This is a genomic window from Chryseobacterium vietnamense (assembly GCF_031454475.1).
GTDB classification, from domain to species: Bacteria; Bacteroidota; Bacteroidia; order Flavobacteriales; family Weeksellaceae; genus Chryseobacterium; species Chryseobacterium vietnamense.
On record NZ_JAVDQX010000003.1, the window covers coordinates 576,716 to 632,293 of the forward strand.

Here is a 55,578-nt window from a genome sequence, read left to right on the forward strand (position 1 = left end):
GTAGATCAGGAAGTAAAGCTTCCGAAAAAACATAAAATGACCTGGGCCGGAGAATTTGAAAGTAAAGAAAGAGCCGCAAAGCAGCTGGCTATGGTAGTACCGATTTCTTTAGTTCTTATTCTGATGCTGCTGTATTTCAACTTCGGAAACATAAAAGATACGCTGATTTCATCCATTACACTGGCATTTGCGTTTATCGGAGGGTTTTTATCCCTTTGGTTTACAGGAACCATCTTCGGGATCTCAGCAGGAATCGGATTTATCATTCTTTTCGGAGTGGCCACTATAGACGGTATCGTTCTGATCGGGGTGATGAAAGAGAATCTGCAAAACAGAATGTCACTCAAAGAATCCATTGCGCAGGGAGTGAAGAGCCGAATCCGTCCGGTGGTGATGATTGCCCTGATGGGATCTATGGGACTTCTCCCTGCAGCAATGTCAAACGGAATGGGCTCTGAAATTCAGAAACCGTTAGCTATTATGATTGTTGGAGGACTGATCATCTGTATGTTGCTGTCATTTACAGTACTGCCCATAATTTTCCATTATGCTTACCGTAAAAAGCATAAGGAAGCAATATAGTTTCTTTTATTTTGTTCATTATGAGGTCGGGATCCGTGAGGAAGATCCCGACCTTTTTTATGCGTTTTTTGTAGCTTCTAAAACCTCAATATTCTTTGCTACATCACTGCTTTCACATTTTTTAAGTTCCTTTAAAAGAGCAGGAGTAAGGATCTTAGGATTCAGAATTTGAGTGGCCACTTTAGCGGCTGCGTAATCTATAATACCGATCACAGATTCTCTTAAGAAATTGGGAGTGTTGGATGCAATGACTGCCGTTGCCCATGAAGTATCTCTCGCTTTGGAAATAGCAAAATCCAATACAACATTATCTTTTCCGTTGGAGAGTTTGTCAACAAGATCCACAGGATAACAGATTTTGTTTAAAGAATCCTGTACGTTCTGATTAATGGAAGCGATAACATTATTAATATTTTCAAAATCTTTTTTCAAAGGATTGATCTTCCGGTAAGGCATGATTGAAGCTGCAGAAACACCAAGGTCAAGATTGATGTGTGCATTCATCCCAAGGAATATATGCTGCAGTATCAGTAAGTTTTTATTTTTAGTGGCTTCAAAGGCTATAAACCACGAGTTGGTACATTTCTCTCCTTTGCTGTAGCTTTCCCATGCCTGAAGATATCTTTGTGCAAAAGCGAGATCAAGCGAAGTCATTCTTGAATTATCTTCAAATTTTTTCTGTTGAATACCTTTCAGAACCTGTGCCGTCATAATTCTGTAGGTACATGCAAAATATCCTGCCGGACTTTGATTTTCTTTACACCAGATAATGATTTCATCCAGTTTTTTCAGAACTTCTTCAATAGTTTTCATGATGGTTTTTTGTTGATTTAAAGATACTAAAAAAGTGAGCCGGAAAGCTCACTTAATATATTGTTCATTCAGATTATGGGGTGATAATCATCGGATCGGTGATGATAATTGGATCAGGAAAAGGTTCCAGAATCAAGGGTTTGCACATTGCTGCCGGTTGGCAGGTTCCTCCCATGCATATAAAGTTGGTCATTGTGGTGGTGCCATCAGGACATCTGATCATGCCTTCACCGTGACATCCTCCGGGGCATTCTGCCGGATAAAGAGTTCCCCCGAGTACATCTTTCAACTCAGTTCTCGTAAGTTTTGTAAAATTAATTTTTTTCATGAGATTCATTTTAATTAGTTTGGTTGTGTTTAACTTGCTTACAATGAGTAATATAAGTCAAGCAGTTTAATTGCTAAAATAATTAAATTAATTCATCGAAACAAGATGTATTGATTGAAATTTTTATATTATTTATTGATAATAGTTTGAAATGTAATGAATTAAAAAATAAATTGTATATTTATTTCCACGTAAAGAGAAATAATAAAAGAGGAATCCGAAAATCTTAAAGAGTAGGAAATCAAATTAAACTAAATTAATCATGAAAAATTTAAAAAGCTTAAACAGAAAAGAGTTAAAGACTGTTTTAGGTGGCGCGGCGTTAGCTTGTGAGGCACCTGTTGATGGAGGTTGTCCGGCAGGATACATATTCTGCAGCAATCCTTATTGCTGTTATCCCCCAAGAAAACCGTATATCTGTTTTGATTAATAAAAAATCCCTCAATTGAGGGATTTCTTGTGTATTAAGGATTTTCTTTTGAGATCTCATCATGATGCTTTAGATACAAAGGCAGCGCTGCAGAACCATACCATGGGAAAATTTCATAACTGAAAACGCCAGCCTGAACGGCAGGATCTGTTTTTACCCATTGTTCTGCTTCTTCTTTAGACTTGGTGTTGAAAATAAACATGCCACGGTAGTTTTCCTTATTCTTTTCAAGGAAAGGTCCGGCAACAACAATTTTGCCTTCATTGGCCAGTTTACCGATATTGGTCATGTGTCCTTTCATAAGTTCACCCATTTTGGCTTTATCTTCAATCTTTGTAGAACCAGTTGTCAGCATAACAATCGTATAAGGTTTCATTCCATATTTGTCAGCTCCTAAAGAAGTGGCCAGTTCCTGATTGTATTTAGGTTTTTCTGCTTTCTTTTCCTGAGCAAAGGAAAATGCTGAGAGAAGAAGGCATGCAACGAGTAATGTTCCTGATTTCATCTTGTTTTATTTTGATAAATATAATAAAACCTTACAGATATTTGAAAACCGGATTTCAAATGATGAGATGAAACAAAAAACCTCGATGACTTCGAGGTTTATATATAATTGTTCTGATGAGGTTACTAATCTTTAATTCTTAAAAATTCTTTCGCCAGTTCGATCATCTTTGGATCTCCGGTATATTTACCATGCTCATCAGAAAGTTTTACCGTAGGAATCCACTCTTTATTGGGAGCCTGTACGCCGATGAGTTTCATCACGATATTCATTGGTTTCAAGCCTACATCATTCGTAAGATTCGTTCCGATTCCGAATGATATCCCAATTTTCCCTCTGCAGTAATTGGTGATTTCCTCTACTTTTTCAAGATTTAAAGCATCGGAAAAAATAATATACTTAAACATTGGGTTAATCCCGTTTCTTTGATAGTGGGCAATAGTTTTATCTGCAAATTCCAAAGCATCTCCACTGTCATGACGAACCCCATCGAAAAGCTTTGCAAATTTTTTGTCAAACTGCTGGAAGAAAACATCTGTGGTGTAAGTATCGGACAAAGCCACTCCAAGATCACCTCTGTAGACATCTACCCAGTGTTCCAGTGCCATTTCATTGGCCATTTTGAAACCGTATTCGGCGGCATGGAACATAAACCATTCATGAGCATGCGTTCCGATTGGTTTTACACCGTACTTCATTGCAAAATGAACATTTGAACTTCCGATAAAAGTAGAGTCTTTTTTCTGAGTTAAAGCTTCCATTACCAGATTCTGTACCTTATAAGAATGTCTTCTTCTGGTCCCGAATTCGGCAAACGTTACTCCAAGTCTACCTAGTGAATCTGCCTTTTCTATTGTTTTGCTCATCACCACTTCGTTGGAATCTCTTTCCATGTGGTTCATTTCATAATGCAGTTCGCTGATTAATGCAAGCAGCGGGACCTCCCAAAGAATCGTTCTGTACCAAAGTCCTTCCACAGTTACGGAAAGGTCACCTCCTTCCTGATGGATTTTTACTTCAGACGGATCGTAATGATATCCCTCTAAGAAATCAAGATAGGGCAGATCTATATAAGGACATGTTCTTGCCATGAACTTTTTTTCATCTTTCGTAAGTTTAAGTTCGGCCATTTTATTTACGGCTTCCCTTAAAGCAGCGTCAAACCCTTCCGGAAAGTGGTGTTTTCCCCTGTTGATAAATTCATATTTTACAATAGAACTAGGGAATAGCTTTACCACAGCATTCTGCATGGTTATTTTATAGAAATCATTATCGAGGATAGAGTTTAATCTTACGTCGTTCATAATATGTGTAATTTTAACGCAAATATAAAAATAAAAAATAAAATCGCCTAAATGTAAGGCGATTTTTTTGAAATATTTCCATGCTTTTGATGGAGTTATTTTCCAAGATACGAATTGTACATCCAAACTTCTTTCTCCTGCTCGGTAATATAGTCGCTCATTTGCGAATTGGTACCTTCATCTCCTGCTTCATCTGTAATATCCAAAAGTTCTCTCTGCAGATCAATCACTACCTTGAATGAACTTAGAATCTGTTCAACACTTTTAGTACCGTCAGTTACTTCTTTGCTTTCTTTAATGGTGGCTACCTTTAAGTAATCTGAATAATTATGTGCAGGCGTAGCTCCTAATGTGAGGATTCTTTCTGCAATTTCATCAATCTTTAATACGAGGCTGTTGTATAATTCCTCAAACTTTGGATGAAGCGTAAAGAACTGATCACCTTTAATATTCCAGTGAGAACCTCTTGTGTTCTGATAGAATACAGAATAGTTGGCTAACAGTACATTTAATTTTTCTGAAATGTTTTTACAGTCGGCTTCTTTAAGGCCAATAATACTAGCGTTTTTCATATGTATATATTTATTTTTAAAATGAGATGCAATCACCGCTCCAGTTCAGCAGAGTATGAAACTTTTTTACGATGACTGATGTGTTTATCATTTGTATATCCCAAATTTACGAAATATCGTGCCGAACTCTAAGGATTATTAATAGATGATAACTATACGAAAGTTTTTTAAAATAGTTTGGATATATCGGATAAGAGACCGTCGATTTTTAACAAAAGGAATTTTTACCGTTTGTGTTAAATTTCATAAATATTTAATCTTCAATTTTTAAGCAGCAGAATCTATTTCTATTTGTCACTTTTCCGCATGTATATTATGGTTAGGTTATGATACTTAGGAAAAGCGTTTGATTTCAGATGTAAGTATTTGATTTTAATTTTTATATAAGTGTTTGCAGATTAAAAAAATATTACTATTTTTGCACCCTAAAATAAAAAGCAATTAAATGCCTACTATTCAACAATTAGTAAGAAAAGGAAGAGCCACGCTTGCCAAGAAGAGCAAATCGGCTGCCCTTGATTCTTGTCCACAAAGACGTGGTGTATGTACGAGAGTATATACAACTACACCTAAGAAACCTAACTCTGCACTTAGAAAAGTAGCAAGGGTAAGACTTTCTAACGGTAAAGAAGTTAATGCCTATATCCCGGGCGAAGGACATAATCTTCAAGAGCACTCGATAGTATTGGTTAGAGGCGGAAGGGTGAAAGACCTACCGGGAGTACGTTACCACATCGTAAGAGGTGCATTAGACACAGCTGGTGTAAATGGAAGAACTCAGAGAAGATCTAAGTACGGAGCTAAGAGACCTAAACCAGGACAAGCAGCTGCTGCTCCTGCAAAAGGAAAGAAAAAATAATCATTAAATAAGGTACAAAAGCAATGAGAAAGACAAAAGCGAAAAAAAGACCGTTGTTACCAGATCCGAAATTTAATGATCAATTGGTAACGAGATTCGTAAACAACTTAATGCTTGACGGTAAGAAGTCAATCGCATTCAAAATTTTCTATGATGCATTAGAGATCGTAGAAACTAAAAAAGGAGATAACGAAAAAACTGCACTTGAAATCTGGAAAGATGCACTTACAAATGTAATGCCTCACGTAGAAGTACGTTCTAGAAGAGTAGGTGGAGCTAACTTCCAAATCCCTATGCCAATCAGAGCTGACAGAAAAATTTCTATGGCAATGAAATGGTTAATCAAATATTCTAAAGCTAGAAATGATAAGTCTATGGCTTTGAAATTAGCTAACGAAGTTGTAGCTGCTTCAAGAGAAGAAGGTGCAGCTTTCAAAAAGAAATCTGATACTCACAAAATGGCGGAAGCTAACAAGGCTTTCTCACACTTCAAATTCTAATCTGAAATGGGAAGAGATCTTAAATTTACAAGAAATATTGGTATCGCTGCTCACATTGATGCAGGTAAAACTACCACTACAGAAAGGATTTTATTCTATACAGGGGTAAACCACAAAATTGGAGAAGTTCACGATGGTGCTTCTACAATGGACTGGATGGAGCAGGAAGCAGAAAGAGGTATTACTATTACTTCTGCTGCAACTACTTGTTCTTGGAACTTTCCAACAGATCAAGGAAAACCTGTTGCTGATACTAAGCCTTACCACTTCAACATTATCGATACACCGGGACACGTTGACTTCACTGTAGAAGTAAACAGATCTTTAAGAGTATTGGATGGATTGGTATTCTTATTCTCTGCAGTAGATGGAGTAGAGCCTCAGTCTGAAACAAACTGGAGACTTGCTGACAACTACAAAGTTGCGAGAATGGGATTCGTAAACAAAATGGACAGACAAGGTGCTGACTTCCTTAACGTGGTAAACCAGGTTAAAGAAATGTTAGGATCTAACGCAGTTCCAATCGTTTTACCAATCGGTGCTGAAGAAGATTTCAAAGGTGTTGTTGACTTAATTAAAAACAGAGCGATCATCTGGGATGAAGCAGGACAAGGAGCTACTTTCGAAGTAGTGCCAATTCCTGAAGATATGAAAGATGAAGTTCTTGAATATAGAGAGAAACTAGTAGAAGCTGTTTCTGAATATGACGAAACTTTGATGGAGAAATTCTTCGAAGATCCGGATTCAATTACAGAAGAAGAAATCAATGCTGCATTGAGAGCTGCTACTATCGATTTATCTATTATCCCAATGACTTGTGGTTCTTCATTCAAGAATAAAGGAGTACAGTTTATGTTGGATGCAGTATGTAAATACCTTCCTTCTCCATTGGATAAAGATGATATCAAAGGTACTGATCCAAGAACAGACGCTGAAATCACAAGAAAACCATCTGTAGACGAGCCTTTCTCTGCATTAGCATTTAAGATTGCTACTGACCCGTTCGTGGGAAGACTAGCATTCTTCAGAGCTTACTCTGGAAGACTGGATGCAGGTTCTTATATCTTGAACACTCGTTCAGGTGATAAAGAAAGAATCTCCAGAATCTATCAGATGCACGCTAATAAGCAAAATCCGGTAGAATATATTGAAGCTGGAGATATCGGTGCAGCAGTTGGATTCAAGTCTATCAAAACTGGTGATACGATGTGTGATGAGAAAAACCCGATCATTCTTGAATCTATGGTTTTCCCTGATCCGGTAATTGGTATCGCTGTTGAGCCTAAAACTAAAGCTGACCAGGATAAAATGGGTAACGCTTTAGCTAAATTGGCTGAAGAAGATCCTACGTTTACTGTTAGAACTGACGAAGCTTCTGGACAAACGATTATCTCTGGTATGGGTGAGCTTCACTTAGATATCATTGTTGACCGTATGAAGAGAGAGTTCAAAGTTGAAGTAAACCAAGGACAACCTCAGGTAGAGTACAAAGAAAACTTAACAAAAGTTGCTCAACACAGAGAAGTTTACAAAAAACAATCTGGTGGTAAAGGTAAATTTGCTGACATTGTATTTGAACTAGGACCTGCAGACGAAGGTAAAATTGGTTTAGAATTCATCAATGAGATCAAAGGTGGTAACGTTCCTAGAGAATTTGTTCCTGCAATTGAAAAAGGCTTTAAAGCTGCAATGAAGAACGGTCCTTTGGCTGGTTTCGAAGTTGAAGGTATTAAAGTTATTCTTAAAGACGGATCTTTCCACGCGGTGGATTCTGATGCTCTTTCATTTGAAATGGCTGCTAAATTAGGATTTAAAGAAGCGGGACGTGCTGCTAAGCCAGTAATCATGGAGCCTATTATGAAACTGGAAGTTGTAACTCCGGAAGAATACATGGGTAACATCATTGGTGACCTTAACAAAAGAAGAGGTACTATCAGTGGGCAGGAAGAGAAAAACGGAGCTGTTGTAATCAAAGGTTCTGTTCCACTTTCTGAAATGTTTGGATATGTAACTACTCTAAGAACACTTTCATCAGGAAGAGCTACTTCTTCTATGGAATTAGAGAAGTACCAAGCTACTCCACAAAACGTTGCTGAAGAAATCATAGCTAAAGCAAAAGGTTAATTTTTAAATTAAAGAAATGTCACAAAGAATCAGAATAAAACTAAAATCTTACGATTACAACTTGGTAGACAAGTCTGCTGAGAAAATCGTAAAAACGGTAAAGGCTACTGGTGCTGTTGTAAACGGTCCAATTCCATTGCCAACGAATAAGAGAATCTTCACAGTGTTGAGATCTCCGCACGTAAACAAGAAAGCAAGAGAGCAATTCCAACTTTCAGCTCACAAGAGACTAATGGATATCTACTCTTCTTCTTCTAAGACTGTTGATGCTCTAATGAAATTAGAACTTCCTTCAGGTGTAGACGTTGAAATTAAAGTGTGATAAATGCATACTTTGCAATGATTATACAAACCGTTCCTTTTTAAGGGACGGTTTTTTATAACTATGGTTTTTAAAATTAAATCAATAGAAAAAGCCGGTTTGTACTTTATCAAATCGGCTTTTTTTTGTATTGTACTTTCTGTAATGATAAAAAGTCTTCATGGGTTTTGTCTTAATAATACACATGATCCATTCGGGGATCTTAAAGAGTCTGTGGACTAGGTTAATAATCTGATATTAGTAGCGCTTTTCGTGGTGACATATGTCACATCTGTTTATTTATTTAGAATTAATAAAAATAATAATTTTGCCAAAAATTATCAGATGAATAAAGTAGTATCCTTTTCTCTGCTTGTATTGGGTGGGGTTTTTGTAAATGCACAGAAAGCTAACGATTCTATCAAGAAGTCGAAAGAAATTGATGAAGTAGAATTATTCGGTGAAAGAAAAAAGCAGCCGCAGGGTTTGGAAGCAATCACAAGATTGCCTTTAAAAACCAGAGACCAGATTCAGAGTATTTCCGTGATCTCTCATAAAGTAATTGAAGACCTTGGAGGGCTGACGGTTACTGATGTAGCAAAGAATGTTCCGGGAGTAACTCAGTTCGGCAGCTATGGAGGGACCAGAGAAAGTATGTCTATAAGAGGATACAGAGGAGTACCCGTTTTAAAAAATGGAGTTCAGATGGATTCTGATTTCCGTACTGCAGGAATGCTTACCGATATGCAGGGAATAGAAAGTATTCAGATAATTAAAGGCTCTGCTGCCGTTACACAAGGAATAGGAGATGGTTTAGGCTCTGCAGGTGGTGTGATAAATGTGGTAACTAAAGTACCTAAATTTATCAACCAGACTAGTGTAGGTTTCAGATATGGAAGCTGGGATTTCTATAGACCAACAGTCGATTTTCAGAGAGTGTTAGATTCTCAGGGGAAAGTTGCTGTGAGATTAAATGCTGCCTACCAAAACAATAATAGCTTCAGAAGATTTATTAATACAGAACGTATTTACGTAAATCCATCTATTGCCATTCGTCCGGATGATAAAACGGAAATTGTAGTGGAAATGGATTATATGCATAACAATACAACGCCGGACAGAGGAACTGTAAACCTTGCCAAAGGAGATACAGAAGCAATATACAAAATGCCGGGAAGAAAATTCCTTGGATTTTCTACAGATAATGCAAAGACTGAAACATTCAACTTTTCAACTACTGTTACAAGAAAGCTGACTGAAAAACTGAAGGTAAGAGCTGCCTATATGAGCTCATCTTATCAGACTGAAATTGTGGGAGCAGCCCTGGCACCTGTAAAGAGAGATAATCCGACAGAATTCCGTAACAGAACATTGACAAGATCTGAGCGAGAAGATTTAAACAAAGTATTTCAATTTGATTTCATCGGTGCTGATGTAATGACAGGATTCATGAAACATACTTTCCAGGTAGGTTTTGACTGGAAAGAATCTAACGTTACAACAACTTCATATAAAGCTAAAGATGTTGACCAGATCAATGTTCTGAATGAAATCAACAATATCCTGCCTGCTGGAGTTAATATAGACTTATCAACAGCCAATGCAATCAATACGGTAGCACCTACTATGGGATTAATGGCACAGGATGTTATTACGTTCAATAAATATGTAAAAGCTCATTTAGGAGTTCGTTATAGCCGACTAATTGGTTCAGATAAAGAAAAAGACTACGCATGGAACCCTTCATTGGGAATTATGATTTCTCCGATTGAGAATATGAACATCTTTGGTTCTTACACAAGTACTACAGCGTTGAGAAGTTCCAATAATGTATTGTTCACCGGTGGAACAGTAGGAGCTTCTACTACCAAACAATGGGAGGCCGGAATTAAGTCCGACTGGCTGAATGAAAGATTAAGATTTAATATAACCGTTTTTGATATCAATACGGATAATTTATCATACGAACTTCTTGATGGTGGAAATCCTACAGGGAAATACGCACTTGCAGGTAACCTAAAAAGGCAAGGTGTAGAAGTGGAGTTGATAGGTAAAATTCTTCCCAACCTACAGGTGATGACCGGATGGGCGTATGTAGATGCACAGTATAAAGATAGTCCTTCATTCGTGAATGGTTCAGCGCCTATTAATACTCCTAAACATTCTGCTAATGCGTGGTTGAATTATAAGTTCGATAAGGGGATTCTTACAGGTCTTGACGTAGGAGCCGGAATTTATTTTGTAGGAGAAAGACCTGTAGATGATTACAAACAAAAATATACCAATACGGAAAACGGCCATGTGAACGGAACCCAGCCAGGCGAAAAACCCTTCTTTATGCCACAGTATACTACGGTAGATGCACAAATAGGATATTCTTTCAAAAATGGATTAGGATTAAGAGGGTTCTTCAATAATATTTTTGATTCTGTAGGATATAACTCCTATTTCAGAGGAGGATATATCGATCAGATTCAGCCTAGAAACTTTGCTGTACAGGTAAACTATAAATTCTAAATCAAAAAATATATGAAAATTACCAGAACAGTATTTTTACTATTGATTGCCGCAGCAGGTTTAGCTTCATGTTCCGAAGAACATTTGTCTGAAGAAGAACTGAAAACAGCAAGGGAAAATATTGAAAAACATTATAAAAATCCTACAAGTATGTATTCCTGGGGTAACATTTCACCCTGGAAGGAACATTGGAATAATACATCTTATCCAAAAGTTTTTTCACCTCCTCAAATCGGAAAAAGTATCATAGGAGAAGAAAAGCAAAACCTGGAATACCGCTTCTCAGGAAAAGACAGATAACATAGTAACAATCATTCATATCAATTTTAATTAGAAAACATTAAGACAGAACTTCTGTTTTAATGTTTTTTTTTGCCAGTGGCATTCCTGATTGCTGTTAATTTTATACATTTAATCAATCATATAAAATGACGGTCATGGGAAAAAAGAACCATAGCTTTTTTGAAAAATTTTCAAACTGGGCTGTAAAATTTACAGGAAGTCCCTATGCTTTTATGGGAGCTTTTATTATTGTAGTAATATGGGCGGTAACCGGACCTTTTTTTAATTATTCTGAAACCTGGCAACTGGTGATCAATACCGGAACTACAATCATTACTTTTCTGATGGTATTCCTGATTCAGAAAGCCCAGAACAAAGACTCCAAAGCAATACAGATTAAACTGAATGAGCTTATTGCAGCTCACGAAAAAGCAAGCAATCGTATTGTGGATATTGAAGATCTTACGGAAGAAGAACTTGACCAGCTTCATGTTTATTATGAAAAACTGGGCCATCTCGCCAAAAAGGATGCAGATATTCATACTTCCCATTCTATTGATGCTGCAGAAAGAAACCATGATTACAAATTTGAATTCTTTAAAAGAAAACATGAAGAATGGATGCAGAAAAAAGAACAAAAAAAGGATTGATTAATAATTTTTCATAATATTTTAAATATTATGTTTTTTTTTATAATAGACGATGGAAGTTTTAGGTATTTTGGGTGGTTTTTTGATTTTTAATCTTGTTTTTAGTATTTTTTTTGATAAATATCTACATTTATTGAAAAAAAAATATGAAAATAAAATTATTTTGCTTGCCGGTATTTCTATTATCAATATCAGCAAATGCCCAGTGGAGCAGAGGGATGCCCCAACAGAAAATTATAAAAAAGAGTGATCATTCTGTTTACTACCGGCTTGATATTGATCAGATAAGAACACAGCTGCTAAGAGCTCCTAAAATGGGTGAAGGCTCTCCCATTACCATCAATATACCTACTCTCGACGGAAAAATTGAGAAATTTACAGTCAGCAGTTTTCCGGTAATGGATGAAACTCTGGCTAATAAGTACCAGCTGGGTTCCTATGTTGGGATCGGAGTGGATGATCCAACCAAATATATTAGGTTCAGTATTGCTCCTAATGATTTTCAGTCTATGATCATAGGTGCCGACGGTCAATATGAATTTATAGAACCGGCAACATCTGATAAGTCCTATTATTCCGTACATGGAAAAACTAATAAAAACGGACAAGCATTTACATGTTCTACAAAGGAAGATAAAGAATCTGTTGCTAATCTTCAAAAAATGAAAAACGCAGGTATTGCAGCAAAATCTGGTAATAAAACTTTTCATAACTTAAAGTTAGCTATGTCAGTGACAGGTGAATACACTTCCTATTTTGGAGGTGTTTCTGGTGCGCTTACTCAGATTAATGCCACTTTATCAAGGGTAAATGGGGTATTTGAAAAGGAATTTAATGTTCATGTCAGTGCAATCAATGCTCCAGGCCTGATCTTTACCAATCCTGCTAATGATCCCTACAGTACATCTGACTATAAATGTAAGTGGAATTATGAGCTGATGAATGCATTGCATGGAGGAGCTTACGGTGTTACAGATACCGATTTTGATATAGGACACTTGTTCGGAGCTTCAGGTGGCGGTGGAAATGCAGGCTGCATCGGTTGTATTGGAAGTAATGATACATCTACAATTATTGATTCTTCTTGTAATAACTCGCCAACTCCGGATAACTACAAAGGAAGCGGTTATACTTCTCCTGCAGACGGTATACCACAGGGAGATAACTTCGACATAGATTATGTAGCTCATGAAATGGGACATCAATTGGGAGATAATCATACCTATAGTTTTAATGAAGGAACAGGCGTTTGTGTGGAACCAGGATCGGGATCTACCATTATGGGCTATGCCGGAATTACAGGCACTAATACAGATGTTCAGCAACATTCTGATGCCTATTTCCATAGTGTAAGCATTGACCAGGTGCAGACTAATCTTGACGCAGTAACTGTTGACGTGGAAACACCTATCACCAATAATCCACCGGTTGTAACCGCAATGAATACTATTTATACTATTCCGAAATCTACAGCATTTGTACTGACAGCATCAGCAACAGATCCGGACGGAGATGCTCTGACCTACTGCTGGGAACAGGTGAATTCAAGTAATTTGACCAATGGAGTAACCAAAACGAATATCGGAAATACAAGTTCAGGAGCAAACTTCAGATCCTGGATACCTACCGCAAGTCCTACCAGATATTTCCCTAAGCTGGAAACCGTATTGGGAGGAGCTGTAAAAAATACAGCTGATTTTGAAGCAGCAAGTACAGTAGCTAGAACTACAAACTTCCGTGTGACGGTAAGAGATAACAAACCAGGAGGACAGGCCCAGACTGCATATGCTACCCAGACTGTGGTGGTGGGATCTGCGGCCGCATTCACTGTCAATACAACATCATTAACACCTAATGCCAATTCTGCAATAGCATGGACCGTTTCCGGAACAGCAGCTTCTCCATATAATGTAGCTAATGTAAAAATTGATTATACAGAAGATGCCGGGGCAACGTGGAACGATCTGGCTGCATCAGTTCCAAATAACGGATCTGCTAATGTTTTCATCCCCGCTTCTTTAGCAGGAAAAACAATTCACCTGAGAGTTTCTGCCATTGGAAACGTTTTCTATGCTGTGAAGAAGGCTGTTGTATCAAGTTTGCTGGCAGTTTCTGAAGCTGGAAATACGAAATCTGTTAAGATTTATCCAAACCCTGCAGAAGATGTCCTGAATGTAATGAATGTTTCTTCCAATGCATCTTATGAAATTTTCAATGCTCCGGGACAGATCATTGCAAAAGGAACAATAGGAGAGGGTAAGATTAATGTAAGAACTCTCGTGAAAGGAATCTACTTTATTACCATTACCAATAAAGAAGAAAAGAGTACCACAAAGTTTGTAAAAAAATAATCCGGTTAACAATCAAAAAAAACCTCTGAGTCATCAGAGGTTTTTTTTATGGTTTGTATTATCTCATGAAATAATTGAAGTAACTACAGCTTCCCATCAGGTTTTTCGTTGTTTCAGTATCGGAATACTGAGCTTTCAACTGAGCAAAATAGGTTCTGTACTTCTGGTTTTTAATATTATCCATTTCCTTTTGGCGGGCATCTTCTTTTTCAGACCACTTCGGATCAGAATAATCAAAATCTTTAGGCGCTTTGGCTTCGTACTGGTAATATTTACCCTGCTCAGCACTTGCCATCTGGAATAGGATTCTTGCTTTTTCTTCTTTATTATTGGAAAGCTTAAGTGCCTTTTGATAATAATTGATGGACAGGTCAAAATTATCAGGTTCAATATAAGATGTATCAAGGAAGTTTTTATAATAATATTTGTAAGGATTCTTTCTGTCTGTATTCCAGAAATCATATTTACCTCCGTTGCTGTTGTCGATATCCATAACAAATAATTCGCGGTAATATCCTAAAATGGAAGTATTGTACAATAAATTTCCGATAAGCTGATTGGCTTTTGCTGCTTTTTCACCCGTACCGTTTCCGATCTTTTTTAGCTGAATCAAAGCATCTGCCAGCTCAAGTTTATCCATGCTTGTTTTAATGAAAGGGAAATCAGCATAGTTTTCTGCTTTCATACTTTCGGTATCAGGACTTCCAAAACTTTCCCATACGTTATGCCCGAATACAAGATTTGAAATATTTTTAAAACCGTTGTATTCTGCAGGAGCATATTGTTTTGGAGTGATGGTTTGGCCACTTTTTTCTGTCCACTCATAATTTTGTCTTGGAATACCTGCAAAGCTTTTTGCCTTTTCATAATAAGATTTTGCCTTTTCAAAATCGGCAAGTCTCATCGCTCTGTCTCCATAAATGGTATTGAAGAAAGCATCAATATTACCTACACTATCCATATTTTTGGCGATGATCTGCTGCTCAAACTGGGTTTTATTTGGCTTTCTGTAAAACTCTTCCACGCTTTTTACCAGACTTGAGTTCGGGTTATATTGGAGATCAGAAAGTTTATTGTTCATCAGGAACGATTTTCCGTCCTCACCCTGAAGGAAGTAACGGTTTGCAATAACATCTTTAAGGAAATCTGCAGTAGAAGGTACTTCACCATAATAATCGAAATTATCAGTAGCAGCTGTATCTTTTTCTACTTTTTTCTCTACGAAGTATTCTGCATAGTCTTTCATCAGATGATCTTCATACTCTGCATCAATTTTCGGCTGGGAAACAATATCATTCAGAACTTTCATTCTTTTGATTTCTTCCAGATATTCCGGATTGGTGGTTGTGATGTCATTCAGAATTTCAGAGCTTTGTTTATAGTATTTCTTTAAAAACTTAAGATAGGCATCTGCAATCTGCCAGTACTCATCTTTAGACTTTTCTTTTGTTTTATCTGTGAATTTTTCCAGGTCATTAAGGAAATCCTGTGTCTTCTCATCGTAATAATACCCTGTTCTGTTGTAGAATGGAATTCTGTCCGGATTGCTGAACAGCTCATCATCACTTTGGTCAGCTTTAGCACTATCACCTGTTTTATCAGATTTGGAACCTCCGAAGAGATTTTTAAAGAACCTTACAATTTTCTGCCAGAAAGAAAGCTTTTCTTCTTTCACTTCAGTTTTGGTCTGATTTGCAGATGTATCTTTTGATGTGTTATCCGATGAATTTTCTTTCGTAGTTGCTTTTTGAGCATCTGAAGTATAGTAATAAGTAGGCAGGTAGCTTCTTTCAAGTTCATTGATACTTCTGGCAGCCATTACCTTCAGAATTTCAGAATCAGGATCAATTTCATACATCTTTTCCATCATCGGAATAGGATTGTTGAAGTCCTCATATCCTAAAAGGAAATAAGCCATATTCTTTTCATCATTGGTATTGGCTCTTTTCAGAATATTGCTGAAAGAAGCGGTGTCCGAAAGTTTCATCGAAACAAATGCAGATTCCTTGCGGTCTTTGCTGTTCATGAATACCTGAAAGAAGTTCCAGTTGGCATCACTGTTCATTTCCAGTCCTCTCTGTGCTCCTGCCAGCTGATCCAGAGACATAAAGTAGACCGTTCCTTTCAATTTGATGGGCGCTACATATGTTTTGAAAGCCTGTACCGCAGAATCGTAATTTCTTGTATAATGATTCAGACGTACCAGCTGATATCCGTAACGCTGTTTGATTTCAGGATTTCTCGCCGCATTGTACAGAGAGGTTAAAGCAGCGATCGTTTTATTGTAATCAAGAGCTGTAGCATTTTTTCTGCTGGCATCCCTGTCGTAATAGAATGAGTTTTCACTTTCTATATAATTGATGCTCATAAAAGGCTCGAGATATTTGGCTTCAATCAAATAATCAATGCCTTCTTTATATTTCTGGTAAAAGCCTGTGCCCAGTTTTTGTAAAAGAGGGTTGGAAGGATTTCCGTTCTTTAAAGCATTCAGATCGTTCATGCTTACCTTATACACCAGATTCTGGGTTTCGGCATAACTGAGTTGATTGTTAAAGAACTTTTTCCATGTTTCCACATTGTCATCAGGAATCAGTGCTGAGTTATATCCTCCATAAAATCTGCTGGAGTAATTATGCAGAAAAGGAAGGTAAGTCTTATCCTTGATGATGGTTTGCGTAAAAAGGTTGAAGTAATCATAATCAGGATCTGACCACGCGCAGGCGTCAGATTGCGTATAGAAAAGTGATACAACCGCAAGTGAAAGAATGTACTTTTTCATAGGGTGTGCAGTGTTTTTTTAGTTTTAATAGTGTGTGATATAGTGTTCTGGCAGGTATGTCTGTCTCAGGAGATTAAAATTTCCTGTCTGACACAAATTTACTATCTAATTGATAATAAATGATATTAAAATGCGGGATTTTTTTCTGTAAAAACCCGATAACATTATTAAGTTGTTCTTCAGTTATTTCCTCTGTCTTTATTTTGAACCCTTTATTCAAATAACTTCCGAAGTAGAAACCGTCTTTCATTACTTCAATTTCATAGTCAGATATTTTTCTAAAATCAGGGTTTTCGAGATCTCTTTTGGATAATGCATTAATCAGTTTATGTTTACCCAAATGATTGGTAACGATTCCCCAGGAATAAATCGGAAGGGCAACTTCAATATTTTTGATAGGATAGTCTTCTATTTTCGAAAGGTAGCTTTTCAGAATATTCACATCCAGAATAGAATTTTTATCAAAATTTTCAAGAGGTGACGAAGTAGAGTAGCACATGAGATATACTTTTCCAACAGGAGGAATTCCGGTCTGTTTTTTATCTTTCACCTGATGAAGACGGAGAGTACAGGTGATGTCTTTTCCGGAAATTCTTTTGAGTTCTTTCAGAAATTTAAAATAATCATTTCGTGTTCCGGCGGTCCAGTCACAGTCGATCTGAATTTCATTACTGGTTTTCAGGTGATATTCTTTTGCTTTCTTTTGAGTTAAAAGATGAATGCTTTCAGCCAGAAATTTAATCTCATCAGCAGAAATACCTAACAATGTCTGGTTGGTGATGAAAACAGTAGGAACAATCTGTTTGTCTGTCTGAAAACTCTGGTCTTTGGTAATCACAGCTACCGGCTGAAATTTTCCGTTTACTTTATCTACATCAAAGAATCTGGTGTATAAATTGGGGACTGTTGCTTTATCCAGTGCTTTCTTTTCTTCAAGGTCCAGCTTCAATTTGGTTTTCCAGTAATAGAAAGTATAAGGATGGTTCTCTTTCCCGTTGCATGATAGAATAAGAAAAAGCAGAAATAGAAATAAAATTTTTAAATGTTTCATTGGTGTAAATCACCCTTCAAAATTAATGATATTTTGGCAAAATATAAACCGTAAAATCCCGGTGATTGAAGAATAAAAGCCGATGATGAAGGTGAGTTCTTACAAATGTATAAAGTTTTTGCTGACGAGAAATTACATTAATAACTGTTTTGTAATCATGGGGTGGTTTTCCACAACAAGAAAACCACCCCAAATGGAGTGGTTTTCCACAACAAGAAAACCACCCCAAATGGAGTGGCTTTCTCTATATATCATTTTACTACTTGAAAAATTCGCTTTCGCACGTACAGGTTTCTTTGCTGATGCTTTCACTGGATGAGCAACAGCCATCAAGATTCTTAACGTTTCCTTTTTCATCAGTAAGGTAGATTTTATCTTTATCAAACTTCACGAAAAATGTTTCCTCATATTTTTTAAAAACCACTTTCATTACCTTATTCGGAGCATATTTTCCTGCATTGATCTCTTCTGTGGTTTCTTCTCCGCTCGCCTGATTCACCTGAACATATCCAAAATGTACATCCCCATTATTTTTTACATCCAGATAATAATGTGGAGTCCCAGTGCCGCTATATCCTTTCAGAATGTCAAAAGCTCTGTATCCGATAAAAGGAACCTCTGTCTGCTGTGCCCATGTAAGAATGCTGATACACAGAATCATTACACTGAAAAATTTTTTCATAGATATTTTTTTCAAATGTAAAAATTTTTAAGCAAAAACATTCACCGTAAAAACACGGTTGTTTACAATTATAAGATGCTTGGTATAAGATATCCCTTTCACTGAATGAGGTGTGGATTTTGTTTGGATGGTGGCTTTATAACAATAAAACCACTCCTAAAAGAAGTGGCTTTTTATGATTGAGTTAAAATCAGATTAAAAAACGGTTGCTGCAAGCTGAATTCTTGCGAACTTATTGGAAGGATTCCACATGGCCATCATGGATACAGGAAGGCTGTAATGATCGGTAATCTTAACTACTTTTCCGGCTTTGAGACCTACATTTACGATGTCAAAGCTGTTTTTGCCATTGCCATATAAAAAGGTTTTATCATTAAGAGCAAATCCGGCTCCTACAAATGCATCCAGATTTACCTTCTGTCCTTTAATAACTGGATAACTTGCCTGTACATAAGTAGAATATCTGTTCTTTTTGTAGCTTCCATCAGCCTCAAGGATGACTTCTCCTGCATTGGCTCCTCCATACAGCATGATATCAGCCTCGATATTGATCGGGAATGACGGCCCGAAGGTATAGTTGGTTCTTAAATCAATAATATGGGCCGTTCTTCTCTGTGAATAGCTGAAGATGTCATCTGCAGCTACTGCGGTATTGATGTTCCGGGAGTTGTAAAGATCCCATAATCCAATATAAAAACGACCGTCAGAATATTGAATATAATAATTGATCTCTTTGTAATGAGTGTTGTCTTTATCATCCGCTAATGCTGATGCTCCCCAGATTCCAACTTTCCATTTCTTTTCCGCATCCAGGGCATAAGAAAGATTTCCCATTACGACAGGTTTATCAGTAATAATAAGCCCTCTCCATAAGTGATTGTTCTGAATGTTGGCAGTAAAATCAAGTCTTCCTTCTTTAGATTCCTTGGTTTCACCGCTCTCCTGTGAAAATAACCTTCCTGTGCCTAAAGCAAGAACGAAGATTCCCTTTAAGATTTTTCTCATCATTGGTCTTATTTTAAAAATCCATATAATACTGCTGCGATAATAGCTCCAGTAACCGGGCCTACTACAGGAATCCACGCATAACTCCAGTCACTGCTTCCTTTTACAGGTAAAATAGCATGCATAATTCTTGGGGCAAGATCTCTTGCCGGGTTAATAGCATACCCTGTAGTTCCTCCCAGAGACAAACCGATGGCCCAAACTACAAACGTAACGGGAATGGCTCCGATAGAACCTAATCCTACTTTAGCTGTTGGGTCTGCCTGTAAAGAAATACTGGGATCTGCAAAATAAAAGACACAGAATACCAGAACAAATGTTCCGATAATTTCGCTGATAAGGTTAGACGATGTTTTTCTGATAGCGGGAGTGGTACTGAAACAAGCCAGTTTTGCTCCTTCATCCTCCGTAATGGCAAAGTGATCTTTATGAAACAGCCATACCAGAAAAGCACCCAGCATTCCGCCGATCATCTGAGCCGCAATATAAGAAGGTACCAGGTCCCAGGAGAATTTTCCTGCGGCGGCCAGTCCAATGGTTACAGCCGGATTCAGATGGGCCCCACTTATTGGCCCTGCAACGGTTACTCCCACAAATACGGCGAGCGCCCATGCGGTAGTAATAACAATCCATCCGGAATTATTTCCTTTCGTATCTTTTAAGACAACATTGGCTACAACACCGTTGCCTAACAATATAAGAAGCATCGTTCCGATAACTTCTGCAATAAATGGGGTCATATAAGTTTTTTTAATGAGTGAGTTAATCTTCTATCCAGCTCTGAGCACTTTTTACAGCTTTTTTCCAGAAGTGGGTCATTTTATCCACTTTTTCTCTGTCCAGTTGAGGGTGGAAATCTTTGTCTACAATCCATTGTTCCTGGATTTCGTCTATATTTTTCCAGTATCCTACTGCAAGTCCTGCAAGGTAGGCTGCTCCAAGAGCTGTAGTTTCCAGTGTTTTGGGTCTTGTAATTTTAAATCCGAAAAGGTCAGACTGTATTTGCATCAAAAGATCGCTGGCAGAGGCGCCGCCGTCTACTCTTAATTCAAGACTGGCTGTTCCGGAATCGGCTTCCATAGCTTTTACGATATCATACACCTGAAATGCAATTCCTTCCAGTGTGGCTCTTGCAATATGTGCATCAGTGGTACCTCGGGTAATTCCTACAATGGTTCCACGGGCATACTGATCCCAGTAAGGAGCGCCAAGACCAGTCAGTGCAGGTACAAAATAAACTCCACCATTATCTGGTACAGAAGCAGCCAGTTTGTTTACTTCCTCAGAAGAACGGATAAGCTTAAGACCGTCTCTTAGCCATTGAATAGCTGCACCTCCTACAAATACACTGCCTTCCAGTGCATAATTTACTTCTCCATTGATCTTCCACGCTACCGTAGTGAGAAGGTTATTTTTAGAAGAAACGGCTTCCGTTCCTGTATTCATTAATAAGAAACATCCTGTTCCGTAAGTATTTTTTACCATTCCCGGAGTGGTGCACATCTGTCCGAATAAGGCAGCCTGCTGGTCACCCGCAATACCTGCAATTGGAATTTTGGTAGAGAATAGAGTAGTCGCTGTTTCCCCGTATATTTCACTGCTTTGCTTTACTTCAGGAAGAATAGCTTTAGGAATATTGAATAATTCTAATAAATCATCATCCCATTCTAAAGTATGGATATTCAGAAGCATTGTTCTGCTGGCGTTGGAAACGTCGGTGATAAACATTTTTCCACGGGTCAGTTTCCATACAAGCCAGGTATCAACGGTCCCGAAACATAGTTTTCCTTCTTCAGCCTTTTGTCTTGCTCCTTCTACATTATCAAGGATCCATTTTAACTTGGTTGCTGAAAAGTAAGCATCCAGAACCAATCCTGTTTTTTCTTTGATCGTTTCAGCGTGTCCCTGTTCCTTCAGTTCGTCGCAGTATTTTGAAGTTCTTCGGTCCTGCCATACAATTGCATTGTAGATGGGTTCACCGGTTTCCTTATCCCAGACGATTGTCGTTTCACGCTGGTTGGTAATTCCGATAGCGGCAACTTCCAGTCCGGAAATTCCTGCCTTTGCAATAACTTCAGCTGCTACGGAAATCTGTGAAGACCAGATTTCGTTTGGATCGTGTTCTACCCAACCCGGAGTAGGAAATATTTGTCTGAAATCTTTTTGAGATACATATTCTATTTCTCCACTGTGATTGAAGAGAATCGCTCTGGAGGAAGTTGTTCCCTGGTCTAGAGCGAGAATTAGTTTTTCATTCATGTATATAATGCTAATTTAGGTTGATAACTTTAGGTGAATACGGAGTCAGTAAATATCCTCTTGCCAGTTCAATAAATTCATTTTCCTGCTGCTGAGCCCATTCTTCAGAATATCCTTTTTCTTCAGCAATGATTCTTGCCACGTTATGAGCGCTGTCTATCGCTGCTCTGGCATCAAGGAATAGCAAACGTACTCTTCTTGCCAGGATATCTTCAATGGTTTCTGCCATTTCTGCTCTTACGGCCCATACTACTTCCGCTACAGTGAAAGGGTGATCCGGATGGATTCTTTGAGCATAGCGCGGATTGCTTTGTTGCAATGCTTTGATGGCTGGAATATCAGATCCGTATACATACAGATGATTGGTTCTGTCTACCTGTTCCGGTTTTACATTTCCATGGATGGAAAGGTGTTCCGTTTTAGATGGGCTGTTTCCCAATCTGTGAACTTTCATAGCTTCATCTATGGTATCTTCTGCCATTTTACGGTAAGTAGTCCATTTCCCTCCAATGATAGAAACCAATCCTGTCTCTGAAGTAATGACTTTGTGGCTTCGGGATACTTCTTTCGTGCTTTTGCTTCCGTCTTTAGGGGCAGCAAGCGGACGAAGACCTGCGAAAACTGATTTTACATCTTCGCGCGTAGGTTTTTTAGCTAAATACTGTCTCGCTGTATTCAATACAAAACTGATTTCCTCTTCCAGTGCACGGGGTTCAAAGCTTTCGTCTTTTAAAAGAGTATCTGTAGTTCCTACCAGAGCTCTGTCATGCCATGGAACAACAAATAAAACCCTGCCGTCTGATGTTTTCGGAATCATGATAGCGTCATCACTTTTAAGAAAGGATTTATCCAGTACAAGGTGAATTCCCTGACTTGGTACTACAAGTTTACCATGTTTAGGGTTGTTCATGTTAAGAATATCATTTGTAAACACACCTGTAGCATTGATCACTACTTTACCGTGTATCTGATATTGCTGTTTGGAAAACTGGTCTTCTGCAACCACACCTATTACTTTATCGGAAGCATCTTTCAAAAGGTTGATTACTTTTACATAGTTGACTGCGCTTCCGCCTTTTTCAATGATTGTTTGAGTAAGGTTAACTGCAAGTCTCGCATCGTCAAACTGTCCATCCTGGTAAACAACACCACTCATTAAATGATTTTGTTCAATGGTAGGGAGTTTTTCGATAGTTTTTGATTTGCTGATGTATTTTGTTTTACCCAAGCTCAATTTTCCGGCAAGAAAATCATAAACAGATAGTCCTATTTTATAGTATATTCCTCCCCACCATGTATAGTTTGGAATAATAAAAGACTGATTTTTTACGATATGAGCCGCATTTTTTGCCAAGAGTCCTCTTTCCTTTAAAGCTTCTTTTACCAATCCGACATCTCCCTGAGCGAGATATCTAACTCCGCCGTGTACCAATTTGGTACTTCTGCTGGATGTTGCTTTTGCGAAGTCATGAGATTCAAGCAATAAAGTTTTGAATCCCCTGCTTACCGCATCTAATGCTGAACCTAAACCACTGGCTCCTCCTCCTATGACAATAAAGTCCCATTCTTTTACATTGGTTAACTTACTGAGTTCTTCGTTTCGTTTCATAAATGTTTCGTTTATGTTTCGTTTCCAAATATATAAATTAAAAATGAAAGCAAAAAGAAAATAAATGAAATTTTAAGATGTCAAAAAAAAACGGTATTTTTGATGAAACGAATAAAATGGAAAAGCTATTACCAAGGCAGGATGAAATACTTAAAGAGCTGGATGAGAAAGGACATGTGCTTGTTCAGGATCTGTGTGAAAAGCTCAATGTTTCTTCGGTTACGATCCGAAAGGATCTGAACTATCTCGAAAGCCTGGGGCTTCTTTTCAGAAATCATGGAGGAGCAAGCAAGCAGGTAAGATATGCTTATGAGAAAAATGTTGGAGAAAAAGAAAATATCAATGTAGAGGCCAAGCAGGATATTGCGAAAGCAGCATTGTCATTGATTCAGGAAAATGATTGCATTATACTGGCATCCGGTACAACCATGCATTATCTGGCCAGGATGCTGGTGAACTTTGGACCGCTTACGGTATTGACATCTTCTTTACGGGTGGCTATTGAGCTTTGTAATAATCCTAACATTAATATTATACAGTTGGGAGGTGAAGTGCGAAAAAGCTCTACTTCCATAGTGGGTTCTATTTCTGAAGGAATTCTAAAGCAGTTTTCATGTAATAAACTTTTTCTGGGAGTAGATGGAATTGATCCTGAATTCGGAATCAGTACTTCCAATGCTGCAGAAGCTCATTTGAATCAGATTATGATGGAATGTGCGGATCAGACAGTGATTCTTGCAGATTCTTCAAAATTAAATAAGAAAGGTTTTGGGAAGATTGCAGCTTTGGATCAGGTGGATTACCTTATTACGGATAAGGGGATCTGTGCTGAAGACAAGGCCGGGCTGGAAGAAGTGGGAGTGAAGGTGATGACTCCGTAGGGGCTTCATCTTAATTTCTTTTTAAAAATCAAAATAAATCTTTGGGAAATTTGTTCTGAATTTTTTCAAAATCATCTAATTGATTAAAAATCAAAATATTTTACTTGAAATATTTGTCAGTTACAAAATTATTCATAAATTTGCACACTCATTTTAGGGGCGTAGTATGCCTATATCAAAAGTAGAAATTACTTCAGACTTCCGAAAAATGGTGATAAATAAAGGATAAATTTTATTATAATATAAACAATGTCAGGTATTATTGGTAAAAAAATCGGTATGACATCTTTGTTTAACGAAGAAGGGAAAAATATTCCTTGTACAGTTATTCAAGCTGGTCCATGCTCGGTTTTACAGGTCAGAACCTTAGAAAACGACGGTTATACAGCTGTGCAGTTAGGTTTCGATGACAAGAGTGAGAAGAACGTTGGTAAAGCGTTAGCTGGCCATTTTAAAAAGGCTGGTTCTGCTCCTAAAGCTAAATTGGTAGAATTCCACAACGGATTCGCTGAAGTGAAAGTAGGAGAAGAAGTAAAAGTTGATTTATTCGCTGAAGGTGAATATGTTGACGTAACAGGAACTTCAAAAGGTAAAGGCTTCCAGGGTGTTGTTAAAAGACACGGATTTGGAGGTGTAATGCAGGCAACTCATGGTCAGCACAACAGACTTAGAGCTCCAGGTTCTATCGGTGCTGGTTCAGACCCTTCAAGAGTATTCAAAGGGATGAGAATGGCTGGAAGAATGGGAGGTAAGCAGGTAACTGTTCAAAACCTTCAAGTGTTAAAAGTTGATCAAGAACAAAATCTTTTAGTAGTAAAAGGTGCTGTTCCGGGAGCTAAAAATTCTTATGTAATTATCAGAAAATGGAACTAGTAGTATTAAATACATCAGGAAAGGAGACCGGAAGAAAAGTAACTCTAGACGAAACAGTATTCGGAATTGAGCCAAATCAGCACGCGGTTTACTTAGAAGTTAAACAGTATCTTGCTGCACAAAGACAAGGTACTCATAAAGCAAAAGAAAGAAGCGAAATTACTGCTTCTACTAAAAAGCTTAAGAAGCAAAAAGGATCAGGATCTGCTAGATACGGTGATATCAAATCTCCAGTATTCAGAGGTGGAGGTAGAGTATTCGGACCAAAACCAAGAGACTACAGATTCAAATTGAACAAAGCTCTTAAGAGATTGGCTAAGAAATCTGTTTTATCTCAAAAAATGAGAGACAACAGCATTAAAGTTTTAGAAGATGTGAGCTTTGACGCTCCTAAGACTAAAGATTTCATCAATGTATTAAATGCATTGGAACTTAACGGTAAAAAATCTTTATTCGTTCTTCCTGAAGCTAATAAGAATGTGTATTTATCTTCAAGAAACTTACCTAAAACTAAAGTAATGAACTTCAACGAGATCAGTTCTTACGATTTAGTAAACGCTGGTGAGATCATTTTCTTCGAAGGTGCAGTTGAAAAATTCCAGGAAAATTTAAAGAAATAAATCATGTCAGTTATTATTAAACCAGTTATTTCAGAAAAGGCTAATTACCTTACAGATTTAAGAGGTTCTTATTCTTTCTTAGTTAACCCTAAGGCGAATAAAATCGAGATCAAAAAAGCTGTTGAAGCAGCTTACGGTGTAAAAGTAGCAGACGTTAACACAATGATTTATGCTCCGAAGGTTTCTTCAAAATACACTAAAAAAGGTCTTCAAGTAGGAAAGACAAATAAATTGAAAAAAGCGGTAATCAAACTTGCTGAAGGTGAGGTTATCGATATTTTTGCTGTAAATTAATTATTAATTATAAATAATAGTAATGTCTGTTAGAAAATTAAAACCTATCACCCCGGGACAGAGATTCAGAATTGTAAACAATTTTGAGGAAATTACTACCAACAAACCAGAGAAATCTCTAACAGTTGGTATTAAAAAGTCAGGTGGACGTAACCAAACAGGTAAAATGACCATGCGTTACACCGGAGGTGGACACAAAAAGAAATACAGAATTATTGACTTCAAAAGAAACAAAGCAAACGTTGAAGCAACTGTAAAATCTGTAGAATACGATCCAAACAGAACTGCATTTATCGCTTTATTAGAGTACGCAGACGGAGAGAAGAGATATATCATCGCTCCAAACGGTATCAAAGTTGATCAGAAAGTAGTATCAGGAGAAAGCGTTGAACCAAACGTAGGTAACGCAATGAAATTGAAAAATATTCCATTGGGTACTGTAATCTCTTGTGTTGAAATGAAACCTGGACAAGGTGCAATTTTAGCAAGAAGTGCTGGTTCTTCAGCTCAATTAACTTCAAGAGATGGTAAATATGCAATCATCAAGTTACCTTCAGGAGAATCAAGAATGATCCTTACTGAATGTATGGCAATGATTGGTTCTGTTTCCAACTCAGATCACCAATTAACTGTATCAGGTAAGGCTGGTAGAAGCAGATGGTTAGGTAGAAGACCAAGAACAAGAGCGGTTGTAATGAACCCAGTAGATCACCCGATGGGTGGTGGTGAAGGACGTTCTTCAGGAGGTCACCCAAGATCTAGAAACGGTAAACCGGCTAAAGGTTACAAAACTAGAAAGAAAAACAAAGTGTCTAACCGTTACATCGTATCTAAAAGAAAATAATTATGGCAAGATCACTTAAGAAAGGACCGTTCATTCATCATACTTTAGATAAGAAGGTTCAGGCAAATATAGAGTCTGGTAAGAAGACAGTTATCAAAACTTGGTCTAGAGCATCTATGATCTCTCCGGACTTCGTAGGACAAACTATTGCAGTACACAACGGGAAATCTTTTATCCCGGTTTATGTTACAGAAAACATGGTTGGTCACAAGTTAGGCGAATTTTCTCCAACAAGATCTTTCAGAGGTCATGGTGGTAACAAAAACAAAGGAAGCAGATAATCATGGGATCAAGAAAACAAGATAGTTCAATCGCAAGAAAAGAAGCTAACAAAGACGTTGTAAAAGCTTCATTAAATAATTGCCCGTCTTCTCCAAGAAAAATGAGATTAGTTGCTGATATCATTAGAGGAGAGCAGGTAGACAAAGCACTTTATATCCTAAAATATTCTAAGAAAGATGCTTCTAACAAGTTAGAAAAATTGCTTCTTTCTGCTATGGCTAACTGGCAAGTGAAAAACGAAGGTGCTGACATCGAGGAAGCAAACCTTATCGTTAAAGAAATATTTGTGGATAGTGCAAGACAATTGAAGAGACTAAGACCAGCTCCACAAGGTAGAGGGTATAGAATCAGAAAAAGATCTAACCACGTTACATTAATCTTAGGTAACAAAGAAAATTAATCAAGGTATGGGACAGAAGACAAATCCAATTGGTAACAGATTAGGTATCATCAGAGGATGGGATTCTAACTGGTTTGGTGGAAACGATTATGGAGACAGAATCGCTGAAGACTACAAAATCAGAAGATACCTTGAAGCTAGATTATCTAAAGGTGGTATTTCAAAAATTTATATTGAAAGAACTTTAAAATTAGTTACAGTAACTATTACTACTGCTAGACCGGGACTTATCATCGGTAAAGGAGGTCAGGAAGTTGATAAATTGAAAGAAGAGTTGAAGAAACTTACAGGTAAGGATATTCAAATCAACATTTTCGAAATCAAAAGACCTGAATTAGACGCTGTACTAGTTGCTGATAGTATTTCTAAGCAAATTGAAAACAGAATTTCTTACAGAAGAGCTGTTAAAATGGCAATGGCAAGTACTATGAGAATGGGTGCTGAAGGTATCAAAGTTCAGATTTCTGGTAGATTAAACGGAGCTGAGATGGCAAGATCAGAATCTTTCAAAGAAGGAAGAATTCCATTGTCAACTTTCAGAGCTGATATCGATTACCACTGGGCAGAAGCTCACACTACTTACGGTAGACTAGGGGTTAAAGTTTGGATCATGAAAGGTGAAGTTTACGGTAAAAGAGAACTTTCTCCACTAGTGGGACAACAGAAAAAAGGAGGTCAGTCAGACAGAGGAAACAGAGGTGGAGACAGAGACAACAGAAGACCTAGAAAAAACAACAACAATAACAATAATAATTAAAATTTTAGATTAGAAATTTTGAATTTTAAATTACCGTTACTTTTTTAAAATTAAAAAAAATCTAAAATCTAAAATCTAAAATCTAAAATTTAGAAATTATGTTACAACCAAAAAGAACCAAATTCCGTAGAGTTCATAAGATGAAGATGAAGGGGAATGCCCAGAGAGGTAGTCAACTTGCTTACGGAACTTTTGGGATCAAAGCAACGGAAGGAGCTTGGATCACTGCAAGACAGATTGAAGCAGCTCGTATCGCTGCTACAAGATATATGAAGAGAGAAGGTCAACTATGGATCAAAATCTTCCCAGATAAGCCAATTACTAAAAAACCAGCGGAAGTACGTATGGGTAAAGGTAAAGGTGCTGTTGAATATTGGGTAGCTGTAGTAAAACCAGGTAAAATTATGTTCGAAGTTGGAGGAGTTCCTTACGAAATTGCGAAAGAAGCTCTTAGACTTGCTGCACAAAAATTACCAGTAGTTACTAAATTCATCGTTGCTAACGATTTTGTTAAACCTCTATAATCTTTGAATACAATGAAAAATGCTGATATTAAAAATTTAAGCGCGGGTGATATTCAAGCTCAATTAACTGAAGCAAAAGCTCAATATTCTAAATTGAAATTGGCTCATGCAATCAGCCCAATTGAAAACCCGATTCAAATCAGAGATTTGAGAAAAACAATCGCAAGACTAAACACTGAGTTAACTAACAAACAATAATTTCATTTTACAATGGATAGAAATTTAAGAAAAGAAAGAATCGGAGTGGTTTCCAGCAATAAAATGGAAAAAACTATTGTTGTTAGTGAAACTACAAGAGTAAAGCACCCGATGTACGGTAAATTCGTTTTGAAAACGAAAAAATATACTGCACACGACGAGAACAACGAATGCACAGAAGGTGATACTGTTTTGATCCAAGAAACTAGACCTTTGAGCAAGAGCAAGAGATGGAGATTAGTAAGAATCATTGAAAAAGCTAAGTAATAATGTTACAAACAGAATCAAGATTAAAAGTTGCTGATAACACAGGTGCTAAAGAAGTACTAGTGATCAGAGTTCTGGGAGGAACCAGAAGAAGATATGCTTCAGTTGGTGATAAAATCGTTGTTACGATCAAGGATTCTACACCATCAGGAAACGCTAAAAAAGGTCAGGTATCTAAAGCTGTAGTAGTAAGAACTAAAAAAGCAGTAAGAAGAAAAGATGGTTCATACATCAAATTCGACGACAATGCTTGTGTATTACTAAACGCAGCGGGAGAAATGAGAGGAACGCGTGTTTTCGGACCAGTTGCTCGTGAGTTGAGAGACAAAGAATATATGAAAATCATTTCATTAGCTCCTGAAGTACTTTAATTTTTAAAATTTTTAAAAGAAATGTCAAAGTTAAAAATAAAAAGAGGAGATAACGTAATCATTACTACTGGTAAGAAAGATATCAAAGGTAAGACTGGTGAAGTTATTGAAGTGATCAAGAAAGAAGGTAGAGACCCAAGAGTAATCGTTGCAGGACTTAACATCGTTAAAAAACACGTTAAGCCTTCAGCTTCTAATCCTCAAGGAGGAATTACTGAAAAGGAAGCTTCTATTCATATCTCAAACGTAGCTTTAGTTGGTAAAGACGGAAAAGCTATCAAAATCGGTTACAAAATCGAAGGAGATAAGAAAGTAAGAATTAACAAAAAAACGGGTGAAACTTTATAATTTGAATTAACATGGAATTTATAGCAAGACCCAAAAAAGCATATAAAGAAACAATTGTTCCTGCAATGATGGAAGAATTCGGGTACAAGTCAATCATGCAAGTACCTAGATTAGAGAAAATCGTTGTATCACAAGGTTTAGGAGATGCTACTGCAGATAAGAAAATTATTGATTATGCTGTAGAAGAATTGACAAACATCACAGGTCAGAAAGCAGTTGGTACAATCTCTAAGAAAGACGAAGCTGCATTCAAACTAAGAAAAGGTATGCCTGTAGGTGCAAAGGTAACTTTGAGAGCTCACAGAATGTATGAGTTCTTAGACAGACTTACTTCTTCTGCCTTACCACGTATCAGAGATTTCTCTGGTATCAAGGCAGATGGTTTCGATGGTAGAGGTAACTACAACTTAGGTATTACTGAGCAAATTATCTTCCCTGAAATCGTAATTGACAAAGTGAAAAAAATCCAAGGGATGGACATCACTTTCGTAACTACTGCGAAAACAGATAAAGAAGCTAAAGCATTATTAACTCACTTCGGTTTACCATTTAAAAAGAACTAAGAAATGGCTAAAGAATCAATGAAAGCGCGTGAGCGCAAAAGAGAAGCACTAGTTGCTAAATACGCTGCTAAAAGACAAGCTCTTAAAGAAGCTGGTGATTACGAAGGACTTCAAAAATTGCCTAAAAATGCTTCTCCTGTAAGATTACACAACAGATGTAAACTAACAGGTAGACCAAGAGGATACATGAGAACGTTCGGTATTTCCAGAGTAACTTTCAGAGAAATGGCAAACAACGGTCTTATCCCAGGTGTAAGAAAAGCTAGTTGGTAATAATTACTAATTAAAAATCGGGACAATTAAGTTGTCAGGATACTAAAGAATAAAAATATCAGACCGAAGATTTCTGACGTCTGATATTTTAATCTTCAAGTCTTTTCAAAACTGATTGTTCTTTAACCAATAATTTATAAAAGAAAAATGGTAACAGATCCAATTTCAGATTTCCTAACAAGAGTAAGGAACGCACAAAGCGCAGGCCACAAAGTGGTGGAAATTCCTGCATCGAAAATCAAAAAGGAGATTACTAAGATCTTATTTGATCAAGGGTATATCTTAAACTACAAGTTTGAAGATAACGCTGTTCAAGGAGTGATCAAAATCGCTTTAAAGTACGATAAGCAAACCAACAAACCGGCTATCAAGTCTATCCAAAGAGCTTCTAGACCAGGTTTGAGACAGTACAAAGGTTCTACTGAACTTCCAAGAGTACTAAACGGTTTGGGTATTTCTATCATCTCTACTTCTAAAGGAGTAATGACTGACAAGAAAGCTAGAGAAGAGAAAGTAGGCGGTGAAGTAATCTGCTATGTTTATTAATTTTTAATCAGAGGAAAATGTCAAGAATTGGTAAAGCAATTATAACAATTCCAGCTGGAGTTACAATCACTGAAAACAACGGTGTAGTAACTGTAAAAGGAGCAAAAGGAGAACTTTCTCAAGAGCTTACAGCAGGAATTACTATAGAACAAAAAGATGGTGAACTTAACGTAAACAGACCATCTGATTCTAAGCAACACAAAGCGCTTCACGGTTTATACAGAGCGTTAATCAACAACATGATTGTTGGTGTAAATGCAGGTTTCGAAAAGAAACTTGAACTAGTAGGGGTAGGATATAGAGCTTCACACGCAGGTCAAAAACTTGAGTTAGCTTTAGGATTCTCTCACGGTATCGTATTGGAACTTCCAAACGAAGTAAAAGTAGATACATTGACTGAAAAAGGTAAAAACCCAATTATTACTTTAACGTCTCACGACAACCAACTTCTAGGAATGGTAGCTGCAAAGATCCGTTCTTTCAGAAAGCCTGAGCCTTACAAAGGAAAAGGTGTAAGATTCGTAGGAGAAATTGTTAGACGTAAAGCTGGTAAATCTGCTTAATAAATTATAAGTATTATGGCATTAAGTAAATTAGAAAAAAGAATAAGAATCAAAAGAAGAGTAAGAGGGAAAATCTCTGGATCTTCTGAATTGCCAAGATTATCTGTATACAAAAGTAATAAGGAAATTTACGCTCAGTTAATCGATGATAAAAATGGTAAAACTTTAGCATCAGCTTCTTCTAGAGAAAAAGGTGTAGACGCTAAAGGTACTAAGACTGAAGTTTCTGCTGCTGTTGGTAAAGCTATCGCTGCTAAAGCTATCGCTGCAGGAATCGAAAGTATTGTATTTGACAGAAACGGATTCGTATACCATGGTAGAGTAAAAGCTCTAGCTGATGGTGCAAGAGAAGGTGGACTTAAATTCTAATCATTAAATTTCGGAAAATATGTTAGGACTAGATAATATAGAAAGAGTAAAACCGGGAGGATTAGAATTAAAAGATCGTCTCGTAGCTGTTAACAGAGTAACAAAAGTAACAAAAGGAGGTAGAGCTTTCGGATTTTCTGCTATTGTTGTAGTAGGTAACGAAGAAGGTGTTATCGGTTTCGGTTTAGGAAAATCTAAAGAGGTTGCTTCTGCAATTGCTAAAGCAGTTGAAGACGCTAAGAAAAACCTTGTGAAAGTTCCTGTAATGAACCATACTATTCCTCACCAAACTACTGCTAGATACGGTGGTGCAGATATCTTCTTAAGACCTGCTTCTCACGGTACAGGACTTATCGCCGGTGGTGCGGTAAGAGCGGTATTGGAATCAGCTGGTATTCACGATATCCTTTCAAAATCTAAAGGATCTTCTAACCCTCACAACGTAGTGAAAGCTACTTTCAAAGCGTTATTAGACATCAGAAGACCTGAAGAGATCGCTAGAATGAGAGGGATTTCTCTAAGTAAAGTGTTTAACGGTTAATAATTAAAGCAATGGCAACAATTAAAGTAAAGCAAGTAAGAAGCGCTATTGGTAGAACAAAAACCCAAAAGAGAACGCTTGAAGCATTAGGATTAAAAAAACTTCACCAAGTTGTAGAGCACGAAGCTACTCCTTCTATCTTAGGAATGATCGCTGCAGTAAGCCACTTACTTGAAGTTCAAAAATAATTTTATAAAAGAGAAATTAAAATGAATTTAAATAACATACAACCTGCTGCAGGATCTACTTTCAACTCAAAGAGAATTGGTAGAGGTCAGGGTAGCGGAAAAGGAGGTACTTCAACAAAAGGACACAAAGGTCAGAAAGCTAGAGCTGGTTATTCTCAAAAAATCGGTTTCGAAGGTGGACAGATGCCTTTACAAAGAAGATTACCTAAATTCGGATTCAAAAACGTAAACAGAAAAGAGTTTAGAGGAGTTAACCTTGATACTATTCAAACGTTAATCGAGAACAAATCCATCACTGGAGAAATCACGAAAGAAGTTTTAGTAGCAAACGGGATAGTTTCTAAAAACGAATTAGTGAAAATTATGGGTAGAGGAGAATTGAAATCTGCGGTTTCAATCTCTGCTGACAAATTCACTAAATCTGCTGAAGAGCTTATTGCTAAAGCAGGTGGAAAAGCAATTACCTTATAATACTTACTAATGAAAGAATTTATACAAACACTTAAAAATATTTGGAGTCTTAAAGAACTTAGAGATAAAATTCTCTTTACTTTAGGTATTATCCTTGTGTATAGATTCGCATCTTATATCTCGCTTCCTGCAATTAACCTTGCAGAGGTGGGAGATCTCTTAGAGCATTATAAAAATCAAGGCGGTAACAAGCAAGGAGCAGGTCTCCTTGGCTTGCTTTCGTCGTTTACGGGGGGAGCTTTCAGCCACGCTTCCGTAATGGCGTTAGGAATCATGCCTTATATTTCTGCTTCTATTATTGTTCAGTTGATGGGGATGGCTATTCCTTATCTTCAGAAGCTTCAGAAAGATGGAGAGTCAGGTAGAAATACATTGAACCAAATTACAAGATGGTTAACGATTGGAGTTTGTCTGGTACAGGCACCTTCTTACTTAACTTCTATTACTCAATTATTCTTACCGTATGCTCAGTTCCAGTCTGCATACTATGTAGAGCCTAATTCAATCATGTTCTGGTTACCAAGTATTGTTATTTTGGTTGCCGGTTCAGTATTTGCAATGTGGCTAGGTGAAAAGATTACCGATAAAGGAATCGGAAACGGTATCTCTATCCTTATTATGGTGGGGATCCTTTCAAGATTACCTGAGGCATTCGTACAGGAGATGGCCGTGCAGAACGGAAAAGGAGGAATGGGATCTATCATGATCCTTATTGAAGTATTATTCTGGATGTTGGTAGTTCTTTTAGCAGTAATCTTATCAGTAGCTGTTAGAAAAATTCCAATTCAGTATGTAAGCAGAGCTCAAGCAAGAGGAGGTGTAAACAGAAATCTTATGCAGGGAGCAAGACAATGGATTCCATTGAAAGTAAATGCTGCTGGTGTAATGCCGATTATCTTTGCTCAGGCATTGATGTTCGTACCAGGATTATTAACAAAATTCGATGAGTCTAATACTTTTCTTGCAGGTTTCAAGAATGTTTTTAGCTGGCAGTACAACGTATTGTTTGCGCTATTAATTATTATCTTCTCATTTTTCTATACTGCGATTACAATTCCGGTAAACCAGATGGCTGATGACTTGAAGAGAAATGGAGGTTTAGTACCGAAAGTAAGACCCGGTAAAGAGACCGCTGATTATTTAGATGATATTTTATCAAAAATTACCTTGCCAGGTGCAATTTTTTTATCTATCTTTGCAGTCCTTCCAGCAATTGTGCATGGAAGCTTTGTTCAGACAGATGCGTTTGCCCTATTTTTCGGGGGAACGTCACTATTAATTATGGTGGGTGTAATTTTAGATACAGTTCAACAGATTAATACATATCTGCTGAACCATCACTATGATGGCTTAATGCAGTCTAAATTATCAAGAACGACTGGATATTAATTTATGGCAAAACAAAAACATATTGAACAAGATGGCGTGATCGTGGAAGCACTTTCTAACGCCATGTTCCGTGTAGAGCTGGAAAATGGGCATATCCTTATTGCTCATATCTCCGGCAAAATGAGAATGCATTATATTAAACTTTTACCTGGTGATAAGGTAAAACTAGAAATGTCTCCCTATGATTTAACTAAAGGGAGGATCACATTTAGATATTAAAACAATTAGCCAAATGGAATACACATTCCATTTGGCATTTGTAAAAAATAAATACTATCAAAATGAAAGTAAGAGCATCAATTAAAAAAAGAAGCGCTGATTGCAAAATCGTACGCAGAAAAGGTGTACTATTCGTAATCAACAAGAAGAACCCAAAATTTAAACAAAGACAAGGTTAACATTAAATTATGGCGAGAATTGCAGGTATTGATTTACCAAAAAACAAAAGAGGTGTTATCGGTTTAACTTACATCTATGGAGTAGGAAGAAGTACTTCTTCTGAAATCCTTAAAGCTGCCGGTATCAGCGAAGACAAGAAAGTCAACGAATGGAATGACGATGAATTGGCTGCAATCAGAACATATATCTCTGAAAACGTAAAAGTAGAAGGAGAATTAAGATCTGAAGTGCAATTGAACATCAAGAGATTGATGGACATAGGATGCCAACGAGGAATACGTCACAGACTTGGATTACCTTTAAGAGGCCAGAGAACGAAAAACAACTCTAGAACACGTAAAGGGAAGAGAAAAACTGTTGCTAACAAGAAAAAAGCTAGTAAATAATCGTTAGGAATTATGGCAAAACAAACTAAAGTAGTTAAAAAAAGAAAAGTAAAAGTTGAAGCTATTGGTGAAGCTCATATTCAGGCTTCTTTCAATAACATCATCATTTCTTTAACAAATAAAAACGGAGAGGTTATCTCTTGGGCTTCTGCCGGTAAAATGGGTTTCAGAGGTTCTAAAAAGAATACTCCATTTGCTGCTCAGATGGCAGCTGAAAATTGCTCTGCTGTAGCTCACGAAGCTGGTTTAAGAAGAGTAAAGGTGTTTGTGAAAGGTCCAGGTGCAGGTAGAGAATCTGCTATCAGATCTATCCACAATTCAGGAATTGAAGTTAGCGAAATCATTGATGTGACTCCTATGCCACACAATGGATGTAGACCACCAAAAAGAAGAAGAGTTTAATTTTTAGAATTTACCCATTATGGCAAGATATATTGGACCTAAAACTAAGATTGCTAGAAAGTTTGGTGCTGCAATCTACGGAGATGATAAGAACTTCGAAAAAAGAAAAAACCAACCGCCAGGACAACACGGTCCTAACAAAAGAAGAGGTGCTAAAAAATCAGAATATGCAGTTCAGTTAGCTGAAAAACAAAAAGCTAAATATACTTACGGTATTTTAGAAAGACAGTTTGCTAACTTATTTGACAAAGCACACAGAAGTAAAGGTGTAACAGGGGAAGTTCTATTACAACTTTGTGAATCAAGATTGGATAACGTAGTATACAGATTCGGGTTTGCAAAAACTAGATCTGGAGCTAGACAATTAGTTTCTCACAGACACATCACTGTGAACGGAGAAATTCTTAATATCCCTTCTTACTTGGTAAAAGCTGGTGATGTAATCGCTGTAAGAGAAAAGTCTAAGTCTCTTGAAGTTGTTACCAATGCATTGGCTTCTAAGTCAAACTATGAGTGGTTACAATTCAACGATGAGAAGAAAGAAGGAACTTTCGTTTCTGCTCCTGAAAGAATCCAGATTCCGGAGGACATTAAGGAAAACCTTATCGTCGAACTTTACTCTAAATAATTTTTTAATCAAATTTTTGCTCAACCCAATAATATGGCAATTTTACAATTCATAAAACCCGATAAAGTAATTTTACTTAACTCTGATGAATTTAAAGGTCAATTTGAATTCAGACCTTTAGAACCAGGTTTCGGGCTTACAATCGGTAATGCTTTGAGAAGAGTGTTGCTTTCTTCTCTGGAAGGATACGCTATTTCATCTATCAAAATAGAAGGTGTAGAGCACGAATTTTCAACTATTCCAGGAGTAATCGAAGACGTTACCGAAATTATTCTTAACCTTAAGCAGGTAAGATTAAAAGCTGCAGCAGAAGGCCAGGCTAACGAGCAGGTTGTTGCTAAAGTTTCAGGTCAAACGGTTATTACTGCTGGTGATTTAGGAAAGTCTATCAATGGATTTGAGGTTCTGAACCCAGATTTAGTGATTTGCAACCTAAACAGTGATGTAACTTTCGAAATTACTTTCAATATTGAAAAAGGAAGAGGGTATGTTCCTTCTGAACAAAATAAATCAAACAATGCTCCTGTAGGAACTATTGCTATTGACTCTATTTTTACGCCGATCAAGAAAGTACAATACAGCATTGAAAATTATCGTGTAGAGCAAAAAACAGACTACGAAAAACTTGTATTAGATATAGAAACTGACGGGTCTATCAGCCCTCAGAATGCTTTAACTGAAGCTTCTAAGATATTAATTTATCACTTCATGTTATTCTCTGATGAGAGAATCACGCTTGAAACTGAAGCTGTAAAAGCATCTATCCAGTACGATGAAGAAACTCTTCACACAAGACAACTTCTTAAGTCTAAATTAGCAGATATGGATCTTTCTGTAAGAGCCCTTAACTGTCTGAAAGCAGCTGAAGTAGAAACTCTTGGAGAATTGGTTTCTTACAGTAAGTCTGATTTGATGAAATTCAGAAATTTTGGTAAAAAATCTTTGACAGAACTAGAAGAATTAGTGCATTCAAAAGGTCTTAACTTCGGTTTCGACGTTGCAAAATATAAGTTAGACGCTGATAAATAATTAATAATGAGACACGGTAAAAAATTCAATCACTTAGGAAGAACAGCTTCTCACAGAAGTGCTTTACTTTCTAATATGGCTTGTTCTCTAATTGAGCATAAAAGAATCAACACTACTGTAGCTAAAGCTAAAGCTTTAAGAGTATATGTTGAGCCTCTATTAACAAAAGCAAAAGAAGATACTACACATAACAGAAGAGTAGTATTCTCTTACCTTCAAAATAAATTTGCGGTTGCTGAATTATTCAGAACTGTAGCTCCTAAAATCGCTGAAAGAAACGGTGGTTATACAAGAATCATTAAGACAGGTTTCAGACCAGGTGATGCTGCTGATATGGCTCTTATCGAATTAGTAGATTTCAACGAGCTTTACAACCCTAATGCTGAAGAGAAAAAAGCTACAAGAAGAAGCAGAAGATCAACTGCTGCACCTAAAAAAGCTGAAGCTGTAGTAGCTGAAGCACCTGCAGTAGAAGAGAAAGTAGAAGAAGCTAAAGCTGACACTACTGAAGAAAAAACTGAAGAATAATATTCATTCAGAAATATAAATAAAAACCATCCGTTTTCGGATGGTTTTTTTATTTTCCATAATATAGCCGGATTAGCTAAAATATAGACTTAATATGTACTATAGAAATGAAATGTCCCTCAATATTGAAGGACATTTTTATTTAGATCTTTGTTCTTTTCAGTTCAATAATATTATTACCCTGTTCAAGGTGAAGACTGTCTCCTTTTACCCTTGCGGTCATATCATCTTTCTTATAAATGGTTTCATCCCCTTTGGTTTCCGATTTAGGTAATGTAAATGTTTTCTTATTGCTGGTAATAGCTACTGTACTTTCTTTCGGGTCGTTTTTGAATATTACCTTTACCAATGTTCCATCGGTAGCTTTATAAACAAAATCTGTTTTCTCAGTTTTCTGACCATTGATATCTACTGTCGAAGAACTTTGCGTTACAGAATCTATTTTTCCATTATGGTCTGTAATTACAGTTTCTGAACTGTCTGTTTTGATAACGCTTTTGTTTCCGCTTTCACTTTTTTTACAGCTGACTACAGCTAATGCCAATACAGCACTTAATGCTAAGAGACTTTTTTTCATGATTATATTATTTGATATTCAATATGATTTTTATACTTTAATTTTACAAAAATCATGCCTTACAATATGAGAAATTTTAACCGATATTTATGCATTATTCTTTTATTTTTCTCCTTGAATACTGTGTTTTCACAGAAGGGAAATTTTGAAATAAAAGATGGACATTTCTTCCTGAACGGAAAACCATTTACCATATACTCCGGTGAAATGCATTATCCGAGAGTTCCCTCAGAATACTGGAAGCATCGCCTGGAGATGATGAAAGCTATGGGGTTGAATACTGTTACCACCTATGTATTTTGGAATTATCATGAAGAAACACCGGATAAGTGGAATTTTACAGGTGAGAAAAATTTACAGAAGTTCATCAGGACAGCACAGGAAGTCGGCTTATACGTCATTATCCGGCCCGGGCCTTATGTTTGTGCAGAATGGGAATTTGGTGGATATCCGTGGTGGCTGCAGAAAAATAAAGATCTGGAAATAAGAAGAGACAACAAAGCCTTTTTAGAAGAGTGCCAGAAATATATCAGTCAGCTGGCAAAACAGATCGTACCTCTTCAGATTAACAATGGAGGTCCCGTAATTATGGTACAGGCAGAAAATGAATTTGGATCTTATGTCGCCCAAAGAAAAGATATTCCCCTGGAAGAACATAGAAAATACAGCCATAAGATTAAAGATATGCTATTGAAAAGTGGTATTTCTGTACCATTATTTACTTCAGACGGGAGCTCGCTTTTTAAAGGGGGTTCCATTGAAGGAGCTTTACCCACTGCGAATGGAGAAAGTGATATTGCTGTTTTAAAGAAAAGTATCAATGAATATAATGGAGGGAAAGGTCCATATATGGTTGCAGAATATTATCCCGGCTGGCTTGATCACTGGGCAGAACCATTTGTGAGGGTTTCTGCAGAAGAAGTGCTGAAGCAAACAAAACTGTACATAGAAAATGGCATTTCTTTTAATTACTATATGATTCATGGAGGAACCAACTTTGGGTTTACCAGCGGTGCCAATTACGATAAGGATCATGACATCCAGCCGGATCTTACAAGTTATGATTATGACGCTCCTATCAGTGAAGCAGGATGGACAACTCCTAAATACAATGCATTAAGAGAAGTTTTTCAAGCTATCAATAAAAGTAAACTTCCGGATGTTCCAAAACCCGTAAAGGTCATCACCATTCCACAAATAAAATTTTCAAAAGTAAATTCTCTGTTTGATCTTACCGACCATCAGAAACCTATTATTAGTGACCAACCCCTTACATTTGAAGATCTGAACATCGGAAACGGATATATTCTTTACAGAAGAAAGTTTGACAAAGATTATAAAGGAATATTGGAAATAAAAGGTCTGCGTGATTATGCGAATGTTTATATCAATGGCCAATGGAAAGGTGAATTGAACAGAGTACATAAAAAGTATGATCTTGATATTGAAATAAAATCCGGAGACCGGTTGGAAATTCTGGTTGAAAATATGGGCAGAATCAATTATGGAGCAGAGATTGTTCATAATTTAAAAGGAATTATCAGCCCCGTAAAAATTAATGGTACTGAAATTTCCGGAAATTGGGAAATGCTTCCCCTGCCTTTTGAAAGCTTCCCAAAACATAATTTTAAAAAGAGAGATATTGCTTTTCACTCACCCGTAATTCAGGAAGCAGAATTTATGCTTGATGAAACAGGAGATACTTTTCTGGATATGAGAAATTTTGGAAAAGGTATTGTTTTTATCAATGGGAGAAATGTAGGAAGATACTGGAGTACTGCAGGTCCCCAACAAACCCTTTATATTCCCGGAGTGTGGCTGAAAAAAGGAAAAAACCGCATTCAAATCTTTGAACAGATCAAATTCCATAATACTATAAGCAGTATTGATCATCCTATTCTTGATCAGATTGTAAAATAACTGTTAGTGTAAAGTGTTTTATTATTTCTTATTGGCTTTATCTTTAAATTTATTGTGAAATATTTAGGCATATATTGTTTTTGGAATGAAAAATTGATTAAATTTAATAAAGTCTAAAAGACTGAACGATAACTTCAAACTCAAACAATAATATTACACAAACGTGTAATTGATTTCAATCTGTTTTCTGTTGAAATTTGCTTCAAACAAACAAAGTCATGAGCATTTCCATAGCCATAGTAGAAGACGAGAAAAACTACAACAATGCGTTGAAGAAGGTCATCAATTATCAGAAGGATATGAAAGTGATCGCTCAGTTCTTTGATGGCAATGATGCTATAACGAATTTACCTGATATTTCTCCTGACGTTGTGATGATGGATATCCAGTTACAGGATATGCTCGGAATCGAAATCATAGAAAAATTACGAAAAGAAATGCCCGATACACAGTTTATCATGTGTACCAGCTTTGATGATGATGAAAAGATTTTTAATTCTTTAAAGGCGGGCGCTATGGGATATCTGGTAAAAGGCGAAAGTATGGATAAGATTCTTTCCTCAATACGGGACGTATATCAGGGAGGTGCTCCTATGAGTTTTTCTATTGCAAGAAGGGTATTGAATCATTTCGAGAAGAAACTTCCTGAGATAAAAGGTTTTGATGAACTTACGGAACGCGAAAAAGAAATCCTTGAACTTCTTTCCCAGGGTCTTCTTTACAAAGAGATTGCAGATAAAAAATTCATCAGTATTGATACCGTTAAAAAACACGTAGGAAATATCTATAGAAAACTCCACGTCAACAATAAAGTGGAGGCAGTCAATAAATTTAATCAATCAAAAAACTAAGAAATTATGGAAAATTCAAATGCAACAAGTCAGGTAATCCCTGATGATAATTTAACTTACAGAGAAGGTCCTATCGGTAATAAACTTGAACAGCTGGTTGAAGATGTGTCGGAAATTAGGCCAATCAGCCACATTCTGGCAAAAAGTTTTATTGACAGTGCTAAAAAGGGAGTTTTGCTATTTATGCAAAATCAAAATGTGAATTTTAATCTCGGAGGTATTTATGCTGTAAAACATTCATTACTGAAAAATATTTGTGACCTCATGAATGATATTAAAGCGACCTATTTAACATTCACTTTCGTACAGATAGATCCACAGGATTCCAGGTTGCGACTTACACCTTATTCTGAAAACAAGATGATCTACATGGTGGCCTCTTTGCAAACAGAGGGGAAAAATACCATTGATGAGCATAATTATCTTATCATTAATGCCAATCAGGATTTTTCACTTAAGGATCTGAAAATTTCCGATGAGAATGTAAAAGCACTTTATGATTTTTATCTTCAGAATGCACATCAGGTATTGACCAATTATTTAGGGCGAAATAATACACGTTATATCAGTTATCATATCGTTGATCTGATAGATACCTTATCAAAAGATCGTAGTGATACATTTATCATCAATCTTTGCGAGATCAGTGATGTCAAGAAAGTGATTTTTGAAAATAATCTTGGAGATAAGTTTCGGGAAGACCAATATAAAAAACACTTTGAAACCCACGAAAAACAAATGATACTGGTTTTTAGCACAGACAAGGGATATTACGATATGGGTTCATTATATCCTTAAGATGTTGATCCAGATAATTTATATTGCAGTACTCTTGGCGGCTACTGTAAAGTCTATAGTTTTAGCTGGAAAGAAAGGTCTTTCCAGCCAAAACTATTTTGCGGTATTTTTGTTTCTGTCGCTTTGCCTGGAGCTGTATGGCCATTATAAAATATTCAATAAAGAATTTGACTTTGCTTATCTGTTTAATTATTACAGCATTTTTTTGATTATTTTTTTTGGCATCTACTATGCTAAAATTTTCCCCCGGAAACTCAGTGTATTTTCCCGGTATGTTCTGATGGCCATACTTGCGTATATTATTCTCTTTGTAAAGTTTTATAGTGATAACTATGAAAATACATTAGGAATATTAGTATGCTTTTATTTCATCATTAATGTGTTGGTTTGGTTGTACATCAGACTGAAAAATTTTGACGAAATAAAAATTCTGGACGATCCGCATTTCTGGGTTTCCTGTGGATTGCTTTTCTGGAGTATCTTTTTTATTTTCAGATCTATTCCCATGTTTTTCCTTCAGGATAATGATCCCGGGCTTCTGCACATCTTGAAAGTGATGCAGTATTGTGTTAATATCATTATGTATGGATTGTTCTATATTGCTTTAAGGAAATTTGAAAATAAAAAAACAATATGAAACAGCTGCCGGATACCATACGATTGGCTTATATTATGGCTGTTATTTTGTTAATAACTTTCGTCATCTTTATTGTTTTAATAGTTGTTCTGTATAATAAAAGACAGCTCTTTTTTATTCAGCAGCAACAGCTCAAAGAAGCAGAACACCAAAACCAGCTTCTCCAGAAAGAGCTGGAAAAACAAAAAATACTGGAGCAGGAGCGGGAACGTATCTCCCATGATATGCACGATGATCTCGGAGCCGGAATTTCTGCATTGAAACTTCAGGCGGAATTTCTAAAACAGAAAGCAGAAGACGATGATCTGCAAAACGATATCGATGAGCTTCTGAAGACCTCTGAAGAAATGAATATCTCCATGAGGGAAATGCTCTGGAGTCTGAACTCAGGAAATGATACATTGGGAAGCTTTGTCGATTATGCTATCCTTTATACGGGGAACTTTTTAAAGAAAACAAAAATCAGGGTGTATTCAGAATGCGAAGATATCATTGCAGAAGCACCCATCTCTACGGAAATGAGGCGCAATCTTTTTCTCTGCTTAAAAGAAGCTGTCAACAATGTGTACAAACACAGTCATGCAGATACTTTGAAACTTTCATTTTCGCAGAAAGAAAATAAGTTTTCTATGAAAATTTCCGATAACGGAAACGGAATTCCTGATGGGCAGAAAGAAGGTAACGGCCTTAGAAATATGAAACGAAGAATGAATGAATTATCAGGAGAATGTATAATCATATCCGAAAACGCCGGAATCTGTTTGGTGTTCAACATAACACTATAAATACCCCTTTTGTGTAATTGACGGGTTCGTTTTTTAGAGATAAATTTGGTATATAAAATTAAAAGCCATGAAAACTCTTATTAACGACAGTATCGGAGATTTGGAAGCTGCTTTAAAAAATAACAGTGATCTTCAGGAGAAGTTCAAAACAAATCCTATAGAGGCTATTAAAAATGTAGAAATAAGGAATCCAAAGGATACAGATTATTGGATTTACAGGATTATTGTCCTGATGCTCGGGCTGGCAGTCATTGCAATTATTGCAGGGCTTATTCTCATTGCTTACTGGAATGACGGCTCTTCTAAAGATAATCAGCTGGTCACGATCTTTGCTACCATTTCATCAGGAGCAATAGGGGCGTTGGCAGGTCTTTTATCGCCTACTCCCAGAAAATAAAAATAACTTCACATATCGTATAACAAAACCCACTTTTTAAGGTGGGTTTTGTTATAGCCTTCTATTTTTAAACCCCTGATCTGTTACCGCAAAAATTAGGAATTATCATAATATAAATTAACTAAAATTTAACTTGGAATAATTTCAAAAAAATACTGTGAAATACCCTTAAAAGTTAAATTTTGATTAAATTTGTCTAAACTAAAAAAAATAAAAAATGAGTGCAATTTCTTACATAGAAGCAAGACAGATTTTAGATTCCAGAGGAAATCCTACCATTGAAGTAGATGTATTTACAGAAAGCGGAGCAATGGGCCGTGCAGCTGTACCTTCAGGAGCATCTACAGGAGAACACGAGGCGGTAGAATTACGTGACGGTGGTTCAGAATATCTGGGGAAAGGAGTTCTGAAAGCTGTTGAAAATGTAAAAGAAGTAATTGCAGAGAATTTAGTAGGACAGCCGGTTTTTGAACAAAACTATATTGATCAGATCATGATTGATCTTGACGGAACACCAAACAAAGGAAATCTTGGTGCTAACGCTATCCTTGGTGTTTCTCTGGCCGTAGCAAGAGCAGCAGCAGCAGAATTGGGAATGCCTCTTTATAAATATGTAGGGGGAGTGAACGCAAACACACTTCCTGTTCCAATGATGAATGTAATCAACGGTGGATCTCACTCAGATGCTCCTATCGCATTCCAGGAATTCATGATTATGCCGGTAAAAGCAGATTCTTTCTCTCATGCATTGAGAAAAGGAACTGAAATTTTCCACAATCTAAAGTCTATTCTTCATTCAAGAGGATTATCTACTGCGGTAGGTGACGAAGGTGGTTTTGCACCTACTTTCAAAGGAACTGAAGATGCTTTGGATACTTTACTTCAGGCTATTGAAAAAGCAGGTTATAAGCCAGGTGATGACATTATGTTAGCACTAGACTGTGCAGCTTCTGAATTCTACAAAGACGGAATCTATGATTACAGAAAATTCCAGACTCCGGATGCAGCTCAGTTTTCAAGCAGCGAGCAGGTTTCTTACTTAGCGGAGCTGGCAGCAAAATATCCAATCATTTCTATCGAAGATGGTATGCAGGAAAACGACTGGGAAGGTTGGAAAATGTTAACGGATAAAATCGGTGACAGAGTACAGCTGGTAGGAGACGACTTATTTGTAACCAACGTGGAAAGACTATCCAGAGGAGTAAAAGAAAATATTGCCAACTCTATCCTTGTAAAAGTAAACCAGATCGGTTCTCTTTCTGAAACAATGGCTGCAGTACAAATGGCTCAGAACAACAAATTCACTTCAGTAATGTCTCACAGATCAGGAGAAACTGAAGATTCTACAATTGCTGATTTAGCTGTAGCAATGAACTGCGGACAGATCAAAACAGGTTCGGCTTCAAGATCAGACAGAATGGCAAAATACAACCAGCTGTTGAGAATTGAAGAAGCTTTAGGCGAAACTGCAATTTTCCCAGGGTTGGAAGCTTTTAAAATCAAAAGATAATTAATCGAATTTATAAATAACGGCAAGCGAAATTTTTAGTTTGCCGTATTTTATGGAAAGTGGTATATTTAAAAAAAATAAATAAATAATGTCAGACAACAAAGTAATATTGAATTACGACGGTAATTCATATGAATATCCAATCGTGGATAGCACTATCGGAGACAGAGGGATTGATATTTCAAAATTAAGAGACCAGACAGGTTTAATCACTCTGGATTTAGGTTACAAAAATACAGGAGCTACTATTAGCGACATCACTTACTTAGACGGAGATAAAGGAGAATTATTCTACAGAGGTTATCCAATTGAGCAGATTGCTGAAAAATCTAACTTCACGGAAGTAATGTATCTTTTATTACATGGAGAATTACCTACTCAGGATCAGTTTACTTCATTCGACAACAATATTAAAAAATATAACTTCATCGCAGACGAAATGAAAAAGATCATTGATGTTTTTCCTCGTTCTGCTCACCCTATGGGAGTTTTATCTTCTTTAACTTCTGCTTTGACTGCTTTCAATCCAAAAGCTGTTAACGTAAACTCTAAAGAAGAGATGGATCACGCTGCTGAGCTTATGATCGCTAAGTTCTCTCACCTTTGTGCATGGACTTACAGAAAAACTCAAGGTTTACCTTTAAACCACGGTGATAACAACCTGAACTACGTAGAGAACTTCTACAAAATGGCATTCAGATTACCAAACGCTGATTTCGAAATTGATCCGGTAGTAGTAAATGCTTTAGATAAATTATTAATCCTTCACGCAGACCACGAACAAAACTGTTCTACTTCTACAGTAAGAATGGTAGGTTCTGCTCACACTGGTCTTTTCGCTTCTATCTCTGCCGGGGTATCTGCACTTTGGGGACCACTTCACGGTGGTGCTAACCAGGCGGTAATCGAAATGCTTGAATTGATCGAAAAAGACGGAGGTGATGTATCTAAATATGTTGCTAAAGCTAAAGATAAAGCTGATAATTTCCGTCTAATGGGATTCGGACACAGAGTGTACAAAAACTTCGACCCAAGAGCAAAAATCATCAAGAAAGCTGCTGACGATATCCTTACAGCATTAGGTATCCAGGATAAAGCTCTTGACATTGCAATGCAGTTGGAAAGAGTAGCGCTGGAAGATGAGTACTTCGTAGAAAGAAAGCTATATCCAAACGTAGACTTCTACTCAGGTATTATCTACAGAGCATTAGGAATTCCTACAGAAATGTTCACAGTAATGTTTGCATTAGGAAGACTTCCGGGATGGATTTCTCAGTGGAAAGAAATGAGATTGAAAGGAGACCCGATCGGAAGACCAAGACAGGTTTACCAAGGTGCTCAGGAAAGAAACTACATCGACATCGCAAGCAGATAATATTTGCTTATACCATAAAAGAATCCCAAAGCAAGCTTTGGGATTCTTTGTTTTACAACTTATTCAGTAATGGTTAAGGCTGCAATAAGGTTGTCTTCAATCCTGAAATAAAACTTAAGAAGTACCGGACTGCCGTCAAAAGATCCTGAAATATTGATCTTCAGAAGAATAGTATCATCCTTCGTCAGGAAGTCTTTCACCTCAAATAACGTTTTAAATTCATTATTAGAGTTCTGATTCCATTCTCTGATTTCATCTTTTCCTATATATATTTTTCCTTCATCAAATACGGATGCCTGTTCAGAAAAACAACTGGCAAAAGTTGTACTGTCAAAAAGTTCCTGTGCCTTTAAAAAATCCTGTAAAATGGTAGGTAAATTCATATTATTATTTTTAAATGATTAAACAGTAGGGATAGTACCACCATCTATTACATATTCGGTTCCTGTTAAATATTGTGCCCGTGGAGAAACTAAAAAACCAACAAATTCTGCAATATCTTCTGGCTGGGCAGGTTTGCCGATAGGAATTCCACCCAGTGCATTCATAACACTTTGAGTTGCTTCTTCAATGGATGTTTTAGAGCTGTCCGCAATACGTTCCATCATACGCGTAGAAGCTGAAGTCATGATCCAGCCCGGAGAAACAGTAAGTACACGAACTCCCTTCGGAGAAACTTCTTTTGATAGACCTTTGCTGTAATTGATCAGTCCGGCCTTGGCAGCAGCATAAGGTAATGTGGAATCAAATAAAGGCAGCCTTCCCTGAATGGATGCAATATGTATGATCACTCCTTCCTTTCGTTCCAGCATTTGCGGCAGAAATCCTCTGTCTAAACGAACGGGTGCCAGCAAATTGGTCTGAATTGTATTTTCCCAGTCTTCATCACTCAGAACAGAGAAGCCGCCACCAGGCGTTTCTGAGCCGCCCAATGTATTAATTAAAATATCAAGCTTCCCAAAAGTAGATAATACTTCTTTTACCAGTTTTTCCGTGTCTTTTGCCTTACTCAGATCTCCTGAAATAAAATGAAGCTGATTATCCATCTCTTCAGACCGGTTTCTTGCAGTAATAATTACAGTGGCACCAGCGGTGAGTAATCTTTCAGCAATAGCTTTTCCGGTTCCTTTTGTCCCTCCGGTTACCAAAGCAATCTTACCTGATAATTCATTGCTGAAATTAAATGATTCTGTCATGATTTCTTTTTGTACAAATTTCAGGAGTATAACAGGCTCTTACAAGTACGGTCTTACGAATCCCATAGGGATAAATTAATCCCCTATTGTGATCTCATTTCATTGTGTTACATTTGTTTTATGTATGAAAGAAAAATCCCACCCAATCTGAACTGCGGGCTTGATCTGATTGCTGAGGTGCTCTATGGCAAATGGAAAATGCGTTTGCTATGGTTTATTAATGAAGGATTTCAAAGACCCAGTGAATTGCAGCGGAAAATTCCGGATGCTTCCCGCAGAGTGTTGAATGTTCAGCTCAAAGAACTGGAAGAGCATGAACTTGTCACAAAGAAGATTTATCCCGTTGTGCCTCCAAAAGTAGAATACAGGCTTACAGAATTTGGACAGACATTGATTCCGGTGATTGGCACATTAGGGAAATGGGGAGATGACCATGAAGAACGTTTACGGATATTGATATTGAGAAGGCTTGAAAACTTGTCACAAAGCGAGAGAAACAATACCTGATATTAGCTTTTTTGATTTAATCTCAGGTGAAGAATCTATAAAATAATAGAAGAAAGCCTGCTTAAAAAAGCAGGCTTTCGTTTTTTTATTAAGGACATTGGCATCTGTCACATGTCCAGATATAACAATTTCCTGCATCATCCCACTCGCAGCATCTTCTGCCAGTTGAAATAGGAGCACCTCCCATTACAGATTTTTGTTGGTCTCTTCCTAATTTTTGTGCGTTTTTCAGCACCGGATTGTTCTTGTTCATGACTTTGATTTTTGGTGTTAATAGTTATGTTTTAGGGTCTATAATTTCGCGAAAATTATATCACTAATATAGGAAATTAAATAATATAAATATCTGTTTTTTTATTCTTATGTAGATGGAAAATAGTAAGTTGTAGATGTTTTTGGAGCTATTCACTACAGTTGGCCGGACAGACAAGGAAATTTTGTTGAAGGGTGTTCGTTTTGGCGATCAAATTTAATACATAAAATAATCCAAAAGTTTTATAGGTAGAGACCTTTACTTATATTTGTAGTATTGCATAAATCTTTATGAGACTAAACATTAAAAACGAAACGGGTAGGCTGAAGTCAGTAGTTCTAGGCCAGCCTAATTCACTGGGAGCAGTTCCCACACTAGAGGAAAGTTATGACGCAAAGTCATATTACTCAATCGAACACAACATTTATCCTAAAGAAGAGGATATTATTAATGAAATGAACGCTTTTGAAGCAGTTTTAAAAAAGTATGACGTTGAAGTACTGCGTCCAAGTATCATCAAAGATTACAACCAGGTTTTCTCAAGAGATGTAGCCTTTGTGATTGACGATAAGATGATCATTTCCAATGTGATCGCGGACAGAGCAGACGAGCAGGAAGCATACAAAAGCGTTTTTGAGAAAGTAGCATGGAGAAAGATCATCAACCTTCCGGAGACAGCACATATTGAAGGAGGAGATGTAATCGTATGGAATGATTTTCTTTTTATCGGAACCTGCTTCAGTGAAGATTACAGAAACTATAAGACGGCAAGAACAAATGAATATGCCATTGAAATCTTAAAAGAATATTTTCCAAAGAAAAGAATTATTGACCTGGAACTGAAGAAAAATGATAAAGTTCCGTTTGAAGGCATTCTGCATTTGGACTGTACATTTAATCCCGTAGGAGAAGACAAATGTATTATTTATAAAAATGGATTCGTAGATGAAAGTGATTACCGCTTGATCATCGATATTTTCGGAGAAGAAAACTGCTTCCATATCAATGACGAAGAAATGTTTGAAATGTTCCCGAATATCTTCTCAATTGCTCCTGATGTAGTAGTTTCAGATAAAGCATTTACAAGAATGAATGACCATTTGAGAAACGTGTGGGGAATGACCGTTGAAGAAATCCCTTACAGAGAAATCTCTAAAATGGGTGGTTTGCTGAGATGTTCTACAATGCCGCTTGTGAGAGAGTAATGGAGTGGGAGGGTTTGAGAGTGGGAGAGTTTTAAGGCCTGAGAGTTATAGTGTTGGTAGGCTTGAATATTTTTTTAATTTTAAATAAATATTAGGTATGTCAACAATTAAATTTCATCAGGACTTAAAAGTTTATCAAAAATCATTTGAAACAGCACAACTGATTTATGAATTCTCAAAATCCTATCCAAAAGAAGAACTTTATTCACTTACAGATCAGATAAGAAGATCATCAAGATCTGTAACTGCAAATATTAGTGAAGCTTGGGGAAAAAGAAGATATGAAAAATCCTTCATCGCTAAGCTTACAGATTCAGAGGGAGAAGCAAGAGAAACCCAAACATGGCTTCAATTCGCTTTTGCTTGTAAGTACATAAATGAAGAGCAATATGATCATTTGCACAAAGAATATAATCAAATAATAGGAATGTTAGTTAACATGATGAGTCAGTCAGAAAAATGGTGTTCATTTTCTTCTGTGAATAAAGAAGAGAATAATTTGTAAAACGCTGTTCAGACACTCAAACTCTAATACACTAATACCCTCAAACATATAAAAAATGCAAACAACAGATACAGTATTAATGATAGAACCGATCGCATTCGGTTATAACGCTGAGACAGCGAAAAATAATTATTTTCAGGTAGAACAGACAGGTTCTGATATCCAGTCAAAAGCTTTGGCAGAGTTTAATACCTTTGTCGGAAAGCTGAGAGAAAAGGGAATTAATGTAATTACTATAAAAGATACTTTGGATCCACATACACCGGATTCTATTTTCCCAAACAACTGGGTAAGTTTTCACAAGGACGGAAAAGTGGTTTTATATCCGATGTTCGCTTCCAACAGAAGAGTGGAAAGAAGAGAGGATATTATTGAAAGCATCCAGAATCAGGGATTCGAAGTGGCGGAGATTGATGACTGGTCTTTCTCGGAAACTCAGGGGCATTTCCTGGAAGGAACAGGAAGTATGATTTTCGATCACGATAACAAAATTGCTTATGGATCTGTTTCTTTGAGACTGGATGAAAAACTGTTCAGAGAATTCTGTACAAAATTCGGATTTACTCCCGTTGTTTTCCATTCTTTCCAGACCGTAGGAACAGAAAGACTTCCCATCTATCATACTAACGTAATGATGTGTGTGGCAGATCAATTTGTTGTAATCTGTCTTGATTGTATTGATGATGAGCTGGAAAGAGAAAAAGTAGTGGAAACCATTAAAGGATTAGGAAAAGAAATCATCGAAATTTCAGAAGAGCAGATGCAGCAGTTTGCAGGAAATATGCTTCAGGTTCAGAATAAAGACGGTGAGAAGTTCCTGGTGATGAGCCAGACAGCCTATCAGTCTTTATCTTCAGAACAGGTTGCAGCTATAGAAAAATACTGCGAAATTATCTATTCAGACCTGAATACCATTGAAGTAAATGGAGGAGGAAGCGCAAGATGTATGCTTGCTGAGGTTTTTCTTCCAAAAAAATAATATATTTACGAAAAAATTAATTGAACCCATTATCAAGTAAAGGTTTACATATTCTTCTGACTTTGGAAACAGAGTCAGAAGATTTGTTATTAGACAGCAAAGGTTTTCTGACGTTTACAGAAGATATTCTGAAAACTAAAGAAGTAGAAATTGTAGGAGTTACCAATCATATTTTTGAGAATGATAGTTTTACTTCTGCAGTGATCCTTAAAGAGTCTCACCTTTGTATCCACACGTGGCCGGAATTTAAACAGCTTACTTTTGATGTTTTTCTTTGTAATTATTCACAGGACAATACCACAAAAGTAGAGCAGATTGCAGATGAAGTGGTTCAGTATTTTAAAGCTAATACCATTCAGAAACACAAAATTTACAGATAAAAAATGCACTATGTCTGCCCAGCATGCGAATCAGAAAATACATTAGATCTCACCTTTCCTATAGAAGAATATGTTTGTAAAACCTGCTCTTATCTCATTGATGTAGAGGGAAATAAAAAGACTAAACATTTGAAAGTACCGACAGAAAACGTTGTATTGGACGTCGGACAGAAAGGGAAAATTGAAGATGTAGAATATACGGTCGTTTCAATTACTGTCAAAAAATACGGAAACAGTATTTTCTGGCGGGAATATTCTTTAAAAGACAGCAAAGGAAATGATGCTTTCCTGAGTGAAAGCGATGGACATTGGGTTTTTCTGATCTCAATGCATCCTGATGATTTTAAAAGTAAAAATTCGAAATTACCTACCTATGCCGGGCGAACTTATCGCTGGTACGAAAATACTCCATGCACTATTGATGCTGCTGCCGGTTTTTTTGATGAACACCTTGATTTCAGCGTTGCGACCTACAAAGAATATGTCAACGGAACCCGTATGATCTCTCAGGAAAAGACCGCTAAGAAAATCCAGTACTTCTACGGCGTTCACATTTCAAAACATGATGTCAAAAGAGCTTTTAAAATAGCTCACATGCCGTATTATACAGGAGTTGGGATTGTTCAGCCTTATTATTTTGATATGAAACAGGCTTTGAACATCTTTTGTGTAGCCGCATTAATGATATGTCTGCTTCAGCTCTACGTATATACATCAAGAACTAACGAAACCGTTTTTGCGGAGACCATTAATTTTGTTGATGTAAAAGACAAAGAAATGGTCAGCAAAAGTTTTACCCTTTCAGGAGGCTCAGCACCATTAAAGGTCAATGCTTTTTCAGGAGTTGATAATTCCTGGGCAAATATCCAGTTGAGTCTTGTGAATGAAAAGACCAATGAAATTATCTATACCTCCAAAGATATCGAGCAATATCATGGTTACGAAGATGGAGAAAGCTGGTCAGAAGGAAGTCAGTCCGAAGATTTTAATCTCTGTGGGGTAGGCTCCGGAAAATATCACTTCATTATTTCCGCCGAAAAAGAAGGTGGCTTACCTTCATTTTCAGGTCTTACGTCGCCTGATTCAAAGGTCATGATATCACGGGATAAATCAGGAATCATTGAGATTACTGATATATTCAAGGTGCAGACTAAAACCTTTACAGACGGACAGACGCTGGAAAAAGATACCTCGGAAGTAATCAGACTTGCCAAAGCATCGTTCGGAACTCAAAAGCTGGACTCCCTGATTAATACTGAAGCACTTAAACTCACTACAGATCCCATTTCAAGCAATACCTATGTACAGCTCAAAGCAACCTGGCTCCCTGTCTCATTCTGGAACTTCGGATTTATTTTATTCATAATGGTTGTTCTCTTTGTCGCGATGTGGATAGGAAGACATTTCTTTAATGTGAATAAATGGAAGAACAGTTCAAATACCCCTTATGCCACATCATGATAATTAATATTTTAAATTACATAAGACAAAACTGGATACTCTGCATGATCGGTGGATTCTGCCTGACCTGGTTTGTATACCTTACGTACCAGGGAAATCAGGTATGCGACTGTGCCAAAACGGAAACATACCGCGACGGAACCACAAGAAGCCATTCCAGAGTAGGATTCTACAGATACTATCACAAATAAAAATATAAAAACTATGGACAACATCAATTTCTTACCCATAATAAACTCGGTTCTTTATTCATTTTTAGGAATCGCCATTTTACTTGTATGTTATTTCATTATTGAAAAACTGACTCCTGAAAAAACATGGCACGAGATCGCCCAAAACAAGAATATAGCAATTGCTATTGTTTTCGGGGCATTTATCATCGGAATTTCAATGATCATAAGCGCGGCAATTCATGGATAAGAAGAGGATTCCTCTTGAGCTGCTTTTATTGTTTTCAGTATTCGTCATTGCTACATGTGGATTGATTTATGAGCTGGTGGCAGGAGCCCTGGCGAGCTATCTTTTAGGAGACTCTGTAAAGCAGTTTTCCTTCATTATCGGGGTGTATCTCTTCTCGATGGGAGTAGGTTCCTACCTGGCAAAATTCATCAAAGGAAATCTTATTGATAAATTCATTGAGATTGAAATCCTTGTTGGAATTGTGGGTGGAATCAGCTCTGTAGTGCTGTTTATTTTATTCAATACACTCGCACACTTTGAAAGCGTTTTATATCTTTTTGTCTTTTTCACGGGCTGTCTTGTTGGCGTGGAAATTCCGCTTTTGATGAATATTCTGAAAGACAGAGTACAATTTAAAGATTTAGTTTCAAACGTTTTTGCGTTCGATTATATTGGAGCTTTATTAGCTTCGATCCTTTTTCCACTGGTTTTGATTCCAAAGTTGGGTATTGTAAAAACACCTTTGTTTTTCGGACTGATCAATATTTCTATTGCAATATTCCTCTGTTATTATCTTACAAAAGAATTGTCAAAACCCTTATCATTAAAGGTAAAATCTATTACTGCATTTACATTTCTGTTAGGTCTTTTCTTTTTCTCAGATACGATTCTGTCTTATTCTGAAGAAAAACTGTATGGAGAAAATGTAGTGTACACCAAAAGTTCTCCCTATCAAAGAATTGTTTTAACGAGAAATACGCACGAGTTTCGTTTATATTTAAATAACAACTTACAGTTTTCATCCACGGATGAATACCGTTATCATGAAGCTTTGGTACATCCTGCCATGTCGATGGCAAAAAACATTGATAATGTTCTGATTCTCGGAGGTGGTGATGGTTTTGCAGCCAGGGAAGTATTAAAATACAAAGATGTTAAAAAACTAACACTTGTAGATCTTGATGGGGAAATGACCCAGTTTTTCAAGACGAATGAAACCATGCGCAGGCTCAATCAAAGCTCTTTCTCCAATCCGAAAGTGGAAGTGATCAATAAAGACGCCTATATTTGGGTAAAAGAGAATAAAAAGAAGTTTGATTTCATTATCATCGACTTTCCGGATCCATCTAATTACAGCTTGGGAAAACTCTATTCCTTACAATTTTATAAAGAATTGGAAAGATTGACTACGCTTGATACAAAGATTGTGGTTCAGACCACTTCTCCGTATTTCGCGCCTAAATCTTTCTGGTGTATAGAAAAAACGATCAATCAGATTTTTCCTTTCACAGCAGCGTATCACACTTATGTTCCGTCTTTTGGAGAATGGGGATTTTCTATGGCTTCATTTGAGCCCATCAACAACAGGATCTATAGAAAGCTTCCTGGCTTGAAATACTATGATT

General features: G+C 36.9%; 72 protein-coding genes (2 of these 72 only partly in view). 56 read left to right on the plus strand and 16 right to left on the minus strand.

Going from position 1 to position 55,578, the window contains the following annotated elements; translation table 11 throughout:
* Positions 1-582: the 3' end of an efflux RND transporter permease subunit gene (locus tag J2786_RS16610; protein WP_047427546.1), read on the plus strand. It extends 2,517 nt beyond the left edge of the window; 582 of the gene's 3,099 nt are visible here — the last part of the coding sequence; its start codon lies beyond the left edge, outside the window; its stop codon occupies positions 580-582.
* A 57-nt stretch (positions 583-639) separates the two neighbouring features.
* Here J2786_RS16610 and J2786_RS16615 read toward each other — a convergent pair whose 3' ends face one another.
* Entirely contained in the window at positions 640-1,395 is a 756-nt protein-coding gene (locus J2786_RS16615; RefSeq protein WP_047427549.1) for a DUF5995 family protein, read from the minus strand.
* Between the two features lie 73 nt (positions 1,396-1,468).
* Positions 1,469-1,723: a hypothetical protein gene (locus J2786_RS16620; protein ID WP_185097522.1), complete on the minus strand. Its 255-nt coding sequence runs from the start codon at positions 1,721-1,723 to the stop codon at positions 1,469-1,471.
* A 262-nt stretch (positions 1,724-1,985) separates the two neighbouring features.
* Here J2786_RS16620 and J2786_RS23100 point away from each other — a divergent pair, with 262 nt between their 5' ends.
* The gene (locus J2786_RS23100; RefSeq protein WP_156121331.1) at positions 1,986-2,153 is read left to right on the plus strand and encodes a bacteriocin-like protein; all 168 of its coding nucleotides are present in this window, start codon (positions 1,986-1,988) and stop codon (positions 2,151-2,153) included.
* 34 nt (positions 2,154-2,187) lie between these two features.
* On the opposite strand, the gene J2786_RS16625 is transcribed toward J2786_RS23100, so the two are convergent.
* From J2786_RS16625 to J2786_RS16635, 3 genes are all read right to left on the minus strand, one after another.
* Positions 2,188-2,658, minus strand: a complete 471-nt coding sequence (locus J2786_RS16625) for a YciI family protein (RefSeq protein WP_047427555.1) — start codon at positions 2,656-2,658, stop codon at positions 2,188-2,190.
* A 125-nt stretch (positions 2,659-2,783) separates the two neighbouring features.
* The gene (gene pncB / locus J2786_RS16630) at positions 2,784-3,962 is read right to left on the minus strand and encodes a nicotinate phosphoribosyltransferase (RefSeq protein WP_047427558.1); all 1,179 of its coding nucleotides are present in this window, start codon (positions 3,960-3,962) and stop codon (positions 2,784-2,786) included.
* A gap of 95 nt (positions 3,963-4,057) precedes the next feature.
* Positions 4,058-4,534 carry a Dps family protein gene (locus J2786_RS16635; RefSeq protein ID WP_047427561.1) on the minus strand — a complete coding sequence of 159 codons (477 nt, stop codon included), beginning with the start codon at positions 4,532-4,534 and terminating at the stop codon, positions 4,058-4,060.
* 445 nt (positions 4,535-4,979) lie between these two features.
* Between J2786_RS16635 and rpsL the strand changes: the two genes are divergently transcribed.
* From rpsL to J2786_RS16675, 8 genes are all read left to right on the plus strand, one after another.
* A complete protein-coding gene (rpsL, locus tag J2786_RS16640; protein ID WP_002983146.1) occupies positions 4,980-5,393 on the plus strand; it encodes a 30S ribosomal protein S12 in 414 nt (137 codons plus the stop codon).
* Between the two features lie 23 nt (positions 5,394-5,416).
* The gene (rpsG, locus tag J2786_RS16645; RefSeq protein WP_034694654.1) at positions 5,417-5,893 is read left to right on the plus strand and encodes a 30S ribosomal protein S7; all 477 of its coding nucleotides are present in this window, start codon (positions 5,417-5,419) and stop codon (positions 5,891-5,893) included.
* A gap of 6 nt (positions 5,894-5,899) precedes the next feature.
* Positions 5,900-8,017 carry an elongation factor G gene (gene fusA / locus J2786_RS16650; protein ID WP_047427565.1) on the plus strand — a complete coding sequence of 706 codons (2,118 nt, stop codon included), beginning with the start codon at positions 5,900-5,902 and terminating at the stop codon, positions 8,015-8,017.
* A gap of 16 nt (positions 8,018-8,033) precedes the next feature.
* Positions 8,034-8,339, plus strand: coding sequence for a 30S ribosomal protein S10 (rpsJ, locus tag J2786_RS16655; protein WP_002661363.1), 306 nt, complete (start codon positions 8,034-8,036; stop codon positions 8,337-8,339).
* Positions 8,340-8,663: 324 nt separating this feature from the next.
* Positions 8,664-10,835, plus strand: a complete 2,172-nt coding sequence (locus tag J2786_RS16660; RefSeq protein ID WP_047427567.1) for a TonB-dependent siderophore receptor — start codon at positions 8,664-8,666, stop codon at positions 10,833-10,835.
* 12 nt (positions 10,836-10,847) lie between these two features.
* On the plus strand, positions 10,848-11,135 hold the full coding sequence (locus J2786_RS16665) for a hypothetical protein (RefSeq protein WP_047427570.1): 288 nt from the start codon (positions 10,848-10,850) through the stop codon (positions 11,133-11,135).
* 128 nt (positions 11,136-11,263) lie between these two features.
* Positions 11,264-11,767 carry a low affinity iron permease family protein gene (locus J2786_RS16670; RefSeq protein ID WP_374709952.1) on the plus strand — a complete coding sequence of 168 codons (504 nt, stop codon included), beginning with the start codon at positions 11,264-11,266 and terminating at the stop codon, positions 11,765-11,767.
* Between the two features lie 146 nt (positions 11,768-11,913).
* Complete coding sequence (locus J2786_RS16675; RefSeq protein ID WP_082001906.1) at positions 11,914-14,118, plus strand: zinc-dependent metalloprotease; 2,205 nt, start codon at positions 11,914-11,916, stop codon at positions 14,116-14,118.
* A 58-nt stretch (positions 14,119-14,176) separates the two neighbouring features.
* Here J2786_RS16675 and J2786_RS16680 read toward each other — a convergent pair whose 3' ends face one another.
* The 7 genes from J2786_RS16680 to J2786_RS16710 all read right to left on the minus strand — a co-directional run bounded on the left by J2786_RS16680 (position 14,177) and on the right by J2786_RS16710 (position 23,503).
* Positions 14,177-16,897 (minus strand): hypothetical protein, encoded by a 2,721-nt coding sequence (locus J2786_RS16680; RefSeq protein ID WP_310025954.1) that lies wholly within the window; start codon positions 16,895-16,897, stop codon positions 14,177-14,179.
* Between the two features lie 73 nt (positions 16,898-16,970).
* Complete coding sequence (locus J2786_RS16685) at positions 16,971-17,948, minus strand: hypothetical protein (protein WP_047427576.1); 978 nt, start codon at positions 17,946-17,948, stop codon at positions 16,971-16,973.
* Positions 17,949-18,207: 259 nt separating this feature from the next.
* Complete coding sequence (locus J2786_RS16690; RefSeq protein ID WP_047427579.1) at positions 18,208-18,630, minus strand: hypothetical protein; 423 nt, start codon at positions 18,628-18,630, stop codon at positions 18,208-18,210.
* A 195-nt stretch (positions 18,631-18,825) separates the two neighbouring features.
* Positions 18,826-19,638, minus strand: a complete 813-nt coding sequence (locus J2786_RS16695) for a hypothetical protein (RefSeq protein WP_052186803.1) — start codon at positions 19,636-19,638, stop codon at positions 18,826-18,828.
* Positions 19,639-19,643: 5 nt separating this feature from the next.
* On the minus strand, positions 19,644-20,375 hold the full coding sequence (locus J2786_RS16700) for an MIP/aquaporin family protein (RefSeq protein WP_047427585.1): 732 nt from the start codon (positions 20,373-20,375) through the stop codon (positions 19,644-19,646).
* A 22-nt stretch (positions 20,376-20,397) separates the two neighbouring features.
* Entirely contained in the window at positions 20,398-21,894 is a 1,497-nt protein-coding gene (gene glpK / locus J2786_RS16705; RefSeq protein WP_047427588.1) for a glycerol kinase GlpK, read from the minus strand.
* A gap of 10 nt (positions 21,895-21,904) precedes the next feature.
* On the minus strand, positions 21,905-23,503 hold the full coding sequence (locus J2786_RS16710) for a glycerol-3-phosphate dehydrogenase/oxidase (protein ID WP_047427591.1): 1,599 nt from the start codon (positions 23,501-23,503) through the stop codon (positions 21,905-21,907).
* A gap of 116 nt (positions 23,504-23,619) precedes the next feature.
* On the opposite strand from J2786_RS16710, the gene J2786_RS16715 reads away from it, so the two are divergent.
* The 29 genes from J2786_RS16715 to rplQ all read left to right on the plus strand — a co-directional run bounded on the left by J2786_RS16715 (position 23,620) and on the right by rplQ (position 38,437).
* Entirely contained in the window at positions 23,620-24,384 is a 765-nt protein-coding gene (locus J2786_RS16715) for a DeoR/GlpR family DNA-binding transcription regulator (protein ID WP_047427944.1), read from the plus strand.
* Between the two features lie 249 nt (positions 24,385-24,633).
* Positions 24,634-25,257: a 50S ribosomal protein L3 gene (gene rplC / locus J2786_RS16720; RefSeq protein WP_047427595.1), complete on the plus strand. Its 624-nt coding sequence runs from the start codon at positions 24,634-24,636 to the stop codon at positions 25,255-25,257.
* The gene (gene rplD, locus J2786_RS16725) at positions 25,248-25,877 is read left to right on the plus strand and encodes a 50S ribosomal protein L4 (protein ID WP_034694672.1); all 630 of its coding nucleotides are present in this window, start codon (positions 25,248-25,250) and stop codon (positions 25,875-25,877) included. Before rplC ends, rplD begins: the two co-directional genes overlap by 10 nt.
* Positions 25,878-25,880: 3 nt before the next feature.
* Complete coding sequence (gene rplW / locus J2786_RS16730) at positions 25,881-26,171, plus strand: 50S ribosomal protein L23 (RefSeq protein ID WP_002983204.1); 291 nt, start codon at positions 25,881-25,883, stop codon at positions 26,169-26,171.
* 22 nt (positions 26,172-26,193) lie between these two features.
* Positions 26,194-27,015, plus strand: a complete 822-nt coding sequence (rplB, locus tag J2786_RS16735; RefSeq protein WP_027381305.1) for a 50S ribosomal protein L2 — start codon at positions 26,194-26,196, stop codon at positions 27,013-27,015.
* 2 nt (positions 27,016-27,017) lie between these two features.
* Positions 27,018-27,296 (plus strand): 30S ribosomal protein S19, encoded by a 279-nt coding sequence (gene rpsS, locus J2786_RS16740; protein WP_002983209.1) that lies wholly within the window; start codon positions 27,018-27,020, stop codon positions 27,294-27,296.
* A gap of 2 nt (positions 27,297-27,298) precedes the next feature.
* Positions 27,299-27,697 (plus strand): 50S ribosomal protein L22, encoded by a 399-nt coding sequence (rplV, locus tag J2786_RS16745; protein ID WP_002983214.1) that lies wholly within the window; start codon positions 27,299-27,301, stop codon positions 27,695-27,697.
* Positions 27,698-27,704: 7 nt separating this feature from the next.
* Positions 27,705-28,454, plus strand: coding sequence for a 30S ribosomal protein S3 (rpsC, locus tag J2786_RS16750; RefSeq protein ID WP_034694675.1), 750 nt, complete (start codon positions 27,705-27,707; stop codon positions 28,452-28,454).
* A 98-nt stretch (positions 28,455-28,552) separates the two neighbouring features.
* Positions 28,553-28,978, plus strand: coding sequence for a 50S ribosomal protein L16 (gene rplP / locus J2786_RS16755; RefSeq protein ID WP_034694677.1), 426 nt, complete (start codon positions 28,553-28,555; stop codon positions 28,976-28,978).
* A 12-nt stretch (positions 28,979-28,990) separates the two neighbouring features.
* Positions 28,991-29,176 (plus strand): 50S ribosomal protein L29, encoded by a 186-nt coding sequence (gene rpmC, locus J2786_RS16760; protein WP_034694678.1) that lies wholly within the window; start codon positions 28,991-28,993, stop codon positions 29,174-29,176.
* Positions 29,177-29,188: 12 nt separating this feature from the next.
* A complete protein-coding gene (gene rpsQ, locus J2786_RS16765) occupies positions 29,189-29,443 on the plus strand; it encodes a 30S ribosomal protein S17 (protein ID WP_027371715.1) in 255 nt (84 codons plus the stop codon).
* A gap of 2 nt (positions 29,444-29,445) precedes the next feature.
* Positions 29,446-29,814, plus strand: coding sequence for a 50S ribosomal protein L14 (gene rplN, locus J2786_RS16770; RefSeq protein ID WP_002983226.1), 369 nt, complete (start codon positions 29,446-29,448; stop codon positions 29,812-29,814).
* A 21-nt stretch (positions 29,815-29,835) separates the two neighbouring features.
* Complete coding sequence (gene rplX, locus J2786_RS16775) at positions 29,836-30,162, plus strand: 50S ribosomal protein L24 (protein ID WP_047427597.1); 327 nt, start codon at positions 29,836-29,838, stop codon at positions 30,160-30,162.
* 11 nt (positions 30,163-30,173) lie between these two features.
* Positions 30,174-30,725: a 50S ribosomal protein L5 gene (gene rplE / locus J2786_RS16780; RefSeq protein ID WP_047427599.1), complete on the plus strand. Its 552-nt coding sequence runs from the start codon at positions 30,174-30,176 to the stop codon at positions 30,723-30,725.
* A gap of 3 nt (positions 30,726-30,728) precedes the next feature.
* Positions 30,729-30,998: a 30S ribosomal protein S14 gene (rpsN, locus tag J2786_RS16785; protein WP_002983233.1), complete on the plus strand. Its 270-nt coding sequence runs from the start codon at positions 30,729-30,731 to the stop codon at positions 30,996-30,998.
* Between the two features lie 147 nt (positions 30,999-31,145).
* Positions 31,146-31,544, plus strand: a complete 399-nt coding sequence (gene rpsH, locus J2786_RS16790; protein WP_034694686.1) for a 30S ribosomal protein S8 — start codon at positions 31,146-31,148, stop codon at positions 31,542-31,544.
* Positions 31,545-31,561: 17 nt separating this feature from the next.
* Entirely contained in the window at positions 31,562-32,107 is a 546-nt protein-coding gene (gene rplF, locus J2786_RS16795) for a 50S ribosomal protein L6 (protein ID WP_047427603.1), read from the plus strand.
* A 15-nt stretch (positions 32,108-32,122) separates the two neighbouring features.
* On the plus strand, positions 32,123-32,476 hold the full coding sequence (rplR, locus tag J2786_RS16800) for a 50S ribosomal protein L18 (RefSeq protein ID WP_034694689.1): 354 nt from the start codon (positions 32,123-32,125) through the stop codon (positions 32,474-32,476).
* A 19-nt stretch (positions 32,477-32,495) separates the two neighbouring features.
* Positions 32,496-33,017 carry a 30S ribosomal protein S5 gene (gene rpsE / locus J2786_RS16805; protein WP_002983245.1) on the plus strand — a complete coding sequence of 174 codons (522 nt, stop codon included), beginning with the start codon at positions 32,496-32,498 and terminating at the stop codon, positions 33,015-33,017.
* Positions 33,018-33,028: 11 nt separating this feature from the next.
* Complete coding sequence (rpmD, locus tag J2786_RS16810) at positions 33,029-33,205, plus strand: 50S ribosomal protein L30 (protein ID WP_029297759.1); 177 nt, start codon at positions 33,029-33,031, stop codon at positions 33,203-33,205.
* 21 nt (positions 33,206-33,226) lie between these two features.
* Positions 33,227-33,676 carry a 50S ribosomal protein L15 gene (gene rplO / locus J2786_RS16815; RefSeq protein ID WP_047096813.1) on the plus strand — a complete coding sequence of 150 codons (450 nt, stop codon included), beginning with the start codon at positions 33,227-33,229 and terminating at the stop codon, positions 33,674-33,676.
* 9 nt (positions 33,677-33,685) lie between these two features.
* Positions 33,686-35,065 carry a preprotein translocase subunit SecY gene (gene secY, locus J2786_RS16820; protein WP_002983253.1) on the plus strand — a complete coding sequence of 460 codons (1,380 nt, stop codon included), beginning with the start codon at positions 33,686-33,688 and terminating at the stop codon, positions 35,063-35,065.
* A 3-nt stretch (positions 35,066-35,068) separates the two neighbouring features.
* Complete coding sequence (infA, locus tag J2786_RS16825; protein WP_002983257.1) at positions 35,069-35,284, plus strand: translation initiation factor IF-1; 216 nt, start codon at positions 35,069-35,071, stop codon at positions 35,282-35,284.
* A gap of 62 nt (positions 35,285-35,346) precedes the next feature.
* Positions 35,347-35,463: a 50S ribosomal protein L36 gene (gene rpmJ / locus J2786_RS16830; protein ID WP_007839480.1), complete on the plus strand. Its 117-nt coding sequence runs from the start codon at positions 35,347-35,349 to the stop codon at positions 35,461-35,463.
* Between the two features lie 9 nt (positions 35,464-35,472).
* Positions 35,473-35,850: a 30S ribosomal protein S13 gene (gene rpsM / locus J2786_RS16835; protein ID WP_002983260.1), complete on the plus strand. Its 378-nt coding sequence runs from the start codon at positions 35,473-35,475 to the stop codon at positions 35,848-35,850.
* Between the two features lie 12 nt (positions 35,851-35,862).
* Positions 35,863-36,252: a 30S ribosomal protein S11 gene (gene rpsK, locus J2786_RS16840; RefSeq protein ID WP_002983263.1), complete on the plus strand. Its 390-nt coding sequence runs from the start codon at positions 35,863-35,865 to the stop codon at positions 36,250-36,252.
* Positions 36,253-36,271: 19 nt separating this feature from the next.
* Complete coding sequence (gene rpsD, locus J2786_RS16845) at positions 36,272-36,880, plus strand: 30S ribosomal protein S4 (protein ID WP_047427607.1); 609 nt, start codon at positions 36,272-36,274, stop codon at positions 36,878-36,880.
* Positions 36,881-36,913: 33 nt separating this feature from the next.
* Positions 36,914-37,909, plus strand: a complete 996-nt coding sequence (locus tag J2786_RS16850) for a DNA-directed RNA polymerase subunit alpha (RefSeq protein WP_047376582.1) — start codon at positions 36,914-36,916, stop codon at positions 37,907-37,909.
* Between the two features lie 6 nt (positions 37,910-37,915).
* Entirely contained in the window at positions 37,916-38,437 is a 522-nt protein-coding gene (gene rplQ, locus J2786_RS16855; RefSeq protein WP_047422412.1) for a 50S ribosomal protein L17, read from the plus strand.
* 142 nt (positions 38,438-38,579) lie between these two features.
* On the opposite strand, the gene J2786_RS16860 is transcribed toward rplQ, so the two are convergent.
* Complete coding sequence (locus J2786_RS16860) at positions 38,580-39,014, minus strand: hypothetical protein (RefSeq protein ID WP_047427610.1); 435 nt, start codon at positions 39,012-39,014, stop codon at positions 38,580-38,582.
* Positions 39,015-39,080: 66 nt separating this feature from the next.
* Here J2786_RS16860 and J2786_RS16865 point away from each other — a divergent pair, with 66 nt between their 5' ends.
* The 8 genes from J2786_RS16865 (at position 39,081) to J2786_RS16900 (ending at position 47,287) form a co-directional block, all read left to right on the plus strand.
* Positions 39,081-40,934, plus strand: a complete 1,854-nt coding sequence (locus J2786_RS16865) for a glycoside hydrolase family 35 protein (RefSeq protein ID WP_047427946.1) — start codon at positions 39,081-39,083, stop codon at positions 40,932-40,934.
* A gap of 218 nt (positions 40,935-41,152) precedes the next feature.
* Positions 41,153-41,785: a response regulator gene (locus J2786_RS16870; RefSeq protein ID WP_047427613.1), complete on the plus strand. Its 633-nt coding sequence runs from the start codon at positions 41,153-41,155 to the stop codon at positions 41,783-41,785.
* Positions 41,786-41,791: 6 nt separating this feature from the next.
* Positions 41,792-42,583 (plus strand): hypothetical protein, encoded by a 792-nt coding sequence (locus J2786_RS16875; RefSeq protein ID WP_047427616.1) that lies wholly within the window; start codon positions 41,792-41,794, stop codon positions 42,581-42,583.
* Between the two features lies 1 nt (position 42,584).
* Positions 42,585-43,220, plus strand: coding sequence for a hypothetical protein (locus J2786_RS16880; protein ID WP_047427619.1), 636 nt, complete (start codon positions 42,585-42,587; stop codon positions 43,218-43,220).
* Positions 43,217-44,005, plus strand: coding sequence for a sensor histidine kinase (locus tag J2786_RS16885; RefSeq protein WP_047427622.1), 789 nt, complete (start codon positions 43,217-43,219; stop codon positions 44,003-44,005). Before J2786_RS16880 ends, J2786_RS16885 begins: the two co-directional genes overlap by 4 nt.
* Before the next feature lie 67 nt (positions 44,006-44,072).
* Entirely contained in the window at positions 44,073-44,402 is a 330-nt protein-coding gene (locus tag J2786_RS16890) for a hypothetical protein (protein WP_047427626.1), read from the plus strand.
* Between the two features lie 217 nt (positions 44,403-44,619).
* The gene (eno, locus tag J2786_RS16895) at positions 44,620-45,912 is read left to right on the plus strand and encodes a phosphopyruvate hydratase (protein ID WP_047427629.1); all 1,293 of its coding nucleotides are present in this window, start codon (positions 44,620-44,622) and stop codon (positions 45,910-45,912) included.
* Positions 45,913-46,000: 88 nt separating this feature from the next.
* Positions 46,001-47,287: a citrate synthase gene (locus J2786_RS16900; RefSeq protein WP_047427632.1), complete on the plus strand. Its 1,287-nt coding sequence runs from the start codon at positions 46,001-46,003 to the stop codon at positions 47,285-47,287.
* A 59-nt stretch (positions 47,288-47,346) separates the two neighbouring features.
* On the opposite strand, the gene J2786_RS16905 is transcribed toward J2786_RS16900, so the two are convergent.
* Complete coding sequence (locus tag J2786_RS16905) at positions 47,347-47,670, minus strand: nuclear transport factor 2 family protein (protein WP_047427634.1); 324 nt, start codon at positions 47,668-47,670, stop codon at positions 47,347-47,349.
* An 18-nt stretch (positions 47,671-47,688) separates the two neighbouring features.
* Entirely contained in the window at positions 47,689-48,483 is a 795-nt protein-coding gene (locus J2786_RS16910; RefSeq protein ID WP_047427637.1) for an SDR family oxidoreductase, read from the minus strand.
* 120 nt (positions 48,484-48,603) lie between these two features.
* On the opposite strand from J2786_RS16910, the gene J2786_RS16915 reads away from it, so the two are divergent.
* Complete coding sequence (locus tag J2786_RS16915) at positions 48,604-48,990, plus strand: winged helix-turn-helix transcriptional regulator (protein WP_310025973.1); 387 nt, start codon at positions 48,604-48,606, stop codon at positions 48,988-48,990.
* 88 nt (positions 48,991-49,078) lie between these two features.
* Here the strand turns inward: J2786_RS16915 and J2786_RS16920 are convergent, their stop codons facing one another.
* The gene (locus tag J2786_RS16920; protein ID WP_156121335.1) at positions 49,079-49,243 is read right to left on the minus strand and encodes a hypothetical protein; all 165 of its coding nucleotides are present in this window, start codon (positions 49,241-49,243) and stop codon (positions 49,079-49,081) included.
* A gap of 290 nt (positions 49,244-49,533) precedes the next feature.
* Here J2786_RS16920 and J2786_RS16925 point away from each other — a divergent pair, with 290 nt between their 5' ends.
* From J2786_RS16925 to J2786_RS16960, 8 genes are all read left to right on the plus strand, one after another.
* Positions 49,534-50,448, plus strand: coding sequence for a dimethylarginine dimethylaminohydrolase family protein (locus J2786_RS16925; RefSeq protein WP_047422426.1), 915 nt, complete (start codon positions 49,534-49,536; stop codon positions 50,446-50,448).
* Between the two features lie 97 nt (positions 50,449-50,545).
* Positions 50,546-50,953 carry a four helix bundle protein gene (locus J2786_RS16930; protein WP_047427641.1) on the plus strand — a complete coding sequence of 136 codons (408 nt, stop codon included), beginning with the start codon at positions 50,546-50,548 and terminating at the stop codon, positions 50,951-50,953.
* 55 nt (positions 50,954-51,008) lie between these two features.
* The gene (gene ctlX / locus J2786_RS16935; protein ID WP_047427644.1) at positions 51,009-51,932 is read left to right on the plus strand and encodes a citrulline utilization hydrolase CtlX; all 924 of its coding nucleotides are present in this window, start codon (positions 51,009-51,011) and stop codon (positions 51,930-51,932) included.
* 20 nt (positions 51,933-51,952) lie between these two features.
* Complete coding sequence (locus J2786_RS16940) at positions 51,953-52,312, plus strand: S-adenosylmethionine decarboxylase family protein (protein WP_047427646.1); 360 nt, start codon at positions 51,953-51,955, stop codon at positions 52,310-52,312.
* 129 nt (positions 52,313-52,441) lie between these two features.
* Positions 52,442-53,773 carry a DUF4178 domain-containing protein gene (locus J2786_RS16945; protein WP_310025977.1) on the plus strand — a complete coding sequence of 444 codons (1,332 nt, stop codon included), beginning with the start codon at positions 52,442-52,444 and terminating at the stop codon, positions 53,771-53,773.
* Positions 53,770-53,964 (plus strand): hypothetical protein, encoded by a 195-nt coding sequence (locus J2786_RS16950; RefSeq protein ID WP_047427653.1) that lies wholly within the window; start codon positions 53,770-53,772, stop codon positions 53,962-53,964. The genes J2786_RS16945 and J2786_RS16950 overlap by 4 nt, the downstream gene beginning before the upstream one ends.
* Before the next feature lie 13 nt (positions 53,965-53,977).
* Positions 53,978-54,193, plus strand: a complete 216-nt coding sequence (locus J2786_RS16955) for a DUF350 domain-containing protein (protein ID WP_047427656.1) — start codon at positions 53,978-53,980, stop codon at positions 54,191-54,193.
* Positions 54,186-55,578, plus strand: partial view of a polyamine aminopropyltransferase gene (locus tag J2786_RS16960; RefSeq protein WP_047427659.1) — the 5' portion only. It continues 122 nt past the right edge of the window; 1,393 of the gene's 1,515 nt are visible here — the first part of the coding sequence; the start codon lies at positions 54,186-54,188; its stop codon lies beyond the right edge, outside the window. Before J2786_RS16955 ends, J2786_RS16960 begins: the two co-directional genes overlap by 8 nt.

Bases quoted from the DNA above. Each gene is read 5' to 3' on its own strand.
- J2786_RS16615 (WP_047427549.1), bottom strand. From the start codon at position 1,395: ATGAAAACTATTGAAGAAGTTCTGAAAAAACTGGATGAAATCATTATC.
- J2786_RS16620 (WP_185097522.1), bottom strand. From the start codon at position 1,723: ATGAAAAAAATTAATTTTACAAAACTTACGAGAACTGAGTTGAAAGAT.
- J2786_RS23100 (WP_156121331.1), top strand. From the start codon at position 1,986: ATGAAAAATTTAAAAAGCTTAAACAGAAAAGAGTTAAAGACTGTTTTA.
- J2786_RS16625 (WP_047427555.1), bottom strand. From the start codon at position 2,658: ATGAAATCAGGAACATTACTCGTTGCATGCCTTCTTCTCTCAGCATTT.
- pncB (WP_047427558.1), bottom strand. From the start codon at position 3,962: ATGAACGACGTAAGATTAAACTCTATCCTCGATAATGATTTCTATAAA.
- J2786_RS16635 (WP_047427561.1), bottom strand. From the start codon at position 4,534: ATGAAAAACGCTAGTATTATTGGCCTTAAAGAAGCCGACTGTAAAAAC.
- rpsL (WP_002983146.1), top strand. From the start codon at position 4,980: ATGCCTACTATTCAACAATTAGTAAGAAAAGGAAGAGCCACGCTTGCC.
- rpsG (WP_034694654.1), top strand. From the start codon at position 5,417: ATGAGAAAGACAAAAGCGAAAAAAAGACCGTTGTTACCAGATCCGAAA.
- fusA (WP_047427565.1), top strand. From the start codon at position 5,900: ATGGGAAGAGATCTTAAATTTACAAGAAATATTGGTATCGCTGCTCAC.
- rpsJ (WP_002661363.1), top strand. From the start codon at position 8,034: ATGTCACAAAGAATCAGAATAAAACTAAAATCTTACGATTACAACTTG.
- J2786_RS16660 (WP_047427567.1), top strand. From the start codon at position 8,664: ATGAATAAAGTAGTATCCTTTTCTCTGCTTGTATTGGGTGGGGTTTTT.
- J2786_RS16665 (WP_047427570.1), top strand. From the start codon at position 10,848: ATGAAAATTACCAGAACAGTATTTTTACTATTGATTGCCGCAGCAGGT.
- J2786_RS16670 (WP_374709952.1), top strand. From the start codon at position 11,264: ATGACGGTCATGGGAAAAAAGAACCATAGCTTTTTTGAAAAATTTTCA.
- J2786_RS16675 (WP_082001906.1), top strand. From the start codon at position 11,914: ATGAAAATAAAATTATTTTGCTTGCCGGTATTTCTATTATCAATATCA.
- J2786_RS16680 (WP_310025954.1), bottom strand. From the start codon at position 16,897: ATGAAAAAGTACATTCTTTCACTTGCGGTTGTATCACTTTTCTATACG.
- J2786_RS16685 (WP_047427576.1), bottom strand. From the start codon at position 17,948: ATGAAACATTTAAAAATTTTATTTCTATTTCTGCTTTTTCTTATTCTA.
- J2786_RS16690 (WP_047427579.1), bottom strand. From the start codon at position 18,630: ATGAAAAAATTTTTCAGTGTAATGATTCTGTGTATCAGCATTCTTACA.
- J2786_RS16695 (WP_052186803.1), bottom strand. From the start codon at position 19,638: ATGATGAGAAAAATCTTAAAGGGAATCTTCGTTCTTGCTTTAGGCACA.
- J2786_RS16700 (WP_047427585.1), bottom strand. From the start codon at position 20,375: ATGACCCCATTTATTGCAGAAGTTATCGGAACGATGCTTCTTATATTG.
- glpK (WP_047427588.1), bottom strand. From the start codon at position 21,894: ATGAATGAAAAACTAATTCTCGCTCTAGACCAGGGAACAACTTCCTCC.
- J2786_RS16710 (WP_047427591.1), bottom strand. From the start codon at position 23,503: ATGAAACGAAACGAAGAACTCAGTAAGTTAACCAATGTAAAAGAATGG.
- J2786_RS16715 (WP_047427944.1), top strand. From the start codon at position 23,620: ATGGAAAAGCTATTACCAAGGCAGGATGAAATACTTAAAGAGCTGGAT.
- rplC (WP_047427595.1), top strand. From the start codon at position 24,634: ATGTCAGGTATTATTGGTAAAAAAATCGGTATGACATCTTTGTTTAAC.
- rplD (WP_034694672.1), top strand. From the start codon at position 25,248: ATGGAACTAGTAGTATTAAATACATCAGGAAAGGAGACCGGAAGAAAA.
- rplW (WP_002983204.1), top strand. From the start codon at position 25,881: ATGTCAGTTATTATTAAACCAGTTATTTCAGAAAAGGCTAATTACCTT.
- rplB (WP_027381305.1), top strand. From the start codon at position 26,194: ATGTCTGTTAGAAAATTAAAACCTATCACCCCGGGACAGAGATTCAGA.
- rpsS (WP_002983209.1), top strand. From the start codon at position 27,018: ATGGCAAGATCACTTAAGAAAGGACCGTTCATTCATCATACTTTAGAT.
- rplV (WP_002983214.1), top strand. From the start codon at position 27,299: ATGGGATCAAGAAAACAAGATAGTTCAATCGCAAGAAAAGAAGCTAAC.
- rpsC (WP_034694675.1), top strand. From the start codon at position 27,705: ATGGGACAGAAGACAAATCCAATTGGTAACAGATTAGGTATCATCAGA.
- rplP (WP_034694677.1), top strand. From the start codon at position 28,553: ATGTTACAACCAAAAAGAACCAAATTCCGTAGAGTTCATAAGATGAAG.
- rpmC (WP_034694678.1), top strand. From the start codon at position 28,991: ATGAAAAATGCTGATATTAAAAATTTAAGCGCGGGTGATATTCAAGCT.
- rpsQ (WP_027371715.1), top strand. From the start codon at position 29,189: ATGGATAGAAATTTAAGAAAAGAAAGAATCGGAGTGGTTTCCAGCAAT.
- rplN (WP_002983226.1), top strand. From the start codon at position 29,446: ATGTTACAAACAGAATCAAGATTAAAAGTTGCTGATAACACAGGTGCT.
- rplX (WP_047427597.1), top strand. From the start codon at position 29,836: ATGTCAAAGTTAAAAATAAAAAGAGGAGATAACGTAATCATTACTACT.
- rplE (WP_047427599.1), top strand. From the start codon at position 30,174: ATGGAATTTATAGCAAGACCCAAAAAAGCATATAAAGAAACAATTGTT.
- rpsN (WP_002983233.1), top strand. From the start codon at position 30,729: ATGGCTAAAGAATCAATGAAAGCGCGTGAGCGCAAAAGAGAAGCACTA.
- rpsH (WP_034694686.1), top strand. From the start codon at position 31,146: ATGGTAACAGATCCAATTTCAGATTTCCTAACAAGAGTAAGGAACGCA.
- rplF (WP_047427603.1), top strand. From the start codon at position 31,562: ATGTCAAGAATTGGTAAAGCAATTATAACAATTCCAGCTGGAGTTACA.
- rplR (WP_034694689.1), top strand. From the start codon at position 32,123: ATGGCATTAAGTAAATTAGAAAAAAGAATAAGAATCAAAAGAAGAGTA.
- rpsE (WP_002983245.1), top strand. From the start codon at position 32,496: ATGTTAGGACTAGATAATATAGAAAGAGTAAAACCGGGAGGATTAGAA.
- rpmD (WP_029297759.1), top strand. From the start codon at position 33,029: ATGGCAACAATTAAAGTAAAGCAAGTAAGAAGCGCTATTGGTAGAACA.
- rplO (WP_047096813.1), top strand. From the start codon at position 33,227: ATGAATTTAAATAACATACAACCTGCTGCAGGATCTACTTTCAACTCA.
- secY (WP_002983253.1), top strand. From the start codon at position 33,686: ATGAAAGAATTTATACAAACACTTAAAAATATTTGGAGTCTTAAAGAA.
- infA (WP_002983257.1), top strand. From the start codon at position 35,069: ATGGCAAAACAAAAACATATTGAACAAGATGGCGTGATCGTGGAAGCA.
- rpmJ (WP_007839480.1), top strand. From the start codon at position 35,347: ATGAAAGTAAGAGCATCAATTAAAAAAAGAAGCGCTGATTGCAAAATC.
- rpsM (WP_002983260.1), top strand. From the start codon at position 35,473: ATGGCGAGAATTGCAGGTATTGATTTACCAAAAAACAAAAGAGGTGTT.
- rpsK (WP_002983263.1), top strand. From the start codon at position 35,863: ATGGCAAAACAAACTAAAGTAGTTAAAAAAAGAAAAGTAAAAGTTGAA.
- rpsD (WP_047427607.1), top strand. From the start codon at position 36,272: ATGGCAAGATATATTGGACCTAAAACTAAGATTGCTAGAAAGTTTGGT.
- J2786_RS16850 (WP_047376582.1), top strand. From the start codon at position 36,914: ATGGCAATTTTACAATTCATAAAACCCGATAAAGTAATTTTACTTAAC.
- rplQ (WP_047422412.1), top strand. From the start codon at position 37,916: ATGAGACACGGTAAAAAATTCAATCACTTAGGAAGAACAGCTTCTCAC.
- J2786_RS16860 (WP_047427610.1), bottom strand. From the start codon at position 39,014: ATGAAAAAAAGTCTCTTAGCATTAAGTGCTGTATTGGCATTAGCTGTA.
- J2786_RS16865 (WP_047427946.1), top strand. From the start codon at position 39,081: ATGAGAAATTTTAACCGATATTTATGCATTATTCTTTTATTTTTCTCC.
- J2786_RS16870 (WP_047427613.1), top strand. From the start codon at position 41,153: ATGAGCATTTCCATAGCCATAGTAGAAGACGAGAAAAACTACAACAAT.
- J2786_RS16875 (WP_047427616.1), top strand. From the start codon at position 41,792: ATGGAAAATTCAAATGCAACAAGTCAGGTAATCCCTGATGATAATTTA.
- J2786_RS16880 (WP_047427619.1), top strand. From the start codon at position 42,585: ATGTTGATCCAGATAATTTATATTGCAGTACTCTTGGCGGCTACTGTA.
- J2786_RS16885 (WP_047427622.1), top strand. From the start codon at position 43,217: ATGAAACAGCTGCCGGATACCATACGATTGGCTTATATTATGGCTGTT.
- J2786_RS16890 (WP_047427626.1), top strand. From the start codon at position 44,073: ATGAAAACTCTTATTAACGACAGTATCGGAGATTTGGAAGCTGCTTTA.
- eno (WP_047427629.1), top strand. From the start codon at position 44,620: ATGAGTGCAATTTCTTACATAGAAGCAAGACAGATTTTAGATTCCAGA.
- J2786_RS16900 (WP_047427632.1), top strand. From the start codon at position 46,001: ATGTCAGACAACAAAGTAATATTGAATTACGACGGTAATTCATATGAA.
- J2786_RS16905 (WP_047427634.1), bottom strand. From the start codon at position 47,670: ATGAATTTACCTACCATTTTACAGGATTTTTTAAAGGCACAGGAACTT.
- J2786_RS16910 (WP_047427637.1), bottom strand. From the start codon at position 48,483: ATGACAGAATCATTTAATTTCAGCAATGAATTATCAGGTAAGATTGCT.
- J2786_RS16915 (WP_310025973.1), top strand. From the start codon at position 48,604: ATGTATGAAAGAAAAATCCCACCCAATCTGAACTGCGGGCTTGATCTG.
- J2786_RS16920 (WP_156121335.1), bottom strand. From the start codon at position 49,243: ATGAACAAGAACAATCCGGTGCTGAAAAACGCACAAAAATTAGGAAGA.
- J2786_RS16925 (WP_047422426.1), top strand. From the start codon at position 49,534: ATGAGACTAAACATTAAAAACGAAACGGGTAGGCTGAAGTCAGTAGTT.
- J2786_RS16930 (WP_047427641.1), top strand. From the start codon at position 50,546: ATGTCAACAATTAAATTTCATCAGGACTTAAAAGTTTATCAAAAATCA.
- ctlX (WP_047427644.1), top strand. From the start codon at position 51,009: ATGCAAACAACAGATACAGTATTAATGATAGAACCGATCGCATTCGGT.
- J2786_RS16950 (WP_047427653.1), top strand. From the start codon at position 53,770: ATGATAATTAATATTTTAAATTACATAAGACAAAACTGGATACTCTGC.
- J2786_RS16955 (WP_047427656.1), top strand. From the start codon at position 53,978: ATGGACAACATCAATTTCTTACCCATAATAAACTCGGTTCTTTATTCA.